This window comes from Comamonas sediminis, assembly GCF_041107495.1.
Classification (GTDB): domain Bacteria; phylum Pseudomonadota; class Gammaproteobacteria; order Burkholderiales; family Burkholderiaceae_C; genus Comamonas; species Comamonas sediminis.
In genome coordinates, this window is record NZ_JBGBDC010000001.1 from 401,888 (window position 1) to 459,558 (window position 57,671).

At 62.7% G+C, this 57,671-nt stretch carries 47 protein-coding genes, 1 tRNA gene and 1 pseudogene (2 of these 49 running past the window's edge); 20 read left to right on the plus strand and 29 right to left on the minus strand.

The genetic code is table 11. The features are described 5' to 3' along the window. The 5 genes from AB7A72_RS01715 to galU all read left to right on the plus strand — a co-directional run. A protein-coding gene (locus AB7A72_RS01715) for a cytochrome b (RefSeq protein WP_239811354.1) crosses the window boundary here: on the plus strand, positions 1-267 show its 3' end. 297 nt of this gene lie to the left of the window's left edge; 267 of the gene's 564 nt are visible here — the last part of the coding sequence; its start codon lies beyond the left edge, outside the window; its stop codon occupies positions 265-267. A gap of 32 nt (positions 268-299) precedes the next feature. Beyond that, entirely contained in the window at positions 300-875 is a 576-nt protein-coding gene (locus tag AB7A72_RS01720) for a YceI family protein (protein WP_239811353.1), read from the plus strand. A 46-nt stretch (positions 876-921) separates the two neighbouring features. Continuing rightward, positions 922-1,497, plus strand: a complete 576-nt coding sequence (locus tag AB7A72_RS01725; protein WP_239811352.1) for a YceI family protein — start codon at positions 922-924, stop codon at positions 1,495-1,497. 225 nt (positions 1,498-1,722) lie between these two features. Next, complete coding sequence (locus AB7A72_RS01730) at positions 1,723-4,626, plus strand: valine--tRNA ligase (RefSeq protein ID WP_369458838.1); 2,904 nt, start codon at positions 1,723-1,725, stop codon at positions 4,624-4,626. Positions 4,627-4,734: 108 nt separating this feature from the next. Next, positions 4,735-5,622, plus strand: a complete 888-nt coding sequence (gene galU, locus AB7A72_RS01735; protein ID WP_230771474.1) for a UTP--glucose-1-phosphate uridylyltransferase GalU — start codon at positions 4,735-4,737, stop codon at positions 5,620-5,622. 74 nt (positions 5,623-5,696) lie between these two features. Here the strand turns inward: galU and AB7A72_RS01740 are convergent, their stop codons facing one another. From AB7A72_RS01740 to cysM, 3 genes are read right to left on the minus strand one after another with little or no spacing between them, the layout of a single operon-like run. Next, positions 5,697-5,924, minus strand: coding sequence for a sulfurtransferase TusA family protein (locus AB7A72_RS01740; RefSeq protein ID WP_027010629.1), 228 nt, complete (start codon positions 5,922-5,924; stop codon positions 5,697-5,699). 28 nt (positions 5,925-5,952) lie between these two features. Continuing rightward, positions 5,953-6,579, minus strand: a complete 627-nt coding sequence (locus tag AB7A72_RS01745; RefSeq protein ID WP_239811350.1) for an NUDIX hydrolase — start codon at positions 6,577-6,579, stop codon at positions 5,953-5,955. 38 nt (positions 6,580-6,617) lie between these two features. Next, positions 6,618-7,529: a cysteine synthase CysM gene (cysM, locus tag AB7A72_RS01750; protein WP_369458839.1), complete on the minus strand. Its 912-nt coding sequence runs from the start codon at positions 7,527-7,529 to the stop codon at positions 6,618-6,620. A gap of 37 nt (positions 7,530-7,566) precedes the next feature. On the opposite strand from cysM, the gene AB7A72_RS01755 reads away from it, so the two are divergent. After that, positions 7,567-7,651: transfer RNA gene (locus tag AB7A72_RS01755), tRNA-Leu, on the plus strand. 313 nt (positions 7,652-7,964) lie between these two features. On the opposite strand, the gene AB7A72_RS01760 is transcribed toward AB7A72_RS01755, so the two are convergent. From AB7A72_RS01760 to AB7A72_RS01820, 13 genes are all read right to left on the minus strand, one after another. Then, the gene (locus AB7A72_RS01760) at positions 7,965-8,498 is read right to left on the minus strand and encodes a hypothetical protein (protein WP_369458840.1); all 534 of its coding nucleotides are present in this window, start codon (positions 8,496-8,498) and stop codon (positions 7,965-7,967) included. A 2-nt stretch (positions 8,499-8,500) separates the two neighbouring features. Continuing rightward, on the minus strand, positions 8,501-9,133 hold the full coding sequence (locus AB7A72_RS01765; RefSeq protein ID WP_312834317.1) for a lysozyme: 633 nt from the start codon (positions 9,131-9,133) through the stop codon (positions 8,501-8,503). Further along, the gene (locus tag AB7A72_RS01770) at positions 9,130-9,468 is read right to left on the minus strand and encodes a hypothetical protein (RefSeq protein WP_239811346.1); all 339 of its coding nucleotides are present in this window, start codon (positions 9,466-9,468) and stop codon (positions 9,130-9,132) included. Before AB7A72_RS01770 ends, AB7A72_RS01765 begins: the two co-directional genes overlap by 4 nt. 57 nt (positions 9,469-9,525) lie before the next feature. Beyond that, positions 9,526-10,182: a GDSL-type esterase/lipase family protein gene (locus AB7A72_RS01775; RefSeq protein ID WP_369458841.1), complete on the minus strand. Its 657-nt coding sequence runs from the start codon at positions 10,180-10,182 to the stop codon at positions 9,526-9,528. A gap of 138 nt (positions 10,183-10,320) precedes the next feature. After that, complete coding sequence (locus AB7A72_RS01780) at positions 10,321-11,112, minus strand: glycine-rich domain-containing protein (protein ID WP_369458842.1); 792 nt, start codon at positions 11,110-11,112, stop codon at positions 10,321-10,323. Between the two features lie 11 nt (positions 11,113-11,123). After that, on the minus strand, positions 11,124-11,780 hold the full coding sequence (locus AB7A72_RS01785; RefSeq protein WP_369458843.1) for a hypothetical protein: 657 nt from the start codon (positions 11,778-11,780) through the stop codon (positions 11,124-11,126). Next, a complete protein-coding gene (locus tag AB7A72_RS01790) occupies positions 11,780-12,676 on the minus strand; it encodes a hypothetical protein (RefSeq protein WP_369458844.1) in 897 nt (298 codons plus the stop codon). The genes AB7A72_RS01785 and AB7A72_RS01790 overlap by 1 nt, the downstream gene beginning before the upstream one ends. Continuing rightward, positions 12,673-17,691 carry a phage tail length tape measure family protein gene (locus tag AB7A72_RS01795; protein WP_369458845.1) on the minus strand — a complete coding sequence of 1,673 codons (5,019 nt, stop codon included), beginning with the start codon at positions 17,689-17,691 and terminating at the stop codon, positions 12,673-12,675. The genes AB7A72_RS01790 and AB7A72_RS01795 overlap by 4 nt, the downstream gene beginning before the upstream one ends. A gap of 64 nt (positions 17,692-17,755) precedes the next feature. Beyond that, complete coding sequence (locus tag AB7A72_RS01800) at positions 17,756-18,097, minus strand: DUF1799 domain-containing protein (protein WP_369458846.1); 342 nt, start codon at positions 18,095-18,097, stop codon at positions 17,756-17,758. After that, a complete protein-coding gene (locus AB7A72_RS01805; protein ID WP_239811340.1) occupies positions 18,097-18,480 on the minus strand; it encodes a phage tail assembly chaperone in 384 nt (127 codons plus the stop codon). Before AB7A72_RS01805 ends, AB7A72_RS01800 begins: the two co-directional genes overlap by 1 nt. A 99-nt stretch (positions 18,481-18,579) precedes the next feature. Continuing rightward, positions 18,580-19,227, minus strand: a complete 648-nt coding sequence (locus AB7A72_RS01810) for a phage tail protein (protein WP_239811339.1) — start codon at positions 19,225-19,227, stop codon at positions 18,580-18,582. Between the two features lie 742 nt (positions 19,228-19,969). After that, entirely contained in the window at positions 19,970-20,425 is a 456-nt protein-coding gene (locus AB7A72_RS01815) for a hypothetical protein (RefSeq protein ID WP_369458847.1), read from the minus strand. 210 nt (positions 20,426-20,635) lie between these two features. Continuing rightward, positions 20,636-20,908 carry a hypothetical protein gene (locus AB7A72_RS01820; protein WP_312461941.1) on the minus strand — a complete coding sequence of 91 codons (273 nt, stop codon included), beginning with the start codon at positions 20,906-20,908 and terminating at the stop codon, positions 20,636-20,638. Positions 20,909-21,331: 423 nt separating this feature from the next. Between AB7A72_RS01820 and AB7A72_RS01825 the strand changes: the two genes are divergently transcribed. Then, positions 21,332-22,027 (plus strand): LexA family transcriptional regulator, encoded by a 696-nt coding sequence (locus AB7A72_RS01825; RefSeq protein WP_239811336.1) that lies wholly within the window; start codon positions 21,332-21,334, stop codon positions 22,025-22,027. Positions 22,028-22,968: 941 nt separating this feature from the next. On the opposite strand, the gene AB7A72_RS01830 is transcribed toward AB7A72_RS01825, so the two are convergent. Beyond that, on the minus strand, positions 22,969-23,244 hold the full coding sequence (locus AB7A72_RS01830; protein ID WP_239811335.1) for a hypothetical protein: 276 nt from the start codon (positions 23,242-23,244) through the stop codon (positions 22,969-22,971). A 622-nt stretch (positions 23,245-23,866) separates the two neighbouring features. Here AB7A72_RS01830 and AB7A72_RS01835 point away from each other — a divergent pair. Next, positions 23,867-24,871: a DNA/RNA non-specific endonuclease gene (locus tag AB7A72_RS01835; protein ID WP_312525510.1), complete on the plus strand. Its 1,005-nt coding sequence runs from the start codon at positions 23,867-23,869 to the stop codon at positions 24,869-24,871. Between the two features lie 60 nt (positions 24,872-24,931). On the opposite strand, the gene AB7A72_RS01840 is transcribed toward AB7A72_RS01835, so the two are convergent. From AB7A72_RS01840 to tenA, 6 genes are all read right to left on the minus strand, one after another. Further along, complete coding sequence (locus AB7A72_RS01840; protein ID WP_369458848.1) at positions 24,932-26,386, minus strand: efflux transporter outer membrane subunit; 1,455 nt, start codon at positions 26,384-26,386, stop codon at positions 24,932-24,934. 6 nt (positions 26,387-26,392) lie between these two features. Continuing rightward, a complete protein-coding gene (locus AB7A72_RS01845) occupies positions 26,393-29,584 on the minus strand; it encodes an efflux RND transporter permease subunit (protein WP_369458849.1) in 3,192 nt (1,063 codons plus the stop codon). After that, positions 29,581-32,754 (minus strand): efflux RND transporter permease subunit, encoded by a 3,174-nt coding sequence (locus AB7A72_RS01850; protein WP_313335592.1) that lies wholly within the window; start codon positions 32,752-32,754, stop codon positions 29,581-29,583. The genes AB7A72_RS01845 and AB7A72_RS01850 overlap by 4 nt, the downstream gene beginning before the upstream one ends. Before the next feature lie 13 nt (positions 32,755-32,767). Beyond that, complete coding sequence (locus AB7A72_RS01855) at positions 32,768-34,471, minus strand: MdtA/MuxA family multidrug efflux RND transporter periplasmic adaptor subunit (RefSeq protein ID WP_369458850.1); 1,704 nt, start codon at positions 34,469-34,471, stop codon at positions 32,768-32,770. A 753-nt stretch (positions 34,472-35,224) separates the two neighbouring features. Then, a complete protein-coding gene (locus tag AB7A72_RS01860; protein ID WP_312409773.1) occupies positions 35,225-35,458 on the minus strand; it encodes a hypothetical protein in 234 nt (77 codons plus the stop codon). Positions 35,459-35,665: 207 nt separating this feature from the next. Then, the gene (tenA, locus tag AB7A72_RS01865; protein ID WP_239811329.1) at positions 35,666-36,331 is read right to left on the minus strand and encodes a thiaminase II; all 666 of its coding nucleotides are present in this window, start codon (positions 36,329-36,331) and stop codon (positions 35,666-35,668) included. Positions 36,332-36,509: 178 nt separating this feature from the next. On the opposite strand from tenA, the gene AB7A72_RS01870 reads away from it, so the two are divergent. The 4 genes from AB7A72_RS01870 to AB7A72_RS01885 all read left to right on the plus strand — a co-directional run bounded on the left by AB7A72_RS01870 (position 36,510) and on the right by AB7A72_RS01885 (position 39,735). Then, positions 36,510-37,388: a DUF3626 domain-containing protein gene (locus AB7A72_RS01870; protein ID WP_369458851.1), complete on the plus strand. Its 879-nt coding sequence runs from the start codon at positions 36,510-36,512 to the stop codon at positions 37,386-37,388. Between the two features lie 58 nt (positions 37,389-37,446). Beyond that, a complete protein-coding gene (locus AB7A72_RS01875; RefSeq protein WP_369458852.1) occupies positions 37,447-38,694 on the plus strand; it encodes a BaiN/RdsA family NAD(P)/FAD-dependent oxidoreductase in 1,248 nt (415 codons plus the stop codon). Between the two features lie 229 nt (positions 38,695-38,923). Next, positions 38,924-39,136 carry a 30S ribosomal protein S21 gene (rpsU, locus tag AB7A72_RS01880; protein ID WP_007833691.1) on the plus strand — a complete coding sequence of 71 codons (213 nt, stop codon included), beginning with the start codon at positions 38,924-38,926 and terminating at the stop codon, positions 39,134-39,136. 152 nt (positions 39,137-39,288) lie between these two features. After that, a complete protein-coding gene (locus AB7A72_RS01885; RefSeq protein ID WP_239811326.1) occupies positions 39,289-39,735 on the plus strand; it encodes a GatB/YqeY domain-containing protein in 447 nt (148 codons plus the stop codon). 107 nt (positions 39,736-39,842) lie between these two features. On the opposite strand, the gene AB7A72_RS01890 is transcribed toward AB7A72_RS01885, so the two are convergent. Then, entirely contained in the window at positions 39,843-43,148 is a 3,306-nt protein-coding gene (locus tag AB7A72_RS01890) for a hypothetical protein (RefSeq protein ID WP_369458853.1), read from the minus strand. Here AB7A72_RS01890 and AB7A72_RS01895 point away from each other — a divergent pair. The 4 genes and pseudogenes from AB7A72_RS01895 to AB7A72_RS01910 all read left to right on the plus strand — a co-directional run bounded on the left by AB7A72_RS01895 (position 43,147) and on the right by AB7A72_RS01910 (position 47,745). Beyond that, on the plus strand, positions 43,147-43,422 hold the full coding sequence (locus AB7A72_RS01895; RefSeq protein WP_369458854.1) for a hypothetical protein: 276 nt from the start codon (positions 43,147-43,149) through the stop codon (positions 43,420-43,422). The genes AB7A72_RS01890 and AB7A72_RS01895 overlap by 2 nt on opposite strands. Before the next feature lie 287 nt (positions 43,423-43,709). After that, the gene (locus AB7A72_RS01900) at positions 43,710-46,028 is read left to right on the plus strand and encodes a PKD domain-containing protein (protein WP_369458855.1); all 2,319 of its coding nucleotides are present in this window, start codon (positions 43,710-43,712) and stop codon (positions 46,026-46,028) included. A 138-nt stretch (positions 46,029-46,166) separates the two neighbouring features. Then, a pseudogene (locus tag AB7A72_RS01905) lies at positions 46,167-46,670 on the plus strand (CoA transferase); the annotation flags it as partial. 340 nt (positions 46,671-47,010) lie between these two features. After that, positions 47,011-47,745, plus strand: coding sequence for an SIMPL domain-containing protein (locus AB7A72_RS01910; protein ID WP_369458856.1), 735 nt, complete (start codon positions 47,011-47,013; stop codon positions 47,743-47,745). A gap of 113 nt (positions 47,746-47,858) precedes the next feature. On the opposite strand, the gene AB7A72_RS01915 is transcribed toward AB7A72_RS01910, so the two are convergent. Next, positions 47,859-48,770 carry a DMT family transporter gene (locus AB7A72_RS01915; protein WP_369458857.1) on the minus strand — a complete coding sequence of 304 codons (912 nt, stop codon included), beginning with the start codon at positions 48,768-48,770 and terminating at the stop codon, positions 47,859-47,861. Between the two features lie 211 nt (positions 48,771-48,981). Here AB7A72_RS01915 and AB7A72_RS01920 point away from each other — a divergent pair, with 211 nt between their 5' ends. The 3 genes from AB7A72_RS01920 to AB7A72_RS01930 all read left to right on the plus strand — a co-directional run bounded on the left by AB7A72_RS01920 (position 48,982) and on the right by AB7A72_RS01930 (position 52,752). After that, positions 48,982-50,064, plus strand: coding sequence for a tartrate dehydrogenase (locus AB7A72_RS01920; protein ID WP_116925931.1), 1,083 nt, complete (start codon positions 48,982-48,984; stop codon positions 50,062-50,064). Further along, positions 50,045-51,328 (plus strand): PQQ-dependent sugar dehydrogenase, encoded by a 1,284-nt coding sequence (locus tag AB7A72_RS01925; RefSeq protein ID WP_369458858.1) that lies wholly within the window; start codon positions 50,045-50,047, stop codon positions 51,326-51,328. Before AB7A72_RS01920 ends, AB7A72_RS01925 begins: the two co-directional genes overlap by 20 nt. 140 nt (positions 51,329-51,468) lie before the next feature. Then, positions 51,469-52,752 (plus strand): MFS transporter, encoded by a 1,284-nt coding sequence (locus tag AB7A72_RS01930; RefSeq protein WP_369458859.1) that lies wholly within the window; start codon positions 51,469-51,471, stop codon positions 52,750-52,752. 26 nt (positions 52,753-52,778) lie between these two features. On the opposite strand, the gene AB7A72_RS01935 is transcribed toward AB7A72_RS01930, so the two are convergent. From AB7A72_RS01935 to AB7A72_RS01950, 4 genes are all read right to left on the minus strand, one after another. After that, a complete protein-coding gene (locus AB7A72_RS01935) occupies positions 52,779-53,762 on the minus strand; it encodes a tripartite tricarboxylate transporter substrate binding protein (protein ID WP_312463450.1) in 984 nt (327 codons plus the stop codon). 35 nt (positions 53,763-53,797) lie between these two features. After that, complete coding sequence (locus AB7A72_RS01940; protein WP_369458860.1) at positions 53,798-54,985, minus strand: alpha-hydroxy acid oxidase; 1,188 nt, start codon at positions 54,983-54,985, stop codon at positions 53,798-53,800. A 99-nt stretch (positions 54,986-55,084) separates the two neighbouring features. After that, on the minus strand, positions 55,085-55,990 hold the full coding sequence (locus AB7A72_RS01945; RefSeq protein WP_369458861.1) for a LysR substrate-binding domain-containing protein: 906 nt from the start codon (positions 55,988-55,990) through the stop codon (positions 55,085-55,087). A gap of 1 nt (position 55,991) precedes the next feature. Further along, positions 55,992-56,921 carry a LysR family transcriptional regulator gene (locus AB7A72_RS01950; RefSeq protein ID WP_369458862.1) on the minus strand — a complete coding sequence of 310 codons (930 nt, stop codon included), beginning with the start codon at positions 56,919-56,921 and terminating at the stop codon, positions 55,992-55,994. Between the two features lie 98 nt (positions 56,922-57,019). Here AB7A72_RS01950 and tam point away from each other — a divergent pair, with 98 nt between their 5' ends. After that, on the plus strand, positions 57,020-57,671 hold the 5' portion of the coding sequence (tam, locus tag AB7A72_RS01955) for a trans-aconitate 2-methyltransferase (RefSeq protein ID WP_369458863.1). Its footprint extends 110 nt past the window's final position; the window shows 652 of its 762 coding nt (coding positions 1-652); it begins with the start codon at positions 57,020-57,022; the stop codon falls past the right edge of the window.

Genomic DNA, 57,671 nt, shown 5'->3' on the forward strand with positions numbered 1-57,671 from the left:
ATGTATGCGCTGTTCTTTGCCGTACCGCTGGTCGGCTGGATCTACAGTTCTGCAGCCGGCTTTCCGATCGTGCTGTTTGGGGTGATGCCGCTGCCAGACCTGGTGAGCAAGAGCCCGGAACTCGCCGAGACACTCAAGCCCTGGCATGCTTACCTGGCCTACACATTGGCGGCGCTGGTGGTCATGCATGTGGCTGCGCTGCTCAAGCACCAGCTGATCGACCGAGACGGCCTGCTCTCCCGCATGCTGCCCGGCCGCGCCTCTTGATTCGTACCGTTTTTTTACTGGAGTCTGATCCGATGTCCAAGCTCTCCCCAACCGCCCTGTTCGCTGCCGCGCTGACTGCGGCTGCCTTTGCCGCCCCGGTGATGGCCCAGCAAGCGCTGGTGCCTGCGCAAAGCGCCGTGAATTTCGAAGCCAAGCAAATGGGTGTGCCGATCAAAGGCCACTTCCAGAAGTTTGATGCCAAGATCGCGTTCGACACCGCCAAGCCCGAAGCCAGCAAGATCCATTTCTCGGTCGATACCGGCAGCGCCACGATGGGCGTCAAGGAAACCGATGCCGAGCTGCCCAAGGCAGAATGGTTCAATGTCGCCAAGTTCCCGCAAGCGACCTTTGACTCCACTGCCGTCAAGGCACTGGGCGGCGGCAAGTACCAGGTCGATGGCAACCTGACGATCAAGGGCAACGTCCAGAAGGTCAGCCTGCCCGTGACGCTGACCCAGTCGGGCACGACCACGACGGCCGCCGGCACCTTGCCGCTGAAGCGCCTGACCTATGCCATCGGTGATGGCGACTGGAAGGACACCTCGATGGTGGCCGATGAAGTGCAGGTGCAGTTCAAGCTCGCGCTGACCGGTGTTGGCAAGCTCTAAGCTTTTTTGTGTTTCCCTGTTCCTTTACCCCTTTAGGAGAAATCTGATGCGCACATCCCTGTTGGCCCTGGCCGCTGCTTCCCTGTTTGCCGGTGCTGTGCACGCGGCTCCAGCCACCTACGCGATCGACCCTACGCACACTTTTGCGACCTTCGAAATCGACCACAACGGCGCCACCACCAACCGTGCACGCTTCGACAAAAAAGAAGGCACCCTTACCCTGGACCGCGAAGGCAAGACCGGCTCCGTCGATATCAGCATCGACATCGCCTCGGTCAACTCCGGCACGCCCGGCTTTGACAAGCACCTGCAAAGCAAGGACATCTTCAACGTGGCCGAGCATCCCAAGGCGCGTTTCCAGTCCACCAAGTTCGTGTTTGACGGCGACAAGCTGGCATCGGTGGAAGGCAACCTGACCCTGCTGGGCAAGACCCAGCCCATCACCTTCAAGGCGAGCAAGTTCAACTGCTACCCCAACAAGATGCTGCAAGACCGCGAAGTCTGCGGTGGCGATTTCGACACCACGTTTGACCGCACCGCCTTCGGCCTGGACTACGGTGTGAACTGGGGCGCTGCGAAGAATGTGCGCCTGGTGGTACAGATCGAAGCGGTGAAGCAGTAAGCACGACGCGCGCGCACCCCTGTGCGCCACCGCATAGACTGCCAGCAGCCGATGGACGGCGGCTGGCAGTTTTTTTATGGGCGCGCCAGAGGCGCGGGCGGCGGAGATCGGTGCGACAAGCCCTCGCAGGCCAGTCATCGCTGCAGCCGGGCTAAAATCAGCTTATTCATTCCAAGCTATTCAACGGCATCCCGATCTGTGGTGCCGTTTTCCATTGATCACACCATGAGCGACACCAACAGCCAACCGATTTCCCAACCAGGTCTCGATAGCCTGTCCAAGTCTTTTGAGCCTTCGGCCATCGAGGCCCAGTGGGGCCCGGAATGGGAAAAGCGCGGCTACGGCAACGCCGGCTATCGCGGCACCGGTGCGCCCAATGCAGAATCGGTGGCGGCACACCGGAACTTCTCGATCCAGCTGCCGCCCCCCAATGTGACCGGCACCTTGCACATGGGCCATGCGTTCAACCAGACGATCATGGATTCGCTGACCCGCTACCACCGCATGAAGGGCTACAACACGGCCTGGATTCCGGGCACCGACCACGCCGGTATCGCCACGCAGATCGTGGTGGAGCGCCAGCTGCAGGCCGCCGGCCAAAGCCGCTATGACCTGGGCCGCGAGAACTTTGTCGCCAAGGTCTGGGAGTGGAAGGAACAGTCGGGCAACACCATCACCACGCAGATGCGCCGCATGGGCGATACCGTGGACTGGAGCCGCGAGTACTTCACGATGGACGACAAGCTCTCCAAGGTGGTGACCGATACCTTCGTCAAGCTCTACCAGCAAGGCCTGATCTACCGAGGCAAACGCCTGGTGAACTGGGACCCGGTGCTGCAATCTGCAGTGTCCGACCTCGAAGTGGAAAACCAGGAAAAAGACGGTTCGCTGTGGCACATCGCCTACCCGCTGACCAGCGGTGAAGGCCAGCTGGTGGTGGCCACCACCCGCCCCGAGACCATGCTGGGCGACGTGGCCGTGATGGTGCATCCCGAAGACACGCGCTACCAGCACCTGATCGGCCAGACGGTGACCCTGCCGCTGGTGGGCCGCCAGATCCCGATCATTGCCGACGACTATGTGGACCGCGAGTTCGGCACCGGCGTGGTCAAGGTCACACCTGCGCATGACCAGAATGACTACCAGGTGGGCCAGCGCCACAAGCTGCCGATGATCGTGGTGCTGACCCTGGAGGCGAAGATCAACGACGAGGCGCCAGAAAAATACCGTGGCATGGACCGCTTTGTTGCGCGCAAGGCCATCGTAGCCGACCTGGAAGCCCAGGGCCTGCTGGTCGAGACCAAGAAGCACAAGCTGATGGTGCCCATCTGCGACCGTACCGGCCAGGTGATCGAGCCCATGCTGACCGACCAGTGGTTCATTGCGATGAGCAAGGTCAGCGACCAGGATCCCACAGGCAAGAGCATTGCACAAAAGGCCATCGATGCCGTGGCGTCAGGCCAGGTGCAGTTTGTGCCCGAGAACTGGGTCAACACCTACAACCAGTGGATGAACAACATCCAGGACTGGTGCATCTCGCGCCAGCTGTGGTGGGGCCACCAGATTCCCGCCTGGTACGACGAGGAAGGCAACATCTATGTCGCCAAGAGCGAAGCCGAAGCCCAGGCCCAGGCGCCGGGCAAGACGCTGCGCCGCGATGCGGACGTGCTCGACACTTGGTACTCCTCGGCCATGGTGCCGTTCAGCACGATGGGCTGGCCCGACCAGACGGACGCCGCCGATGACAACTACAACCTGTACCTGCCCTCGTCGGTGCTCGTGACCGGCTACGACATCATCTTCTTCTGGGTCGCCCGGATGATCATGATGACCACGCACTTCACCGGCCGCGTGCCGTTCACACATGTCTACATGCATGGCCTGGTGCGCGATGCGCAGGGCAAGAAGATGTCCAAGTCCGAAGGCAATGTGCTGGACCCTGTCGATCTGATTGACGGTATTGCACTGGAGCCACTGCTGGACAAGCGCACCGTGGGCCTGCGCAAGCCGGAGACCGCGCCGCAGGTGCGCAAGAACACGCAAAAGGAATTCCCCGAAGGCATTCCTGCCTATGGCGCCGATGCGCTGCGCTTTACCTTTGCCGCGCTGGCATCGCTGGGCCGCTCGATCAACTTTGACAGCAAGCGCTGCGAAGGCTACCGCAATTTCTGCAACAAGCTGTGGAACGCCTCGCGCTTTGTGCTGATGAACTGCGAAGGCCATGACTGCGGCCTGCTCGAGCACAGCAAGGACCAGTGCGCCGCTGGCGACTACCTGCAGTTCAGCCAGCCGGACCGCTGGATCGTCTCGCAGCTGCAAAAGGCCGAGGCCGACGTGGCCAAGGGCTTTGCCGAGTTCCGCCTGGACAACGTGGCCAACACGATCTATGACTTCGTCTGGAACGAGTTCTGCGACTGGTACCTGGAAATCGCCAAGGTAAAGATCCAGACTGGCAACGAAGCCCAGCAACGCGGCACGCGCCGTACCCTGATCCGCACCCTGGAAACCATTCTGCGCCTGGCCCACCCGATCATCCCGTTCGTGACCGAGGCACTGTGGCAAAAGGTCGCCCCGGTGGCCGGCCGCGAAGGCGCATCGATTGCGATTGCCGCCTATCCGCAAGCCCAGCCTGAAAAGATCGACAACGAGGCCATTGCCTATGTGGAGCGCATCAAGCAGATGGTGGATGCCTGCCGTGCGCTGCGCGGTGAAATGGCTGTCTCGCCTGCCCAGCGTCTGCCTTTGCTGACGGTGGCCGGCACTGCCGATGGCGCTGCCTTCCTGCGCGCCAACGCCGATGTGCTCAAGAACCTGGCCAAGCTGAGCGAAGTCAAGGTGTTTGACGACGAGGCCACCTGGGCGGCAGAAGCCCAGCATGCACCGGTATCGGTGGTGGGCGATGCACGCCTGGCACTGTTTGTCGAAGTGGATGTAGAAGCCGAGAAGCTGCGCCTGGGCAAGGAGATCAAGCGCCTGGAAGGCGAGATCACCAAGGCCAACGCCAAGCTGTCCAACGAGGCTTTCTGCGCCAAGGCACCGGCTGCCGTGCTGGACCAGGAGAAAAAGCGGGTGGCAGACTTTGGCGCTTCGCTGGGCAAGCTGCAAGAGCAGCTCCAGCGCCTGGGCTGAAACGGCCGGGGCCGTGCAAAAATCAGCACATAATGCCCCTTGGCCCTGCACACAAAGGCGCAGCTTGCTGCGCCTTTGTCACATCCAAGTCCTGGAACCCAAGTATTTATGACTACACCGACCCGTGTCCGCAAAGCAGTTTTCCCAGTCGCTGGCCTGGGCACCCGTTTTTTGCCAGCCACCAAGGCATCTCCCAAGGAGATGCTGCCCGTGGTGGACAAGCCACTGATCCAGTACGCGGTGGAAGAGGCCTACGAGGCCGGTATACGGGACATGATCTTTGTCACCGGGCGTAGCAAGCGCGCGATCGAAGACCATTTCGACACCGCCTACGAGCTGGAAAACGAGTTGGAAAACGCCGGCAAGCAGGCCATGCTGGACCTGGTGCGCAGCGTCAGCCCCGATGACATGAACTGCCTGTTTGTGCGCCAGCCGCGTTCCCTGGGCCTGGGCCATGCGGTGCTGTGCGCCGAGCCGCTGGTGGGCAACGAGCCTTTTGCCGTGCTGCTGGCCGATGACCTGATGACTGGCGCGCCAGGCGGCCCGGGCGTGATGGCCCAGATGACGGCGGCGTTCTCCAAACAAGGCCGCTCGCTGCTGGCCGTGCAAGAGGTGCCGCTGGAACATACCAAGCGATACGGCATCGTCAAGGGCGAGCCTGCCGGCGGCCCGCTGATGCGCATTGACGAGATCGTCGAAAAGCCCGCTCCGGAAAAAGCCCCGTCGCGCATGGGCGTGGCCGGGCGCTATGTGCTGACCCCCGGCATCTTCGACGAGATCCGCAACCAGCCCAAGGGAGTGGGTGGCGAGATCCAGTTGACCGACGCCATCGAGCGCCTGATGCACAGCGAGACGGTGTATGCCTATCGCTACAGCGGCAAACGCTATGACTGCGGCAGCAAGGAAGGCTTCCTGCAGGCGACCGTGGAGCTGGCGCTGCAGCACCCTGATGTGGGCGATGATTTCCGGGCCTTTCTGAAAGAGCTGCAGATTTGAGTCTGCGCGGAACCTCACGCACTAAAAAAGGCCTGCTGATGCAGGCCTTTGTTTGGCAATAGGCGAGCGCCAGGCTAGCGGCGGCGCAGAATATGGATGAACTCCTCACCCACGGTCTGCTGCTCCACCAGCTCATTGCCGGTCTGCTTGGCAAAGGCCTGGAAATCCCGGATCGAGCCGGTATCGGTCGCCACCACCTTGAGCAGTTGTCCGCTCTGCATCGTGGCCAAGGCTTTCTTGGCCTTCAAAATCGGCAGCGGGCAGTTCAGCCCGCGCGTGTCCACTTCCTGGTCAATATCCATCGTGCTCATTCGTTGTTGATCGCCAGACTCAGTCCAGGCGGGGTGCCACCACAAAGCGGGCATCCTCTTCCCAGTAGTTCACCGGCCATTTGGCGGGATCGGGATCCGGGTTGGGGTTGTTGGGGCGGAAGGCGCCAAAGCGCACCGGCTCGCCCTTGCTCTTGACCCACTCAGCCATCGCATAGCCGGTGCCAGACGGCCAGCACAGCACGTCCTGCGCGGTCTTCCACTGGTACTCCACGAGTTCGGGCGACAGGCGCACGTCCTCCGGCCGACCTGCCACGCGCACATGGTAGGCAATCAGCACCTGGTTCATGCGCAAAAACTCCCAGCAGCCAATCAGGCGCAGGGCCTTGGTCTGCAAACCGGTTTCCTCGAGCACCTCCCGCGCAATGCCGGCCTCGGGCGATTCACCCGCCTCCATAAAGCCGGTGATCAGGCCAAACATGCCCGGCTGCCACATGGCGTTGCGCGCCAGCAGCACCTGGCCCTGGTCATTCTCGACGACGGCAGCCAGTACCGGCGTGGGGTTGCCCCAGTGGGTCCAGCCGCAAGCGGGGCAGCGCAGCCGGCTGACCTCTCCGCTGTCCTCGGTCATCACTTTCCATTGCAGCGCCGTGGCGCAGTTCACGCAAAATTTCGTTTCGTATTGCATAAGGCTTTCGTGCCGGCACTCGCCGATCGGCGTGCGCGTTAGGCGGGAAATACGCCAGTGGACAGATAACGGTCCCCCCGGTCGCAGACGACGAACACAATGGTAGCGTTGCGTTCACGGCGCGCAATTTCCTGAGCGACATGGCAGGCGCCTGCGGCGGAAATGCCGGCAAAGATGCCTTCTTCGCAGGCGAGGCTGCGGGCCATGTCCTCGGCATCGTTCTGGGTCACGTACACCATCTCATCGAGCGCGCTGGGGTCATAGATCTTGGGGAGGTACTCTTCAGGCCACTTGCGGATACCCGGGATGCGCGAGCCCTCGGTCGGCTGGGCACCGATGATGCGCACCGCCGGGTTCTTTTCCTTCAGGTAGCGGGACACACCGGTGATCGTGCCAGTCGTGCCCATCGCACTGACGAAATGGGTGATCTGGCCACCGGTCTGCTCCCAGATCTCGGGGCCGGTGGTCTCATAATGGGCGCGCGGGTTGTCCGGATTGGCGAACTGGTCCAGCACAATGCCCTTGCCTTCGGCCACCATCTTGTCGGCCAGATCGCGCGCATATTCCATACCGCCACTTTTGGGCGTCAGGATCAACTGCGCGCCATAGGCCTTCATCGTCTGTGCACGCTCGATGGACAGGTCCTCGGGCATGATCAGCACCATGCGGTAGCCCTTGATGGCGGCAGCCATCGCCAATGCAATACCGGTGTTGCCCGAGGTGGCCTCGATCAAGGTATCACCAGGCTTGATCTCGCCACGCTCCTGGGCGCGCTGGATCATCGACACCGCCGGCCGGTCCTTGACCGAACCGGCCGGGTTGTTGCCCTCGAGCTTGCCCAGCACCACATTGCCATTGGCCTCGTTGTAGTCAGCACCAATGCGCTGCAGGGCCACCAGGGGGGTCTTGCCGATCGCATCTTCAATCGTTGGGTATTTCTTGGAGCTCATTATTTGTGCCATAATTGCGAGCTGCGATACAGACACAGCCCGGGTGGTGAAATTGGTAGACGCAGGGGACTCAAAATCCCCCGCCGCAAGGCGTGCCGGTTCGATTCCGGCCCCGGGCACCACACTCAAAGCCGTTAAGTTTAAACAACTTAGCGGCTTTTTCTTTGTCTGGTGTGGAGTGCTGCATGGCTAGGCGTTCGCGGTTGAAACAGGTTGCGCTTGTATAAAAACTATAGCAGCCGACATTCTAACCAGAGGGCAAGCCCCTTGTTACGTTGGTGTTGGGGTGCGGACAGCCACAGCCTTGACACGGCACCAACGGAACCCGCTCTTCCCCCTCCGAATCAGTCGGGTCATCGATCTTTGCGCCCCTTCAACGCAAAAAAGAGCCTCCCCGGCAGCCGATGGCGCCAGAGAGGCTCTTTGCATGGGGGATCAAGGGGCAGCGCAGGCTTTGTCGGTATCGTCGCCTCCCAGCCGGCGCTCTGTATTGACCTGGCTGCACAGTGCAGCTACTTCTGCATCACGTCGCCTAAGATGGCCTCCGAGTTCTGCGACCACGCCGAGGCCTTGTGCAAGCTGTCGGTCGAGGGCTGCCGCTTTATCTGCAAGATCGCTGCGGGCAGCGGCGTCGGCCTGGGCTTGCGCACGATAAGTGGCGGCTCGGCTGTCGGTGTCGCGGTGCAGGCGCTCAGCGCGGGCAAGCTCAGCGCGCACATCCACATCAATGCCAGTCTTGAAGGCTGCCAGCTGGTCGGCGTTGTAAATCGTATCTTGGGCATGTTTGCGCTCCAGTTGGACGGTATGGGCCTCGTCTTTGCGTGCAGCCTCGGCCCGCGCCGCCAGCGCTCGCATATGGTCTGCACGCAGCTCGGCAACGCGGGCGCTTGTCTGCCAGCCTTTGGCGATCCAGCCCGTCGAAAAGGCCAGCGCGGCCATGATGGCCGCCAGCACCAGCTTGATCTGCAAGGTCATAAGCCCTCCTCGCAGATCTCGCCGTTGGCATTGCCGCGGCTTTGCAGGCCAGGCAGCACTACCGACACCCCATGGACCGTGCCGCGGTTCCAGCGCAGGTTTTCTCGGCAGGCACCGGCCACATCACCGGCATTGGCCTTGCGCAGCAAGGTTGATCCCGCCAACGCGGCCTCGCCCTTGTTGTGGATGAAGTCGATAAACACCGCTTGCTGCAGCACCGTGTACCGGTCCCAAAAACGAAAAAGCCGCTTTGCAGCGGCTTCTGATGCCAGGTAGCGGTTTTTTTCCAGTCCATAGCAGTCCACCGGTGAGTAATAGCGCCCGGCCACCACATCGGGCCCGGTGAGGCCATTGCAGACCGTCAGCGGCGCCCCCTTGCCCAGCCGGTCCACATAGGGCTTGCCGATATGGCGGTAACTGCTTTCGTAAAAACTGCCCATGACCAGAGCAATCTTGATGGCATCCGAGGTGCCCGTGTCGGCCGCAACGGCCTGGATATAGGGGTTTTGCGCAGCCATCGTGTGGGCGGCTACTGGGTCGCGCTCAGCCACCACATAGCCGCCACCACCGGCCAGCAGCACACCCAAGGCCATCAAGCCGGTGCGCAGCGCATGGGGCACCCGGCTCATGGCTCCATCCTTGGTGTGTCACTCAGGTGCTGGAAGTCGTCGAGGGTCATGGTCACCAAGGGCTTGCGCGGCGCCAGCCACCCCCAGCGCTCGAAAGCCGGGCGCCAGAGCTTTTTCCAAAACCACTCGCAGATCAACAGCGAGGTATAGAGCGCCGCCACGATTGAGGCGATCGCGCCCCAGGGTATTGCATTGACCCAGTGCCAGGTCTGGGCACTGGTGTTGACAGTGGCGGCCTGAACCAGCTTGTCCGCCATGTCCGTTTGTGCTGCGGTGGCCAACGTGACCGCACTGGTCGCCTTGGCCATCGGCATGCTGATGTCTGTGCTTTGCATCAGGCCTCCTAGAAATAAAAAGACCCGCCGAAGCGGGTCATGGGTTGTGCAGCCAGGTCAGACGCGCTTTGCCGCGCGGTCAATGGCTGCGATCAAGCGGGCCGTCAGTCGGTCCGTCGCGTTCTGGCTTCGATGGATATGGTCGTCCTGCAGGTCCCCTTCGCCTTGGTACTCCTCGTCCCAATCAGCATGGATGACACCCTGCGATTCCGCGACATCGCGCATCACTTGCTGAAAGGCCAGAAGATTGGCATCTTGCCCAGGGTCGTAGTAGCCACTGGGGATGGGCACAAGGCCGGTGAACACCGGGACGGCGCCCGCACTGCGAATGACCGCCAGCGCATCCAGCAGTTGCTGCCGGTAGGCCTCCGGCGATAAATAACCGTAAGAGTCATTCAGGCCCAGACCAAGCACTATCACCTGTGCCTGGTGCAGGGCATCTTTGAATGCGGGCTGCGGACCTGCGGGATACATGTCGGGCGGTGCACCAGGAAACGGCTCCTGGTAGCCCTGCATGAAGTCCGCCATCCGCAGACCACAGGCATTGCGATCCGTCAGTGTCCATCGAGGACGCTGCGCATGCATCTGCATAGCTGGCGTGCTGTCACAACCCCAGCCAAACAGAATGCTGTCCCCGTTCAGCTCAACTGACAAGGGACAGCAACGTACGCAAAATTTGCGCAGGAGTTTGCAGAGTAGTTCTTTGAAATTCATGAATATCGCCTACAAGGATGGTGTGTTGTACAAGCATGGGACGCAGAGCTGCTAAGGCGTGGCACTACAGACATTTAATCTCCACCTCTACAACGCCGATATCACAGTTACAGCGCTCCTCAGATCCGTACTAAATTCCTATTCCGTCCACACGACCATGCAATAGCCGGATCCGCCTGCCCCCCCTGGCAGAGATACCCCAATAATGCTGCCGCCTCCACCACCTCCGCCACCCGAGTTCGCACGGCCACTGGTGGCTGCGGTCGCGGGACTTGGGTATCCACCATTACCGCCACCAGCAGTACCAAACCCCGCCCAACCTGCACTCGTACCACCACCGCCTCCTCCACCAGCACGGCCATTGATCCCGCCTCCGCCGTGATTCCGACCGGCCGCGTTTTGATGCCCCATGCCTCCTGGACACCCGAAAAGACCAGCGCCAACAGAATTACCATTCCCGTCTAAAGCCCCTCCTCCAGCACTGGAGGCACCACCGCCACCACCACCAGAACCAATGCCAGATTGCGCTCCGTACCCGCTACCCCCACCACTACCACCAGCAAGGCCAGGCCTATTGCCGTAACTACCGCCGCTGCCGCCGCCTCCACCAATAGCATTAAGTAATGACCCAAATGAGGAATTTCCTCCATTTGAACCATTTGCCCCCTCTGCCGCCCCTCCAGCGCCACCACCACCAATAGTCACCGCGACATTCCCTGCCACGGTCACCAACTCCTCACTGTGCTGCCCGGCACCGCCACCGCCGCCGGCATTGCCAGCACCACCACCACCACCGCCACCAATCAGCAAAACAAGACATTGCCCACCACTGGCAAGTAGCTTTGTACTCGGCACAAACGTGCCGTTCGCTGTAAATCGCTGATACCGCAGCTTGCCGCCGCCACTCATCATGCTCGAAAGATTCTGCATAGGTAATCCTCTTATGAAATCGACAACACCCAAGCACCTGGTGCGGTGCAAGAAGCAATAATTCGGTGCGCAGAATCGGAGTCGAACAACACGTTATCTGCCACGCCGTTGATGGTGTGCGCCGCGTTCGCACGGCTCAAAGTAAATAGGCTCGCGGCCCAGCCACCGGTGCTGTTGAGCACAATCTGATTTCCCGCGACACCTACGGGTAACGAGCGGCTATATGCGGAACCTGCGGAGAGGGCATACTCCGATCCCACTAGCAGTGGCTGCCCATTGTCTGCAGCTGTGGAGACACGTTGGATCAAGGCCTCCTGAAGACCCACCACAACACCATTGCGCCCGTTAACCGATGCAACGGGACCTGCCTTGATGGCATCCAATGCCTCTCTCACATCATTGACGGCTTCATCTACAGCAACACGGCTGGCATGGGCGTTGCTGGCTGACTGGCTCGCCGCCATGGCGGAGTCCTGCGCCTCCAGCGCTTTGGATTGCGCCCATTGGGAATTGGCATGCACTTGGTCCAGGGCGATGTTAAACGCCACCCGCTGCGGCTCATAAGAAGCCGCCAGCGCAAAGGCCTTGGTGCTGAAGCTGACACGGTCATCCGTGGGCTGTGGCGCAGGGGGATAGGCGGGAATGGGGGTTGGAACGACTAAAGGCATCACACCTCCTCAAGTTGAATTGCAAACATCGAGTAGTCGTGGTACTCGATCGCGACGGACCAATCCTTGGCGATCCCAAACACGTTCAAGGCCTCAATGTCTTGAGAGCCGAGAAACAGGATGGGCTTGGCCCGGTTTTTGGTCATATAGTTCTTGATGGCCATGATTTCCGTGCGCCGGATGGGCACGGACATATCTGCCCATCCGATGTAGGTGCGCTCAACCAGCACGCGGTTGCCGAACTCATCGAGCTCCTTGCGGGAAAAGTCCTGGATGCCCACCGAGGCACCGATCTCGACACCCAGGCCCCACTCCTTGGCATTGCCCAGAATGAGGTTGCCGACCTCCATGCCGGTCGTACCGACGAAGTCCACCAGCACATCCGCTTGCGGGAATGCCGGCAGCCCGGTAAAAAGCCCCAGCACACCTGTTGGCGTCCACTCGCCAAAGTGCCATTCCCACCAATCGGCGGTCTCTGGCGCAAGGCCGACCGTGAGCGCCTTGTCATAGACAGTGCCGTAAGACGGGTCCAACACACGCACCCGCACGGAATGCACATCGGCCATGCCTATGGCACACACCGCATCCACCGCGCGTCCAAATCGGAACCGGTAGGATGCCGTCGCATTGAACTTGGAGCTCTGCGACGTGCGCCCATTAAAAAGGGCCCACGTATTGGTGGGCCCGACCTTGATCCAGAGCGTTGGGTTGTCCGGCGGCGGAATGCTGTCGTTGACATCGGCACCGGCCTGGTAGACGAGGTGCTGGTAGCGCACCCTGGCCCCTCTGGGCCAGGCCCCCGCCACCCAGACAGCCGCCGTGTCCTCCACAGGCGGCTGCGCAACGATCACGCCATCGCTGATCTCCAGCGGGCTGACGGTTCTCAATCCTGTCATGCGTTTTCCTCCTGTTTTCGCGTTGCCGGCATTCCATCGGCGTCCCACATGCGCAGCGTCTTGTTGAGTTGCTGCACCGCAGGCACGACCACTGTCGCCTCGGCCTTGCGGTTGGCGTCATGGTTGTCCAGCGACAAGCGCAGGGCCCGCACTTCCGCCACCAGCACCGGGTTGTCACTCGATGCCTGCAGCGCGCTCAGCAAAGCGGTGTTGCCACTCGCCTGAACCACTCGCCCGGCAGTGGCAGCGCCCACCTCTGCGGTTTTCACATCGCCGATATCGACGCCGTATTTATGGGCGAGGAAGTTTCTCGTGTCCGCCAGCGATGCCAGCCAGGCTGACTGCTTGAGCAAGACATCGGCCTGGGACGTTGCACTGGCTTTTGCAAGCGCTTCCAGTGCCTGGATGATCGAGGGCAGCTCGTCAGCCGCGTCCTGATTGCCAGATCGGGCCTGGGCCGTCTTGATGGCAAAAAGAGACTCGTAGTAAGCCGCTCCCTGGTCCGGGCCAGAGCCCAGCAACTGCCCGCGCAGCCGCTTCATTTCATTGGCCATGGCGTCAATGGTTTTAGACCACTGGTCAGCCAGCTTCTTGGCAGCATCAGCCGCGGAGTTAGCAGCCTTGGCGGATGAGTCGTATGAGCTGCCCAGATTGGACACGCCGCCCTGGTAGCTGCGCATCTTGGGAACGCTCACGCCAATCGAGTTGCCCAACGATTTGACCGTGACCTTGAGCTTCTCCATGCCCTCCACGAACTCGGTGCTGGTCAGCAACGTGTTCAACGCCTGGATCGCCGCATTGGCATTGGAAATCATGTTGTCTATGGCTGCACCACTTACCGCATCCGCCACATTGGCTCCAGTAAGTGCCGCAGTCAGCATCGGCGTGATCATCCCATCGATCATGGACGACAGAATGGTGTTGATCGCCTGTTCGTACACGGCCTGTTCAAAGCCTGCCGAGATTTGGTTGGCCAACCAGCTGCCGGCTTCTGCACCCCGTCCCTCGTTGATCTCATTGATGAATCCATCAACCAGGCCGTCCATGGACAGCCCCAACGTCGACAGCGTCTCCTCACGGATCTGCTGAATCTCTTGCAGCTTCGCGGCAAGCGCGTTAGTTCCGTCTTCCAAGCTGGCAGTGACGGCATCAACCCCATTGGCAAAGTCATCCGCAAACTGCAACAGCCAGGCGAGCAGCTCCTCGTCCCTGTCAGCGATGGCTTTGTCTACCAGGGCGCGGTATTTCTTCTTCGCATCGACATCGCCGACACGCAGATCCAGCCCGCGCTCTTCCATACCTTCATTGGCCACCTTGCTCGCACGGCTACGCTTCTCGTCATCGCTGTAATACAGATCGTAATAAGTGCTTGCGGCCTGTGTCAGCGCATCCATGCTGCCGACTGCATCCACCAGCTTGCTGGCCCAGTCACCTGCCGAAAGCGAGCCTTCGAGCAATGTGGAGCCAAACAGCTCAAAGATCTGATTGACACCCACCAGGCTGGAGGACATGCGGGTCAAGGCATCCACGGCCTTCTCACCTGTGCGCACATACTCGCTCATCACGAAGATCTGCTCAGTGACCGTCTCCGTCACCTGGCGGCCGACACGAGCCCATTGCTCGGTGTCACTGTCGCCAGCAACTTGCACGTTGTCCCATACCATGCGGGTCACTTCGCGCGTCTGCTCCTGCCAGCTGCCGAGCACACTGCGTGCCAGCTCCTCATTGGCTTGCGCGAGCGCCTGCTGGATCTTGGCCGATGCTTCCTCCTGCGACAAGCCCGTCAACTGCAAGCCCTTGCCACCCGTATCCGGATGGATCTCATCGAGCCCCAGCGCCACCTTCATGGCACGGATGGCGTCTCCATTCAGGCCCAGGGTATCGGCCTTTTTGGCCGTATCCTCCCGCATGTCCTTGAAGGCATCCTGCAGTACCTTGATGGGGCCTTTGGAGCCTTCAATCGCCGTGCCATAGTTCTCCTGGAGCATCTCGACGCGCGAATACAGCTGCTGCAGCTGGCGCTCACGGTAGCCATTTTCCTTGGCCTCCGGGTTCGCCGCGATCTGGCCTTGAAGCGTTTCGATCTGCGCATTGGCCTTCTCAATCTCCTTCTCCGCCGCCAGATACCGGTACTTCGGCCCCCCAAACAAGCTGCCGCTCTCGCGCATCAGTTGGTAGCCATACATGTCTCCGCCGAGCTCGCCCATCAGGCCGCTGCCGACCTGCTTTTCTTCTTTAAACATGCCGCCTAGGTAAGCCGCGATGATTGGGATGCTCATCACCCAACCGCCGCCGGAAAACCAACTGCCCACCCCAGATCCGCCAGCTCCCGCGGCCTCCGAGCTTGTAGCCAGAAATCCAAGAGGGTCACCGCCGGCCATACCTATTGCGTTTGCTGAGTTGATGGTATGTGCCGAAAAAGTCGAAGTACTACCCCAGCCAAGCATGCTGCCTACATAGCGAGAAGTCTGCCCCAGCAATCCTTCCCCGGTATAGAGGCTATAAGCATTTGACCCGCCGCTCAGCAAGCTCATGGCGCCATCGCCTGAACCACCAAGGCCCGAGCTTCCACCAAACAAGCCAGAAAGCCACCCCACTCCGCTAGTAATCATCCCGGTGATATTCGCGCCAATGTTCATCACAAACTTCTGCGCGAATGCCTTGTACAAAGCATCCGAAATCGAAGTCAGTACCGTCGTCTTCAAAGACTTGCCCAAGTTCTTCAAACCCTGAGCACCGTTATTGAGAAAGTCGGCGAATCCCTGGCGGACGACATCTCCATACTTGCTCGCTTGCTGCGTAACGTATTGGTCCTGAATGCGCGCCAGCTCAGTCTGTAGCTTCGTCTCTGCAGTGAGTCGCGCCTGGGCGATCAAATCAGCTTCTTTGGTCGCGTTCTTTTCGCTGTTGGAATCGTAAGAACTCTTTTTGATCTGTTCAATCTCTCGCGCCAGCTGCAGCTCTGCCTTGCGCACAGCCAGCAACTTCTGGCGCTGGGTTTCTTCCACGCCCAGCAGCGACATGCTGTACTGCTGCAGTTCATATTCCTCTTTGGCGGCTTTCAACTGCTCTGCATACTTGCTGCTGGCCTCAATGTACGCACCTTCTTTCAGCGATTGCACATAGCGCTCATGCTGCTCGGCAATCTTGGCCAAACCTTCGCTGACCTCAGGTCTCCAGGGCACCCCGCTGGCATTGTTGGCTTCGGACCGGGCTTTCTCCATCGCCATTTCGGCAATGGCTATCTTGGACTTTCCAAAGTTGGCGTTGGCAGCTTCCTGTTTGTCTGCCATATCGCCAATCGCACTTGCTGACTTTTTCAGGTCGTCGATATATTTGAGATAGCTCTTTCTAGCTTCTTCCTGAGCCTGGATTTGCTTTTCCAGCTCAATCCGACCTTGTTGGGTTGTTTGGTAGCGCTGGGCTTCAACCAGTTGTCCCTGTAGATTGGCTTTGGTGCGCTGATCGGTTGCTTCACTGATTTCCGTTTCCAGCTTCTTGACGAGCCGGTCCGATTCCGTCCTGCGGTCTGTCGCAGTGCCTCGCTCCTTGAGGCGATCAATCAAATCTTCTTCGGCCGCGATCCTCAACCTGATGCCGGAAATGGCGCTGTCCTGATCGCTCCCACCTGATTCGCGCCTGACATTGTTTGCCGAAGGGTTACCTGCAGAAGGCACTTGCCTGGGCATGAGCTTTGGTGTCTGCACGTTGACCGAGGGAAGCTCAACCGTGGGAGGCTGCATGGACGCTGTGATGCGTTGCATATTCGCAAGGTCAGCACGCATCGCGTCATAGTATTTCTGAGCTTCCTCTCTCCAGCGCTTGTTGCCAGGCTCAGCTTCTGCCAAGTCCTTGGCCTCCTCATACTTCTTCTTGTTCCATTCCAGGTTGGTACTGGCAGTCTTGTGTGAGGTCTCCTTGCGGCTGAGCGAGGCGGCATTGGCCAGCTGCCCAAGCGCGCTGATACCTTTGACGGCAAGCTCCACGACTTCAGCAATCGCGCCAATTACCGACTGAAAGCCTGCGCGCGTCGCTTCGGAAGACAAGGTTTCGTTCAATGACTCAATGCTCTCGCGCATCCCTTGCAGGCTGCCGCTGTCACCCGTCATTGCAGTCGCAAAGCTGTTCTGCAGCGCCTCCAAGGCACCACCCAGCGTATCCCTTGCAGCAACCGCCGCACCACCATACGAGGTTTGCAGCGCATCCAGGATAACGGCCTGCGCCGCACCGACCTGGCCGGTTGCTTCCAACTGCGCAACCATCTCCTTTTGCTGGTCGGTGAATTGCACCCCTTTGTCCGCCAGCGCTTTGAGCCCTTCGGAAGGGGAATTCAACGCCTGCCCGATGGTCTCCGCAGAGCTGGTCACCGATGTGCCCATGCGCGACGACATATCCACCACGGCCTGCATGGCCTGCGGGAACTGTTGCCCCACGACATTGGAGTAAGTCAGCAGCTGCGTTTGTGCCTGGGTGATCTCCCCCGACGAGAACACGCTCGACTTCGACAGCGATGCGGCCATGCCGTTGAGCCGCTCCTGCGACCAACCCGCAGCCTCGCCGGTGGACTTCAACATGGCGGAGAGCTGGGCCTGCTGCTTCTCGGCGTTGATGGTTTCCGTAATGAACTTGCCAAAGAACGCGGGCGCCCCTTGTGCCAGGAGTCCGAACACCACCTTGGTGGACTCCGCCCAGCGCTTGGCAGCGCCGTTCGCGTTTTCTTGCTCTTTCTGCACCGTCGCCAGATCCCGGGTGTAGGAGGTGAGGGCAACCTGGCTCGTCTGCTGCACCTGAACAAAGGTTTCGGAGAAGCGCTGGGTATCCCGGATCCCCACCTGGATCACCGATGACTGGCTCTGAAACGCCGAGGTCATCATCTCGAACGATTGTGCGGAATTTCTGGAGCCGGCCTCGACCGAACTCCAGAAGCCCTGAATGCTGTTGATGGCCTCATGGACACCCAACTGGAGGTCCGAGAGGTCAACACCAATCTTGATATTTTTTTCTAGATCAGCCATAGCAGCACCAATAGAAATGGCCCGCCGAGGCGAGCTTAGAAAAAGGAAAGCCCACCGAAGTGGGCTATTTCTGGCGGGATCGATCCAGTGCTTCCCTGCGCGCCTGCAATGCTTCGAGCGCGCCGCGCTCCAGCAGGCCCACTTCGCGCAGCACCTGGTTGCGTTTGCGCTTGTTGATGCCCTCGGCATCCAGCCAGCGGTAGATCACGTTGTAGTCCAGGGCATAGATACCGCCCATGCCTGCTCGCCACTGGCTGGCGTTGTCGATGAAGCAGCGGTAGGCCAGCTCGTGGTCGGGGTAGCACACCAGGGGCTCGCGTTCCTTGATCATCTCGGCAGGAAAGCCCATGGCCACCAGTTGTTGGGGACTGGACCGTTCGCCAAACAGCGCCCGGCCCAGCTCCATCAGTTTTTTGTCTTAGCGCCCGAATGAGCCTGGAAGAAGCCAGTCACGATCGCACCGAAGGCGAACGCATGGGTCACAAAGAACTGCGTGATGTTCTCGACGCTGAACTCATCGGTGAATTCCCAGGCAGACACGATTTTCATCACCAGCTTGGCCTGGTCGGTGCGCATGTCCTTCTCTTGCTCATCGCTGAGAGGGGCCTCGGCCGTCGCCTTGTACTTGTCCTGCAAGGCGGTGAACTCGGCGGACAGCGCCTTCATCGCTTCGGTGTCATGGAAGCGGAAGGTCAGGCCCAGAGGCTGCGGGCCCTTGCCGGCGACGGGCACATCGGCAGTGCCTTTGAAAGTGGGAGTGGGTGCAAACGATGCGAGAGACTTCGCCATGATGGATATCCTTCTTCTGAAACAAAAAAGCCCGTGCAGGTGCTACCTGCCGGGCATGGAAAACCCGCCTTGGGTCAACCAAGGCGGGCGTGGCGACCTTTACTTGTAGGTCTTGATGGGGCGCAGCATGGACAGGGTCAGCTTGCCGGTGGTCACGGCGTTGGAGGCCACCACAGGGGTCTCCTGCACGCTGATGTAGCCGTAGGCGTAGCTGATCGAGCCACCGTTGGGCAGGGCCATGCGAATCGCCACCAGCCGGTTGGCACGCGATGCCTGGACAGCGGCCTTGTAGCCTGGCAGGGTGGGATCCCAGCCAAAGGTCAGCTCCCAGCTCATCGCCGAGCGGGTCGTCGGGATCTTGATGCCGTACTTTTGCGACAAGGGCGCGAATTCCGCGTACTGCTGCTCACCGCCGGTAGGGCTGATTTCGCTGACCTGCTGCAGTTCGGTCCAGCCAGTGATGGGGCGGACCGTGCCGGCGCTCGAACCGCTGGGGAACTGGATCAGGTCGGTGGTGTCCTCGTCTTCCAACGTGATGGCACCCGTGGTAGCCGAGCCAACCCGCAGGATGGAGTCGTTCATGTCTTCCCAGCCTGTATTGAGCAGGAAGGGGTCTTTGGCGCTCAGGCCATGGGCTGCCGCTGCGATCACGGGAGGTGCCGCATTGGAGATCGTGGTCACGGAGACGGGAGCGCCAAAACCGGTCGAGATTGCAAAACGGGTGCCGGTCGATACTTCATAAGCCATGGTTGGGCCTTTCAAAAAAAGAAAATCCGCCTGGGTTGAGCCAAGGCGGATCGGTTTCGCCCTCGTCGGGCACAAAAAAACCGCCTCTCGGCGGAATGCAACGGTTGAAAAATTCACAGCTGCTGGCGGCGTAGTGCACGCCGGCAGTCTGTGCTCTCTCCTCAAGGGCTGCAGGGCCGGAGCTCCAGCGGCATGGGTATGCGTGCGCGCCGAGTCTGCCCTGCAGTCACTGACCAGGACAGCGCAAACACTGGCCTTCAGATCCATGCCCCATCAGACAACCCAAGCGGGCTGGGGCGGCTGTTCGCTTCTGCGAGCACTGGGAAGCTCTCAGCAGGAGATACCGCACCGTCAAACCACTCGGGTGCGGACTGCGCTTGCTGCAGCTGATATGCCAAAGCCCGCATGCAGCGGGCATCGACGTTGGAAAAAAGCCTGCATTGGCATGCGCCAGCAGGCAAGCGCAACTGCAGTTATGGCTGACGTGACGCCCCCACCTGATGACAGCGCGCACAGCACGGATGCCAACCTGCCCGGACATACCCCCGGCATGTTGACCCGCGCCAGAAACGCAAAAGCCCCGCAAGGGGCGAGGCTTGAAAAGGCTGGTGGCATAGCTCTGCCATCAAAGGCCTTGCGCTGCCACAACAGCAGCGCAAGTGATTCATGGTTAAGGACATGGGCGGGCTTGCTTTCGCACCCTTCTCATCAATGTCTCAACGATTACGAGAATACCACACTTTTAGTCGGTTCGCAACAACTTATTCAAGTTATTGCTGTGCGTTCTTTTGCAGTCCATCACATAGTCGATCAGGAGCTGCACGTCCTTTCGGCGGGGCTCCTGGGCCAGCATCGCACCCTTGCATTTGAGGCATTTGTAGGTCTTGCCCTCCTTGGCCGTCAGGCCTGTTCCTTGGCATGGCTTGCATTTCTGGTCCAGCAACCAGGCCATGGCCTCCAACGCAGCATCCTGGGGGTCTGCCAGGTGTCCGGCCACTCCGTACTGGACCAAGGCGTTGTACATCCGCTCCATATCCACCCTGCTGGGCTTGGTGATGATCCGCAGGTAGTGCAAGGCCACATTGGCTTTGCTCATCCCGCTGGCCTTGATCAGGTCCACCTGTCCCACGCGGTGCGACTCATCGGACAGATCGCGGGCGCTCAACGCGACCGTGTATCGCTCTGCTGTCATGCTCATGCTTGCTCCTTCAATGCCTTTGTGCTGGCAGGATTCCGTTGTCTGTGTCTGTCCGCGTACCACCGCATGCCGTCACGCCTAACCGGTCCGTCCTGGGTGGCATGCAACCGGCCTTGGCTTTTGCCCCCATGTTGACGGCGAGCTGGTGCATCCCCAAAGGACCGGCATCAAGCAGAACGCCTCGCCCCTTGCGTCTTGGCAGCAGCATGCTCATACCGCCTCCCATACCCGGTAGCCGTCGCGCAGCAGATCCGCCCCCTCAAACTGCACCACCTGCGCGAGGCCGGTGCGCGCCAACTCGGGCAGGCGGCGGCAGATTTGCTCGACCGTCATGCCCGTGCATTCGGCCATCTCGCCCGCCGTCAGCGATTTCTCATCGTGCAGGGCCGCGAGAATGCGGGATGCATGTCCGCCTGCAAGCCGGGCCGAATGCTCCGGGGCACCGTAGCTGCTCAGAGGGTCACAGGTGCGGGCAAAGTTCATCGCAGTGTTCCTTTCAAAATACGTTGGGTTTTGTCGTGGGAAGCCTGGGCCTGGGTCCCGCTTTCGATGACGTAGCCGAGATACCGGGGATGGCGCTCCGTGCTCCGGGATATCCGCTGCGGGCCGAACTGAGACGCAATGGATTGCACCGGACGGCTAAATGCATTGGGTGGCTGCCCGTTGCGCTGAGGCGCAGCGAACGCGAGCCGTTGGCTGGGGGCCCCGCCAACGCGCTCCGCCCTGCCTTCGTGGCTGCCCATGTTCGAACCCGCCGCCGGGCTTGCCGCATCTGGCAGTGGCGCAGCGTCGAGGGCGCTCCGAACAAGACTGGGTTGTGACTTTCGTATGAACATGCAATAATTAAACCATAGTTCAGACCACAAAGCAACTATAGTTATCAAAATTTCCGCGAGAATTTAAACCATGGTTGAATACAAAGACCGCCTGGTTCAGGCGATGACGGCAGCAGAGATGAAAACCGCGGACCTGGCCGACCGGCTGGGGCTGTCCTACCAAGCCATCAAGAAGGTGGTGGACGGAAATACCAAGGCATTGACGGCAGAGAACAGCGCGCGCGCGGCGCAGTTGCTCAATGTGTCTTCGGACTGGCTGGCCCTGGGGGAAGGAACCATGGCGCGCTCCAGTACCGTGATGCCCTACAGCGACCTGTCCCCTGCGCCCATTCCCGGGCGCCCCTCGATCGCAGTGCCCGTGTTGTCCAACAGCGCATCGATGGGATCAGGGGCCGAGCTGCTGGAGCACGACGTGCTGACCGGCGATCTGAAGCTGTCGCAGGAATGGGTCACACAGCGGGTCAAACCCTCCAACGTCCAGGCGCTGCGCTTCATCCATGCCTATGGCGATTCGATGAAGGGCACTTTCAATGATGGCGATATCTTGCTGGTCGACACCGGCATCCGCCTGGTCGACATCGACGGCGTCTATGTGCTGTGCGCACATGACCGGCTCTTTGTAAAACGCGTGCGCCAGCGCTGGGATGGGCAGTTCGAGATCAGCAGCGACAACCCCAGCATCAAGACCTCTGACCTGCTCGATGGACGAGAGCAACTGGATGTGCGAGGCCGGGTCCTCTGGGCCTGGAACGGCCAGAAGCTCTGACGCCCTTCCGGGGCATCTGCAGTGAGGGCACGCGGGCCGGCGCAGGCATCTATCACTACGGTAACGACAGCATCATCCTGGAAGCAACAGGACGCGACGCCCTGCGCGAACCGGGATGCTTCAAGGTTGCGGATATGAAGATAAGTTCAGCCTTCAACCTAAACCATAGTTATATACCCATCTTAACTATGATTTAAGTGGATGCAGCGGACAGGTTACAAGGCGGAACAGCGCAGCCACTTCACCGCCGGCCGGGCAACAGGGGACGGCAATCACAGACGCATTTCGCAGTCTGCAGCTCCACACGAAGCCTGCTGCGCTTCTGCCCATAGCTCATCGATCGGATTAGACGAAGCAAAAAGATATCTTAAATGATCTTCTAATGGTTTTTGATACCTATAGTACTCAAATACTAGCAAACATTGCTAGGCTTTCCGCCGGCTAACCCGACTTTTTTGCGGGCGAGCCGCCACCATGCACCTCTTGCAGCAAGGGGCTATGCTGAGCGGGACCTTCCATCCATCCGAAGCGGTAAAGGCGTAGCGATGCAGACCCCGGCGCCACCCGAGAAACATGCCGTCACATCAACAAACGCAATATGTTAGGAAAGATTTCCTCTTGCGCGTGCACTGCTGTGCATCGCTCCACGGATACCCGCCCATTTCCAACTGGGCTTTCGTGGAGCCTGACAAGCAACAACACATGCGGTGCCTATGCTGCTCCGCTTGACCCTTGAGAGCGCATGCGTGTGCGCCCGCCCCCCGATAGCAATACCCCCACACCACCCTCGGAGTTGCCTGCCCGCGCGTACCGATCTGCGCGTGCTCCGCATGCGCATCTCAATTCAGTACCGGTGTTTGCCAGGTAAGCAAGCCAAGCCGCATCAGAACAGGCGCTGCATTATCTCTGTGCAGGCTGCGAGCCATCAGATCCGGCCCGAATTACTCATTATCGGCAGGTTTGGAGCGTCCACCCATTTGCTCCTCATAGAACTGCCCCAAACCCAGGCTACCTACATCACGTCGCAATTGAATATCGTAGATGAATATCTTGTTGAATACCCGGTCCAGACGCACATACTGGTAGGTCGCCACCGTCGCTTCATTCACAACCAGCTTGATGGGATCGGTTCGGTACACACCAAAATGGCTGGTTGGCCTCAGTTTGATCTTGGAAAAAGGCTCCGACGACAAATACACATAGAAGGGGGTGTACATGGGAATAACTAATGTCCTTGCAAAGTATCGGCGGCCAACCCATTCACCCGAGCATTATCCGCATCGGCCATCAAACCCACTGTGATACAGCGGCCTATTCGATGCACTCCCGTTATTCAATCGCACTCGTACAATGCATGCCGCGCCAAAACTTAGCCATAATTGATAGCTATATCATATTCGATTAAATCTATTTGACCTTGTCAATAATTATTGGTTTGCAGTTGTTTGCTATCTGCGTCGCCGCTGGCTGTTTTTCTTGACGGGGCACGTTGCCCCGCAATGCAAATGCGGATCAGCCACTCGCGAAGCATCGCGACCTGGACGCAGGCATCCGCTGCGCAACTTGTGCCATATTTTTATACAGTACCTGCGATCCTGGCCGCTTGGCAGGATACGTACGGAATTCATCTACCCTGCTTGGTGAATAGCTAAAAAATTCATAGCATCCAGCAAACCAAAGGTAGCAATTTACGCCACAATAGGACGGTTATTATGCGTGCTGGCTGACGCCGGCACACCCCGGTTGTCAAAGTTCATGGCCTGCCCTCCTTCCCGTCCTGCCAAGCGCTCAGCCCAAAAGAAAAAAGCATCCAAATCAGCCCCCGGCCTGCTGCGTGGCTTGTTGCGCAAGTTGGTAGGCCGGGGCGCACTCGCAGGCTACAGCGCAGTGGCGGCGCTGGGCTCGGCCGCCTATGTGCCCCAGCTGGACCACGTTCGCCAATGGGCCATCCACAGCACCACGCAGTGGCTGCAGCAACAAGGCCCCGTCCAGACCGCGCAGCAGTGGTGGGGCGAGCTGCAATCCACTGCCGCAGACTGGCAAGCCCGCTTTGAAGACATTGCCCGGCAAAGCCGAGGCGGTAGCGCAGCGTCAGGCACTGGTCACGCGCCCTCTTCTGCACCGCCCTCGCCTCCAGTTGCAGGCCCGTCCAGCCCAGCCGCTTCGGACAAAGCCAGCCAGGGGTTTGCCGACTGCGCCGAGCAATTGCCGCCGGACGCCCCGCTCAGTGCGGCCAGCGTGGGCCGCAGCTGGATGCCCGTGACCTTGTGTTCCACAGGGTTCGCGGTGCTGTATTCGGGGCTGTCCAAAACGCCCATTGTCACGGTGGAACGCCTCAGCCGCCAGCGGCTGCAAAGTGCTGCCGGACTGCCCCGCACCGACCATTTTTATGCCGATGCGCGCCTGCGCGCTGCCTACAAGGCGGAGCTGTCCGATTACCAGGCCAGCGGCTATGACCGCGGGCACATGGCGCCGGCAGCGGACCAGAGCACCGCCACGGGCATGGCCCAGTCGTTTGCGCTGTCGAACATGGTGCCGCAGGACCCCACCCACAACCGCCAGGTCTGGTCCAAGCTCGAAGCCGATGTGCGCAAATACGCCAAACGCGCGCGCGGCAATGTGTTTGTCTACACCGGCCCGCTGTTCGAAGGCCAGACGCCGACGATTGGCCGCAACCAGGTCTGGGTACCCAGCCATTTGTACAAACTGGTGTTTGACGAACAGCAGCAGCGGGCCTGGGCCTGGGTGCTGCCCAACCAGGCCGACGTGCAACTGGGCGCGCCGATGAGCTATGCGCAGTTTGTGCAGCGAACGGGGCGCAATTTTCTGCCGCATCTGCACTGACGACGCCGGGAGACGTCCTCAGCCCGAAGCCAGGGCCCTGGCCAGGGCCAGGGCCAGCCTTCAGGCGCCGGGGTTCATCCAATCGGCATGCCAGCCGCCACCCAACTCCTGGATGAGCTGGGCCGCCGCCAGTTGCTGGTTCAGCTGCAACTGGATCAGCGAGCGGCGCGCCGACAGCGCCGTAGCCTGGGCGGTTACCACATCGGTATAGGGCACCTGTCCTTCCTTGTAGCGGTTGAGCATTTGCTGCTCCACCTTTTCGGCCGAATCCAGGCTTTGCTGCAGCAGCGGCTTTTGGGCATGGAGCGCGGCCACATTGCTCAACACATCTTCGACCGCCTGAAAAGCCGCCAGCACCGACTGGCGGTAACTCGCGGTTCGGGCCGCATGGGCGGCGCGCGCAGAATCGACCTGAGCCGTGGTGGCACCGGCGTTGAAAATGCTCTGGCTCAGCGATGCGCCCAGCGACCACAGCAAACCGGAGGCACTGAACAGGTTGCCCAGGTTCGAGCCGGATCGGCTGAGCGAGCCGCTCAGGCTCAGGCTGGGGTAATAAGCGGCCTGGGCCACACCGATCTGGGCATTGGCCGCAGCCACCGCCCGCTCGGCCGCTGCAATATCGGGCCTGCGCTCGAGCAAGGTCGACGGCACCACCGCCGGGACCTCGGGCACCGTCACATTCCAGGCTGCAGGCGGCAGGTCGAACTGGGCCGGTGCCTGCCCGGTCAGCACCGCAATCGCATGCTCATAGGTCTGGCGCGACTGGCGCAGGGATTCGACACTGGCTTGCGTATTCGTCAACGTCGTCTGCGCCTGCAGCACTGCCGTGCGCGCCTCCACGCCGACGTCGTAGCGGTTCTGGGCAATCTGCAGGCTGCGCTGGTAGCCCTCGATCGACTGCTGCAGGATCTGCATCTCGGCATCGGCCTCGCGCAGCCTGAAGTAGTTCTGCACCAGGCTGCCTACGGCCGACAGGCGCGCGGCGGCCAGATCGGCCTCGCTGGCCTGGGCGCTGCTTTGCGCAGCACTGACCGATTCTCGCAGGCGCCCCCACAGGTCTGCATCCCAGGCGGCACTGATGCCCAGCGAGGCACTGCCATTGCCACTGGATTGGCCGCCACCCTGGCGCGTCTGGCCCAGCGTGCCATTGACGGTCGGCAGCAGGCCGGCCTGCTCCACGCGCAGCGCCGCCTGGGCTTGCTGCACGGCCGCTGCGGCCGCTGCGATGTTCTGGTTGTCCACCTGCACCCGGGCAGCGAGCTGGTTGAGCTGCTCGTCAGCAAACAGTGTCCACCAGTCGCCCCGGTCCACGGCATCGTTGGGTTGGGCGCTTTGCCACAGCGCGCCGGCTTCCTTGAAGCTGGCCGGCGCGGGGGTGCTAGGTACCTGGTAGACGGGGGCCACCGAGCAGGCACTCAACAGCCCGGCGCAGCACAGCGCCAGTGCCAGGCTGCGCAGCACAGGCGCCGTCCGGGTCAGACGAAGGGAATGGGAAAAGGCGAGGGTTGGCATCATGGCGTATCAGTGTTCCAGAGTGGGCATGCCGTCGTTGGAGGCACGGCCCAGATCGCGTTCGTTGGGCGCGCGGCGGCGCAGCTTGTCCAGCAGCACATAGACCACCGGCGTGGTGACCAGGGTCAGCACTTGGCTGGCCAGCAGGCCACCAATGATGGCAATGCCCAGCGGCTGGCGCAGCTCCGAGCCCTGGCCAAAGCCAATGGCCAGCGGCAAGGCGCCCAGCGCGGCGGCCAATGTCGTCATCAGGATGGGGCGGAAGCGCAACAGGCAGGCCTCGCGCACCGCGTCGATCGCCGACAGGCCGCGCGACCGCTCGGCCTCCAGCGCAAAATCGATGATCAGGATGGCATTCTTCTTCACGATGCCAATCAGCAAGAACACCCCGATGAGCGCAATCACCGTGAACTGCATGTTGAACAGCATCAGCGCGATCACCGCGCCGACGCCGGCCGATGGCAGGGTGGACAGCACCGTGATCGGGTGCACCAGGCTTTCATAGAGCATGCCCAGCACGATGTAGATCACCACGATTGCGGCGAGGATCAGGTAGAGCTGCTGGTTCTGCGATTTCTGAAAGCTCAGCGCCGTACCCTGGAAGCTGCCGCGCACATTGATGGGCATGGCGATATCGGCCTCTGCCTGGGCAATCACCTGCTGGGCTTCGCTCAGCGCCACGCCATCGTCCAGGTTGAACGAGATCGTCGTTGACAGCTCCCCGTCCTGGTGGTTCACGCTGGTGGGCGCGGGGCGCTCCACCACCTTGGCAAAGCTCGACAGCGGCACCATGGTAGCGACGCTGGTACTGATCACATTGCCGGTCGATGCGCTGCGCTGCGCCGGGTTGGCGGCCGTGCCCTCGGTGCCCGTCAGGTTGGAGGGCACATAGATATCCTGCAACGCCGGTGGGCCGCGCGTGTACTCCGGCGCCAATTCCATGATGACCGAGTACTGGTTCAGGTCGCTGTAGATGGTGGCCACCGAGCGCTGGCCAAAGGCGTTGTAGAGCGCGTTGTTGATGGACTTGGAGTTCACCCCCAGCCGCGCTGCGGCCTGCTTGTCCACCTCGACATACACCTCCACGCCGCTCTCCGACTGGTCGGTGTCCACGTCCTGCAGCAAAGGCTCCTCTTTGAGGCGCTCGGCCAGGCGCGTGGCCCATTTCTTCATGTCGGCGGTGTTGTCGCTCTTGAGGGTGTACTGGTAGGTCGAATTGGACGAGCGCCCGCCCATGCGCAAGTCCTGCACCGGGTTCAGAAACACGCGCAGACCGGTGATCTGCGACAGCTGCGGGCGCAGGCGCGCGACCACCTGCAGGCTGGTCACATCGCGCTCGCTGACCGGCTTGAGGTTGATGAACACAAAGCCCCCGCCCGAGCGGCTGCCGCCGGCAAAGCCCACCACCGTGTCGATGGCCGGGTCCTGCTGGATGATCGACAAGGCCTCCTTGAGCTTGCCCGCCATCGCGGTCGACGAGATGCTCTGGTCCGCGCGCAGGCCGCCCGCCAGCTGGCCGTTGTCCTGCTGCGGGAAGAAGCCCTTTTGCACGTGCATGAACAGATAGCCATTCATGCCGATGACGATCACCAGGATCAGCATCACGACAAGCTTGGCATGCAGCGCCCAATCGAGGCAGCGCTCGTAGACCCTCAGCATCGCGTTGTAGCCGTTCTCCAGCGCGCGGGCAAAGCGGCCGCGCGGTGCCGTCTCGATGGCATCCTCGTTGCGCAAAAACCAGGCGCACATCATCGGCGTGGTCGTCAACGAGATGACCAGCGAGATCATCACCGCCACCGACAAGGTCACGGCGAATTCCTTGAACAGGCGGCCAATCTGGCCTTCCATGAAGAGCAGCGGTATGAACACCGCCACCAGGGACAGGCTGATCGACAGCACGGTAAAGCCCACTTCGCGCGCGCCCTGCAGCGCGGCGGCCATCTTGTCCATGCCCTGCTCGATATGGCGGCTGGTGTTTTCCAGCACCACAATCGCGTCATCGACCACAAAGCCGGTGGCCACCGTCAGCGCCATCAGGCTCAGGTTGTTCAGGCTGAAGCCCAGCAGGTACATCACGCCAAAGGTGCCCAGCAAGGACACCACGGTGGCCACGGCCGGAATCACCGTGGCGCGCGCCTTGCGGATAAAGGCGCCCACCACCAGCACCACCAGCACCACCGAGACCATCAACGTGGTCTCGATCTCGTGCAGCGACGAGCGGATGGAGTTGGTGCTGTCGCTGGCGACCTGGATCTTCACATCCTTGGGCAGCTGGGCCTGCAGCTCCGGCAGGAGCTTGCGGACGTTGTCCACGGTGTTGATGATGTTGGCGCCCGGCTGGCGCGTGATCAGCACCAGGATGGCGGGTTGGCCATTGAACAGGCCCATCGTGTAGACATTGGCCGGCCCGTCGATGACGCGTGCCACATCGCCCAGCTTGACAGCGGCGCCATCGCGCCAGCCCACCACCAGGCCCTGGTACCAGCTGGCCTTGCGCTCGGGCGCCGGGGTGTAGATCTGCAGACGGTTGCCACCACTCTCGATAGCGCCTTTGGGCCGGTTGGCATTGGCGGCCTGGATGGCGGCGCGCACATCCTCGGTCGCAATGCCGTAGTGACTCAGTGCCTGGGGCAACAGCTCGACCCGCACCGCCGGCAGCGAGCCGCCGCCGATTTCCACATCGCCCACGCCATCAACCTGGGAGATGCGCTGGCTCACCACGTTGGAGACCTCGTCATACAGCTCGCCGGGCGTGCGCGTGGGCGAGGTCATCGCCAAGATGATGATCGGCGAATCCGATGGGTTCATCTTGCGGTAGGTGGGGTTGCTGCGCAGGTCTGACGGCAGGTCACTGCGCGCAGCATTGATGGCCGCCTGCACCTCGCGCGCAGCGCCATTGATGTCGCGGTTCAGGTCGAACTGCAAGGTCACATTGGCCGAGCCGGTCGAGCTGCGCGAGGTCATCTCATTGACCCCGGCGATCACGCCCAGGTGGCGCTCCAGCGGCGTGGCTACGCTGGAGGCCATGTTCTCCGGGCTCGCACCCGAAAGGCTGGCCGTGACCGATATGACCGGGTAATCCACCTGCGGCAGTGGTGCGACCGGCAATGCAAAGAACGCAGCAATGCCGGCCAGCGCCATACCGATCGTCAGCAAGACGGTGGCGACCGGGCGTTTGACGAAGGGCTCGGAGAGGTTCATGCCTGCACCTCGGCAGGGCCGCCATTGCCACCCTTATCGCCATTGCCACCCTTATCGCCATTACTGCCGGTACCGCCATTGCCACCACCAGCATGCCCGGCTTGGCGGCGGCCCAGGCGGGCACCCAGGCGGTCAAACACCAGGTAGATCACCGGGGTGGTGAACAGGGTCAGCAACTGGCTGAGCATCAGCCCGCCAAAAATGGCCAGGCCCAGCGGGCGGCGCAGCTCGGCGCCCTCGCCCCAGCCAAACATCAGCGGCAGAGCAGCGAACAACGCGGCTAGGGTCGTCATCAGGATGGGTCTGAAGCGCAGCAAGGCCGCCTGGTGGATGGCCTCCTGCGGCCCCATGCCCTGATTGCGCTCGGCATCGATCGCAAAGTCGATCATCATGATCGCGTTCTTCTTGACGATGCCGATCAGCAAGATGATGCCGATGATGCCGATCACACCCAGGTCGTTGCCGCTGATCATCAGCGCCAGCAAGGCACCCACCCCCGCCGACGGCAAGGTGGAGAGAATGGTGAGCGGATGCACATAGCTCTCGTACAGCACCCCCAGCACGATGTAGACGCAGACCAGCGCCGCCAGGATCAGGACCAACTGGCTGGTGAGCGAGTTCTGGTAGGCGGCTGCCGCGCCCAGAAACTCCATGGTCAGCGACGCGGGCATGCCGATATCCTTGGCCGCCTGCTTGATGGCATCGACTGCGTGGCCCAGCGATACGCCGGGAGCGGTGTCAAAGCCCAGGGTCGCGGCGGGGTACTGCGACACGCGGGTCACCTGCAGCGGTGCCAACTGCTCCTCGATATTCGCTATGGCTGACAGCGGCGTCGCCCCCGTGCTGCTGGCACTGATGGCCAGGTTGCCCAGGGTCTGCACGCTGTTGAGCTGGTCTTGCTGCGCCTCCAGAATCACGCGGTACTGGTTGGTCTCGGTGAAGATCGTCGAGACAATGCGCTGGCCAAAGGCGCTGTAGAGGCTGTCATCAATGCTGCTGGCGCTGATCCCCAGGCGCGATGCGGTATCGCGGTCCACATTGACATAGGCCGACAGGCCCTTGCGCCCGGCATCGCTGGTGGCATTGCGCACCTCGGCCACGTTCTGCAGCTGGCTGACGAGCTTCTGCGTCCAGTCATTGACCTGGTCGGTGTTCACGCCGCCGATCGACAGGCGGTATTCGGTGGGGCCGGTTTGCGAGTCGATGGTCAGATCCTGCGAGGGTTGCAGAAAAATACGCACCCCCGCCACCTGGCTCACCCGCTCGCGCAGGCGCTGCATCACCGCATCCTGCGCATCATGCGGCCGGGTCAGGTTGATCGACAGGCTGCCGGTGTTGAGCATGGTGTTGTTGGCGGCATCCACCCCGACCACCGAGCTGACCGAGGCCACATCCTTGTCCTGCAGAATCGCGCTGACGGCCTGCTGCTGCAGATCGCTCATGCGGGCAAAGGAGACCTCTTGCGCGGCCTCGATCTGCGCCTGCAGCTGGCCGGTGTCCTGCGTCGGGAACAAGCCCTTGGGAATGGCGAGATAGAGCAGACCCGTCAACACCACGGTAGCCACCGCCACGACCAGGGTCAGCGCCTGGTGGCGAAACACCCAGTGCAGGCCACGGTCGTAATGGTGGATCACCTTGTCAAAACCGCGCTGCACCGATGCCGCCCAGCCGCGCGTGTGCGCACTGGTGTCCTCTTGCTTGAGCCAGCGCGCCGACATCATCGGCACCAGGGTGAGCGACACCACGGCCGAGATCAGAATGGTGATGGCCAGGGTCACCGCAAATTCGCGGAACAAACGGCCCACGATATCGCCCATGAACAGCAGCGGAATCAGCACCGCAATCAGCGACACGGTCAGCGAAATGATGGTGAAGCCGATCTGCGCTGCACCCTTCAAAGCGGCAGCCATCGGCGTCTCGCCCTCTTCGATGTAGCGCGCAATGTTCTCGATCATCACGATCGCATCGTCGACGACAAAGCCGGTCGCAATCGTCAGCGCCATCAGGCTCAGGTTGTTGAGGCTGTAGCCCAACAGGTACATGGCCCCGCAGCTGCCGATCAGCGAGATGGGTACGGCCAGGCTGGCGATCACCGTGGCACGCAGGCTGTGCAGGAAGAAGAAGATCACCAGCACCACCATCACCACAGCCAGCGCCAGCTCCATCTGCACATGCTCGACCGACGCGCGGATGCCGGTGGTGCGGTCGGTCAGCACCTTGACCTCGACCGACGCAGGCAAGGACGCAGTCAGCTCAGGCAGGCGCTGCTTGATCGCATCGACAGTCGCAATCACATTGGCACCGGGCTGGCGCTGCACATTCAGGATGATCGCGGGCGTCTCATCGACCCAGGCGGCGAGCCGGTCGTTCTCGGCGCTGGCCACCACGCGTGCCACGTCCTTCATCAGCACCGGGGCATTGCCCTTCCAGGCCACGACCAGGTTCATGTAGTCATCGGTGGTCAGCAGCTGGTCATTGCTGTTGATCGAGTAGGAGCGCTTGGGTCCATCGAAACTGCCCTTGGCGCTGTTGGAATTGGCATTGCTGATGGCGGTGCGCAGGCTGCTCAAGGTAATGCCATTGGCCGCCAGCGCCTGGGTGTTGGCCTGGATGCGCATTGCAGGCTTTTGCCCGCCTTCCAGGCTGACCAGACCGACGCCCGAAACCTGGCTGATCTTCTGCGCCAGGCGGGTGTTGACGATGTTCTGCACCTCGGTGAGCGGCAGCTCTTTGGAGGTGATGGCCAGGCTCATCACCGGCGTGTCGGCCGGGTTCACCTTGGCATAGATCGGGGGGGCGGGCAGGTCGGCCGGCAGCAGCGCACTGCTGGCATTGATTGCGGCCTGCACCTCCTGCTCGGCCACATCCAGCGACAGCCCCAGCTGGAACTGCAGGGTCACGATGGACACACCGGCAGCGCTGGTCGAAGACATGCGGTCCAGTCCGGACATCTGGCCGAGCTGGCGCTCCAACGGCGCGCTCACCGTGCGGCTCATCACCTCGGGGCTGGCACCGGGGTACAGGGTCTGCACCTGGATCGTCGGGTAATCCACCTCGGGCAGCGCCGACAGCGGCAGCAGCCGAAAGCCCACCAGACCGGTCAGCACGATGGCCAGCATCAGCAAGGCCGTCGCCACCGGCCGCTGGATAAAGGGGCGGGAAGGACTCATCGCTCAGCCCGCCTTACTGGTTGGCGCGCTGGGCGGGTTGCACCGTCGTGGCCGCTGGTGCCATGCCCTTGGGTACTTCCTCCGGCTTGATGGCGGGGGCGGTCTGGCCTGATCCGGAGGAAGGGGTGGACCCGCTCGAGCCAACCGAGCCGCCAGAACCACTGTTGCCAGCGGCAGGCGGCTCCGGGTTCACCGCAGGGGCTGCGGCGCTGGGCTGGCCGGCATTGGGCTCGACCGCTGCCCCGCCGCCGCCGCCACCGGCGGGCGCGCCATTGCCGGCCGCAGTTCCGGGTGCCGCCGCACCGGGTGCCGCCGCACCGGGTGCCGTTGCACCATTGGCCCCCCGGCCTTCGCCGTTGCCACGGCGTCCACCACCCTCGCGCGGGCTGCCCTCACGCGGGCCGCCCTCACGCGCACCGCGCCGGCCACTGCTGGCGCCATGCGCCTGGGTGGGGGTATCGCCTTGCAGCGCCACCACGGCGCCATCCTTCAAGCGGTCAGCGCCTTCGGTCACCACCAGCTCGCCCTCTTTCAGGCCGGAATTGATGGCCACCCATTCGACCGTGCTCATGCCCCGGATGACGGTGCGCTGGGTCACCGTGCGGTCCGCATTGATCACATAGACAAAGTCGCCATTGCCGCCAGTGCGGATGGCGGTGACGGGCACCACCAGCGCGCTTTCGTCCTTCAAGGTCAGGCGGGTGTTCACAAACTGGTTGGGGAAGAGCGCGCCATCGGTATTCTCGAAGCGCGCCTTGGCCTTGACGGTGCCGGTGGCCGTGTCCACCAGATTGTCCAAGGTCAGGAACACGCCTTGGGCCAGTGTCTTGCTGCCTGCGCGGTCCAGCGCTGCGACCGGCAGGCGGGGGTCGGCCTTCTGCGCACCCAGCACCGAGGGGATGTGGTCCTGCGGCACGGTGAAGCTCACATCGATCGGTGCGACCTTGGTGATGACGGCGATGCCGGTAGTGCCCCCCGCACTGATGTAGTTGCCCGGGTCCATCGTGCGCAAGCCAATGCGGCCATCGATGGGCGAGGTGATGCTGGCATAACCCAGGTTGAGTTGCGCGGTCTGCACCTGGGCCTGGTCGGCAACCACCGTGCCTTCGAGCTGCTTGGCCAAGGCGGCCTGCGTGTCCAGGTCCTGGCGCGCAATCGAATCCTGGTCCCACAAGGTCTGGTAGCGCTTGAGCGTCACGCGCGCTGCATCAAGCTGCGCCTGGTCGCGCGCCAGCTGCCCCTTGGCCTGTTGCAGCGCCTGCTCAAATGGGCGCGGATCGATCTGGGCCAGCTTCTGGCCCTTCTTGACCATCTGCCCCTCGGTGAACAGCACATCGCGCAATATGCCAGAGACCTGGGTGGTCAAGGTCACGGTGGTGGTGGGCACAACGGTGCCCATCGCCGTCAAGGTGACCGGCAAGGTCTGGCGCTTGGCAGCGGCACTGCCGACAGTGACGGCCATCGCGCGCATCGCCCCGGGACCCATGCCGGGAGGACCTCCCATGCCGGGCGCACCGCCCGCCATGCCTGCGGGGGTCTTCTTGCTTTGCACCAGGTACCAGGCGCCGCCCGCCAGGGCCGCCACCAACGCAATCGCGATGGTGGAACCCAGCCAACGGCTCCGCCGTTTGGGCGTTGTCGCGGCACGCGCATCAGGCAGCGGTGCGCTGGCAGGCTGGGGGGTGGGACGGGTTGAATTATTGGAGTTATGGTCCATGGCAGCAATCGGTCTGAGGTGTGTTACAGCGGCGGGCTTCAGCGATCGATCACCATCGGCACCGGCCTGTAAAGAATGACCGCATCCTAGTGCAGCCATGTTGCACCAGGCCTGTACCGACTGCGAAGATAAGTAAAAGCGGCCGCCGCCTGCCCCAGAGTCTACTGAGATTCCGCTGCGTCAGAGGGTTTGCGGGGCAGTTGAGCGCGTAGGCTGTGACGCCAGCTTTTGTTGGCGTCGAAAGCCATCGGCCGCAGCATATTGCGTTGTTTTCTTCAGCGAGGTAGCGCCTGCATCTGGACCCGCACCGGGACAGGTAACTGGGCCGCTGCCTCCATTCGCCGGGCTGCGACTTCCGCTCGCCAACACGCCAAGAGCTTTGTCCCCATTGCACGGGCACAATACTGTGGAAAGCTGTGAAGAATCTTGTAGATAAGCAATTCAAATTACTGATTTATAAGAAAAATTATGAAATTGCTGAAAATTGAGGCATCGCGGGTCCTGACAGGGCATTTGGGCAGCTACAGGCCTGCTCGGCAGCGGTCGCGCTGCTGCCCAAGCGCAGACAAGCGCCCTCTCTCAGCCCCTCGCACGGTTGTCCCCAGTCCATGGGCACAATCTTGTGGAAAGTTCTGTGCACAGCTGTAGATAAGCCCTCCAAGCTATTGAAACCATGGCACAAAGTGATCCATGATGAAAAAAAAGGCAGCCTGCTGGGGCTACCTGGTGCGGTGGTCAAACGCGGGCCGGGTTTCAGGCGTCGTCGCGCTTGATCTGCTGCAGGCCTTGCGCGGTAATGGTCATGTAGCCGTCGCGCTCCACCACCATGCCACGCTCCAGCAGGCGCTTGGAGACATGCGCATGGGCAGCATCCTCCAGCGAAATCCTTTCTCCCAGTTCGAGCTTTTTCAGAACAGCCAACTCATCGACCGTAGGTTCAAACACGGGAGCGTGGTAAGCGGTGTGGGTGGTATTGGTAGACAACATGGCAACTCCTTGCATGGTTGCGATACGTGCGTGTAGGCCTCGGGCTTGCTCGGGGTCTGCGCTTGGCGCATCTGGTAAATGAATGCCACGAAGCGTAAGACCGTTTTTCGAAAGCGCCTGTAGGCGAATACCGCCAGCCTATCGCGCTGCACAGGCACATTGCATAACTTTACGACCGCAATGCCCGGTGTTTACAAGCGTTGCAGTTCAGCGCGTCGGCCAGCTGCCCAGTTGGTAGGCACTGTCCCAGAACATCCATTCCAACTCGGCGCTGTAGCGGTAGGCCTCGGCCATCCGCGTGCGGGTAGCAGTGTCAGCGCCTTCAGCCAGCCGGTCGATGGTGGCAATGACAGCGCGCACCGCAGCATGAAACTCCTCGCTGGCATAGGTATCCACCCAGGCCTGGTAGGGATTGCCGGGCTGCGAGCGGGCATGGATATCGCGCCCCACTTCGGCATAGATCCAAAAACAGGGCAACAGGCCAGCCAGCGCCACCGGGTAGCTTTCCGCCCAGCTGTTGGCCAGCAGAAAGCTGGTGTAGTGGTGGCAAGCGGGCGTCAGTGGCGTGGCGGCAAAGTCCTGCGCGCTGATGCCAAAGTCGCGCATGAAGCCATCGTGCAGCTTGCGTTCCTCGACCACGGCCTCATTCGCCGCATTGGCAAACTGCACCACGCCATCGGCATGGTCGGCCTTGGCTGCAGCCACCGCCAGCGCACGGCCATAGGCCACCAGGTAGTGCGCGTCCTGAATCATGTAATGGCGAAAACGCTCGACCGACAAACTGCCAGCCGCCAGTTCGCGGTTGAAGGGATGGTCCAAGGTGCGCTGGTACAGCGCCTGGTTGGCTTGCCACAAGCCCTGGCAAAACGACATGCAAACTCCTCAAGAGTGGGGAACAAGCACTGATTGTCGGCCAGCAACACAAGGCCCGGCGCCATCCGACCCCATGACAGCCAGGGCATGCATGCAGCGCAGAACCGGCTACGATCCATCCACTGCATTCTGCGCAATCCCTAGCGAACCTGCCATGTCCATGCCAAGCCCCGCGCCCATGTTGACCAATGCCCAGCAGCAAGCGCTGCAGGCCGTACAGAGCCGAGGCGGGCCGGTGCGCGAGCTCGCGCCTGCACCCGCATCGATCCATGTGCACTTTCATCCCGACTGGACAGCGCAAGGCCAGCCGCTGCTGGCGCTGCTGTGCCAGCAGGGCCGCTACCAGTCGCAGTTTGAAAGCGGCAGCAGCAATGGCAGCTACAGCCCGCAGCCCCAGGGCGAACGCTGGCAGTGGGAGAACCAGTGGTTTGCGGGCGCTTACAACCAGGCCGCCCCTGCTGAGCGGCCCGTGTACGGCGCGGTGGATCTGGAGCCTTTGGGGTATCCGAGCCACCAAGGTTATGGCGCCGCACCCCGCTTTGGATCGGCGTATCTGCAGTTGCACAACTCTGCCACGGCACGCAGCAGCTTTTGCGACCCCGACAGCTACTGGCAGCCCCGCCATGTGGGCCTGTGGCAGCAGATGGATTGGCAGCAGCTGCAATGCCTGCAACTGGCCGACCCGCTGGACCACTATGTGGAAGCGCAAGTGCATGGCGGCCTGCTGCTGGCGCGCGACGTGGCTGCCCTCTGGCTGGACCCCTGCTACTGCGATACACCGCTGGCGCTGGCCGTGCAGCAGTCCGGTCTGGCCTTGCGCTTTCACCCCGGCTACCGCTTGCAGGCGGACCAGTTGGCGCAGGCCAGCCAGTACCGGGGCGCCGAGGTGGCCGAGGTGCTGGCCCATATGCTGCAGCTGGCGCCCGGCGGGCTCACGCCAGCTGATCTGGGCCAGGCCCAGGCCTGCCACCGCTACCCGGCACCGCTGCTGAAAAAGGCCTGGCATTGCATCGCCCACCTGGGCCGGCACTGCGTCGGCGAGCCGCATCACCGATAATCGCTGCTTTTGCCGGCGCAGGCACGCCACGCGCTGCCCGCCCATCACCCGGATCCGCATGTCTTCTCCCGCTCCCATCCACCGGTTTGATACCGTCATCCTTGGCGCAGGCGCAGCCGGCCTGTTTTGCGCGGCGCAGGCCGGGCAGCGCGGGCTCAAGGTGCTGCTGATCGACCATGCAGCCAAGGTGGCAGAAAAGATCCGCATCTCAGGCGGCGGGCGCAGCAACTTCACCAACCGCGATCTCGATGTGCGCCAGCCGCACAAGCATTTTGTCGGGCAGAACCCGCAGTTCTGCCGCTCGGCGCTGTCGCGCTTTGGGCCGGCCGATTTTGTGGCGCTGGTCGACAGGCACGGCATCGCCTACCACGAGAAGCACAAGGGCCAGCTGTTTGCCGACCACTCCGCTGAAGACATCATCGCGATGCTGATGGCCGAGTGCCGCGCCGGCCAGGTCACCCACTGGCAACCCTGCACCGTCAGCGCTGTCTCAGCGCTCGATACCGATGCCCATGGCCAGCGTTTCCAGGTCAGCACCGCCCAGGGCACGGTGCACTGCCGCCACCTGGTGATTGCTACCGGCGGCCTGTCCATCCCCAAGATTGGTGCCACCGACCTGGGTTACCGCCTGGCCCAGCAGTTTGGGCTGGCGCTGGTGCCGCGTGTGCCAGGCCTGGTGCCGATGACTTTTGATGGCAGCGCCTGGGCACCCTATGCACAGCTGGCGGGCCTGGCCTTGCCGGTGGTGATCGGCACTGGCAGCAAGAAAACCCGCATGACTTTCAACGAAGACCTGCTGTTCACGCACCGGGGTCTGTCCGGGCCGGCGATCCTGCAGATCTCCAGCTACTGGACACCAGGCACGTCCATCGACATCAACTTGGTGCCCGAGGTGGATGTGGCCGCGCACCTGCTGGCGGCCAAGCAGCGCTCGCGCAAGCTGATCGCCAATGAGCTGGCCAGCCTCGTGCCCTCTCGCCTGGCCGATGCCTGGGTGGCGCAGGATGCCGATTGGCAGCGCCCGATTGCCGAGGCCAGCGACAAGGCCTTGCTGCGCCTGGCCGAGCGCCTGACGCGCTGGGAGCTGACCCCCACCGGCACCGAAGGCTATAAAAAGGCCGAGGTCACCGTCGGCGGTGTGGACACCAAGGAGCTGTCTCAGCAGACGATGGAAGCCAAGAAGGTGCCGGGTCTCTACTGCATTGGCGAGGTGGTGGACATCACCGGCTGGCTGGGTGGCTACAACTTTCAGTGGGCCTGGGCCAGTGCGGCGGCCTGCGCAGCGGGCATGGCAGACGGTCAGTAACGGACCGCGCATAAAAGCGCATTGAAACAACAGTTCAGGCGCTGGCACCCCGCTCCCGGCCGGCAGCCCTATTGCCGTTTGATAAAAACCTGGTTATAATTCCACCTCTTTGCTGGCAAAGCCCTGTCTGCCAATACTAGTCAATATGACAGGGCAAAACCGCCATTCAAGGCTTTGGGGCCCGATCTTCCCCAAAACCCGCTGTTGGCACCAATGGAAACATTAGCTAATGACGACTATCCGTGTAAAAGAAAACGAACCCTTTGACGTTGCGCTGCGCCGCTTCAAGCGCACCATCGAAAAGCTGGGCCTGCTGACCGACCTGCGCGCTCGCGAATTCTACGAAAAGCCTACCGCTGAGCGTAAGCGCAAGAAGGCCGCTGCCGTGAAGCGCCACTACAAGCGCGTTCGCAGCATGCAACTGCCCAAGAAGCTGTACTGATCGCAGCTCTCACAGGCCTGACGCACATTGCCCAGGCTGTGACACCACCCGCGCTCGGGACGCCAGGCGCGGGTTTTTTGTTTTCTGGCCATCGCCAGATTTTTTCAGGCAGACCGCTGCTTGCTTGGACGGCCTGCCAACAGGAGCATGTTATGAGCTTGAAAGCACAAATCACCGAAGACATGAAGAACGCGATGCGCGCCAAGGACACGGAACGCCTGGGCACCATCCGCTTGCTGCAAGCTGCGATGAAGCAGAAGGAAGTCGATGAGCGCGTCGAGCTCGACGACGCGATGGTGATCGCCATCGTCGACAAGATGATCAAGCAGCGCAAGGACAGCATCGCCGCCTTTGAAGGCGCAGGCCGCCAGGACCTGGCCGACAAGGAAAAGTCGGAAATCGAGGTCATCAAGGGCTACCTGCCAGAGCGCTTGTCCGCCGAAGAGGTGACGGCCGCCGTCAAGGCCATCGTGGCCGAACTCGGTGCCTCGGGCCCCGGCGATATGGGCAAGGTCATGGGGGCGGTCAAGACCCAGTTGGCAGGCAAGGCGGACATGGGCCTGGTGTCTGCCGCCGTGAAGGCCGCCTTGGCCCCCTGATCGGATCGATCGCACGGGTCCCCATTCCGGGCGCCCGCTGCGGGGGTCCGCGATAAAAAACCACTGAGGCATCGCGCTGCAGTGGTTTTTTTGTGGCTGCGCAGCGCTCAGCGGCGGCTGCGTTCGCGCCTTCTACGCAGTCCCAGTACCGCGGCGCCACCCAGCAGCAGCGACATCAGCCACTGCCCCGCCATCGTGAGCGTGGGCACCGCCACCGGCGCAGGCAACGGGCTGGGGTCAGGATCGGGCGTCGGCTCAGGCGTTGGATCCGGCGTCGGAGGATCCACATCGATGCCATGGCGGTAGACCAGGTCCTCATCCTCACTGCTGCAAGGCGCCGCGCGGCTGCACTGCGCCGCCTCGGTCACGCGGGCCAGGTTGCGAACGCGTGCAGGCGCGGCGGCTGTCACTTGGGCCAACACTGCATAGTGGATGGACTCGCCGCCCGCCAGCGTAACCCCGGTACAGCCCGCAACGCTGCAGACGCCGGCCACGCTGCCCGCGCCCACGTCGATTGCACGGATGTCCGTCACCTCCACGCCGCTGGGCACATCGTCCCACTGCAGCTGCACCGGCATGCCACCCTGGTTGCTGAGCGTCACGACATAGCGCGTGGTGCCGCCTTCAGGCAGCTGGTCCACGCCATTGCTTTTGAGCACGGTGATGTGCGCGGGAGCCAGCACCTCGGTACGCGCCTGGGCACAACCATCCGTAGGCAGACAGGCCACACCCGGCACCGGCGGATCGCGCCTGCCCTGCGGATCCATCGCCGCATGGTTGGTGATCACACCTGCCACGGCTGGCGCCATCGTATGCAGGGTAAAGGCGGCGCCAGCACCCTGCTCCAGCGCTGCATCGAGCACCACCTCGCACAGCAAGGGCTCCCCATTGCAGACCACCGATGCCACGCCAGCACCCGGTGTGGCGCCCGTCAAGCGCATCCCCTCGGGCAGAGCCTCGGCCACCGTCAGCGTTTGCCCGGCTGCAACCGCCGTCTGGCCACTGTTGGCAATGCGGAACTGGTAGTCCAGCGCGTGGCCCACTTCCACCGTTGCGTCAGCTGTCTTGCTCAAGGTCAGATGCACGGGCGTGCGCAGAGCGTCGGTATCGGTGGCTGTGCAAGGGGCTGCCGGGCTGCAGTTCGCGCCCGTCACCGTTGCCGTATTGCGGACCACCGCATCGGCACGCCCCTCTACCAACGCAGTGACACGCGCCAGCACCTGGTAGCTGATGCGGGCATTGGCAGCAACCGTGATGCCGCTGCAGCCGACGGGCACTTGCAGGCTGCAGTTGCCGGTATCACTGGGAGCGGTAGCCGCCATCGGCGTGATCGCCTCGATCTCCATCCCCTCGGGGCTGTCCAGCCATGCCAGGCCGTTGGCAGGCATGCCGCCGCTGTTGCTGATGGTGACGGTGTAGGTGCTGCGCGCGCCTTCGCTCAGCGCATCCACGCCATTGCTCTTGGAGATGCTGACAGCAGCGGGCAGCACGATGGCATCACGGTCCTCGGCGCTGCAGCTGTTGCCGCCGCTGCAGGCAGCACCCGTGAGAGTCACCGTATTGCGCGCATTGTCGGCGCCGACCTCGCCCGTGACGGTCGCCTGCACCGCATACACAATGGATTCGCCAGCAGCGACTGCGATGTCCGAGCAACCACTGACGGTGCACAGGCCCGCCTCGCTGTTGGCCCCCACTGCCGTTGCGCTGATGCGGTCAATCCGCAAGCCCACCGGGCTCTCGGCCCAGCGCAGACCTGCAGCCGCACTGCCACCGGTATTGCGCAACACCACCTGGTAGACCGTGTTCGCACCCTGCGCCAACACATCCACCCCATTGCTTTTGCTGATGTGCAGGTTGGCCGCTGTCACCACCAGGTCGGTGTCAGTGCTGGCACAGCCCGTCACCAGTTCGCTGCTGCAGGTGCCGCCCTGCACGACAGCCTTGTTGCTGACCGATGCACCCGCGGCCACGCCAGCGTTGACCTTTGCGCTGACGAGGTAGACGATGGATTGACCAGCACCCAGCGTGATGCCCACGCAGCCCGACGTAGAGCAAGTGCCCGCGACACTGTTGGCACCCACACTGCCGACACGTATGCCAGTGATGCTCAGACCGCTGGGGGTATCGGTCCAGCGCAGACCCGAGAATGCACTGGCCGCGCTGTTGCTCAGCGTCACGCTGTAGGTGGTTTCTGCAGCCACGGTCAGGCGATCCACACCATTGGTCTTGACAATACTCACCGAGTCGGAGGCCACGATCAGATCCGCATCGGTGCTGGTGCAACTGCTGGGGCTGCCGCCGCTGCAGTTGGCGCCTTCCACCACGGCAGTGTTCGACGCCATGGTGCCTACGCCACCGGTGACCTCCGCCTCAACCTGGTAGCTGATCGACGCACCTGGCGCCAGACGCAGACCTGTGCAGCCCGTGCTGCTGCAGACGCCGGCATCGCTGCCGGCAGTCACTGCAGCCACCGCAATACCCAGCACGCGCAGACCTTGTGGCCGGTCCAGCCAGGAGACATCGCTGGCCAGCGTACCGCCCGCGTTGCTGACCGTCACCGTGTAGAGCGTGCGTGTGCCTGCAGTCACGGTGGCCTGCGCATTGGTCTTTTGCACACTCAACGCAGCCGGGGTACTCACGGCCTCCTGGTTGTACGCCACGAAGGCAATGTCCGAGTCGCCGCTGAGCGATTGCACAAAACCCGCCACCCGCGCCATGTTCTCGGGCGTGATGCCAAAGTCCGAGAAGTGGTAGGCACGTATGCGCAGATCGCGGCTGCCATCGGCCACACTGGCTTTGGTGTGGTTGGGGTTCCAGAACTGCCAGTTCTGCCGCGCGACGACCGACACACTGTTGAGCGCGATGGTGACGGAGTTGCCCACCAGCGCGCCGGTGTCGTCGATGAAATAAAACTGGTCCGTCCTGGTTGAAGGCTGCCCCACCTGGGTCACCAGCACATCGGGCACATCATCCGTGGTGGATTCGGGGTTGCCCACGCTGGCGCTGAAACGCAGCGACGTCGCAGGGATATTGAACAGCGCAGTACTCAGGTCCAGACCACGCACGCCATCCGAAAGATAGGACGCACGCGACTTGGAAATGTCATAGCTGCCGCTTTGGGCAATCGCATTGAGCCCGCCAGTGGCCGGCAGCGAGCTGGGGTTGGGCGTGAAGGCCTGGAACACCGCCGGCTGAAACCCCCCGACCAGCGCCGCATCGTTGACGCCTGTCGAGTAGCGAATACCGTTGGCCGTAAAAGCCAGCAAGTCGTTGTGCCCATTGGCCGCTGGCGCGCTGGCTGCATTGCCGGTGTTGGCCGTCCAGCTGTTGTTGTTGAAACTGCCCCAAACGGCGGTCACATCATCGGCGGCATGGGCCGATGCCCACCCGGCCAGACCACCCAGAACCACCATGCCGCGCGCCCATCGAGCAGCGGACGCCCATCTGTTCACTGAACCCATCACACCTTTCCCGTTGTTGTTGGAACACCCAGGCCCACATGCCAACGCCCTGCCTGCTTGCGCAGCCACAGGGCGTGTGTTCCATCGTTTGAATTACAAAAAATATATTAACTTAATCAATTACCAAAATGATGCATTCGAATCCCTGTATTCACGTTGTTTAACAAAGAGTGAAGCCGGGATGCAGAAAAATCTTGACGCACATCAAAAAATGTCAAGGCGTTAGATTTGTATCATTTTATTTCATTATCGAATACACCGTCTTAGCTGAGGTGTATCCCTTTCGCCCTGCCACCCGCACGCATCGGCCGCACCTTGCCCCACTTACCTCAAGTCGCGCCCCCTTGGATCCATCCCTCCCCGGCAGAAGTGCAGGAATAAGTAACGAATTCCTGCAAAAACCCGCATCTGGCTGGCATGCTTTTACAATGTCCGGTTGACTGTCGGTCTTCGGTGCATCATCCCTGCGCAACCGCTACCGACCGCCTTGTTTCACTTCCTATGAATAATCCCATGCGACTGATCTCCAAAAGCATTACAGCTGCGCTGATATCTTGCGCCTTCTCCGCAGGTTGGGCTGCCAACACGATCGCGCCCCAGAACGGCAACTGGATCATTTCCGAAGAGTTGGGCGGCAAGCCAGGTCGCGGTATGGGCATTGACGTCCAGGATGGCGTCTTCCTGATGCAGCTGTACAACTACAACAAAGACGGCAGCGCCACATTCCACATGGCAACCGGGGCAGTCGTGGACAACAAGGTCGACCTCCCTCTTAAAAAGTACAAGGGTGGCCCTTATTTCGGCAGTGGCCGCCGCGATGGTGTTGAAGCTGAAGATGCGGGCAATGTGAAGATCGAATTCACCAGCCGCACTACGGCCATCATCCAGCTCCCCGGCGAAGAGCCCAAACAGATGCAGCGCTTCAACTACGAAGGCACGCCGGAAGACCAATGGTCTGATCCAGCCTTTGTGGAGCGCTGGGCCATGGTAGCGATGGACGCCGATGGCAACCCCAGCACCACCTTCTTAGCCGACACGGCCATCGGCTCCCAAATGGCCTTGGTCCCTAATATGGCTGCGGGCTGGCCCTACAAATCCAGCAGCAAATTCACCGTGCATACGCTGGACCTGGCCACGCCCAACAAGCATGGCTTCATGGAATGTGACTACCTCGGTTCGAACATGGAGTTCAGCTGTGTTGGCGAGCAGGTCGACACCAGCTCGGGAAGCGCCGTGCGCAAGCCCATCAAGCTGGTCATGCAACGCAGCCTCGATGACCTCCAGGGCACCTTGACCCTGGACGGCAGCGACACCAAGGTCATGGGTGCACGGGTGGAACAAACGGCCTATGCCGTCGAAGAAAATCGTGTGGTCACGCGAGCCCATTTCCGCCGCAATTCGCTGCCCGAAGCTGGTACCTGGATCATCAATAACGAAATCACCGGCAAGGCAGGCCGCGGAATTTCGCTGGATCTGCAAAAGCCAGTGGGCAGCAAGCACCTGCTGTTCATGCCGATCTACAACTACGATGAGAAGGGCAATGCCACCTTCCATATCGGCATGGCGACCCACAGCCCCAGCTCGGTCAATCCATCGCTGCCTGCCATTCCGGTGACGAAGTACAAGGGCGGCCGATACTTGGGCGGCCCTGCGCAGGATGGTGTCGAGGATGTGTATGTGGGCCCCGAACAGATCACGTTCAACACCACCGCCACCGGTCTGCTTCAGTTCCCGAAGGAAGACCCGGTCAATTTCAAGCGCTTCTACTTCGGAATCGACCAGGATCGCATCGAAAGCCTTGTCGGCACCTGGGCGCTGGTGCCGCACGCCGGTGCCGTCAAGCACCGCATTCTGCATTTGAAGAAAACTTCCAGCGGAGTGGTGCAAGACAAGGACGCAGGCTACACCTGCACCGTGAATTACTGGCTGGATCTGCGTTTTGTTTGCGAGCCCCAGACCGTCACTGCGGACCAGCAGCGCATTCGCCTGGGCGCCGGCTTCTACGGTGCCGCTCGTGCCATTTTGGGCGACGGCGGTTCGTTGCCAGACAGCTCGCCTGAGTTGACCGCCATTCGCATCACGGACGCCAAGGGCAACTTCGTGCAAGGCGGCCCGCTCTATCCCGTGGATGATGAAGGCAGCAACCCCGGCAACGGCGAGGCTGCAGCGCCTACCGCGCAAATCGCCACGGTCTCTGGTGCTGTGGAAGGCGGAACCGTGACCTTGGAAGGCAGCGGCAAGGCTGCAGCCGGCAAGCGCCTGACCTACAAGTGGACCCTGAGCTCTGTACCCGCCGGCAGCAAGGCTGAACTGGCATCTGCCGATACCATCAACCCAAGCTTTGTGGCCGACAAACCCGGCAGCTACCAAATCACGCTGGTGGTGAACGATGGCAGCAAGGAAAGCGCCCCAGCCAAGTTGACGATCACGGTGATGCCCAAGGATGGTATCCGCCTGCTGCGCGATGATGACTCCGCAGCATCCGGCCAAGCCCTGAGCTGGCCTTATACCGCCTCGTCGGAGATCAGTGCGAGCGTCGCCTGCGTGGGTGGTTGCACCAACACCTACAAAATTGCCCAGTACAAGCTGCAGGTCAACGGTGCCGATTACACGGTTGCCAACCTCACGGCCACCAATCTGACCTCCGGCTCCAGTGTGGCAGCATCCTTTGAAGGTCTGAGCGAAGGCCAGGTGGTAACTGCAGACAAGCCGGTATCTTTTGCGCTGCGCAGTGCTTTCACCAATGGCAAGACGGTGAACCTGAAGTTCAGTTTCACCATCAAGGAAACTGGCGAGACCTTCAGCTACACCACCGTCTTCAAGACGAACTGACGGGCCAGCATAGCCCCCATCACCGGACGCCCCTGTAGCGGCCTGCGCTGATGCACCAATGCCTTCTGCCTTCCGGCAGAAGGCATTTTTTTACCCATTGCTCGGCGGAGACAGCCGGTCGCTCCAGCCGCAAACGCGATGTGGCACACACGAGCTACCGCGCGAGCAGCAACGCTGTCGGTGCTCACACGCCGTTCACTGCACTGCAGATGCACCCCTGCTTGCCTGCGCTCACTGCATCCTTTCTCCTCAGAATCCGCGCCAGGCTATGTCTACTGTCCCCTCCAGCCTCACCTCATCTCCTGCCGCATCCACCTAAGCATTCCTGCCGCTGACCCGGGCTACGCCAGCAACAACGACCGGGTGCGTCTGCGCCCCCAACTCCTGCCCGAGCTGCGCCAGCACTTTGGCGCAATGAGCGCTGCGCACATGGGCCAGATCTTCGAGGCCAATGGCCTTCCGTATGCACCGATCAGCAAGCCCGAGGAGCTGCTGGAGGACCCACACCTGCTGGCCAGCGGTGGTCTTGCACCCGTGCGTCTGAGCGATGGCGAGCGCGCAGGGCAAACGGCGCCCACCACCTTGCTGCCGCGGCGCATGGCAGGCAAACGCCTGGGTGTGCACATGGACCCGCCCCAACCGGAACAGCACACGCAGGAGCTGCTGCGCAGCCTGGGTTACGGCGATGACAGCATTGCCGCCCTGCGGGAGAGCCAGGCCATTGCAGGCTGGGCAAATGCAGCGCCAAATGTGAATATCGATGAACCAGGGCGAATGCGGCAGCCTGTCCTACAAGTCCATGCCCTTCCGCCACCTACGCTGTGGCTCTTTGCCGCAGCAGTTGGGGATAAGCTTGGCCATCCGATGGAGCGTCTTGGCGCTGCTGAAACTTGTACCCCGCCAGGCACTCCAAGCCCGGTGACCTGGGCTCCCGCCATTTATTGGCAAGCCCTCCGCGACTGTTTTGAAGAAGGAGAATTTGATGAAAAAAATGCGCATGCTGGCGACCGCTGCCCTGATCGCCGCCACCCCTTTTGTAGCTTCCACCGCCATGGCCCAGAACCCCGCCCCCGCTGCTGCCAACATCGACAAGCGCCCCAGCCTGAACCTGGATGCCGAAGCGACCACCCGTGTGCCGGAAGACACGGCCTGGGCCCAGTTCAGCGTCGAGAAGGAATCCAAGGACCAGGCCCAGGCCCAGCAACTGGGCAAGACCGCGCTGGCCGATGTGCTGGCCACCGCGAAGAAGTCATCGACCTTGCAGGTCACGACCGAGAACCTGTTCACCAGCCCCGTCTACAACAAGGATGGCAAGGTGACCAGCTGGCGCACCCAGTTCAATGTGCAGCTGGAGTCGACCGACACTACCGCGCTCGGCCAGACGATGGCTGCGCTGATGGACAAGGCCCGGCTGACCGGTTCGGGCTTCCGCTTGTCGGATGCGGCACGCAACAAGGCGCAGGACCAGTTGATCGCTGAAGCCGTCAAGAACTTCAACGCCAAGACCAAGGTCACCGCCAATGCAATGGGATACGCACAGTACGAGTACGACACCATCCACCTGAACCAGAGCGGCACGAGCCAGCCCATGCCCCGCATGAACCGCGGCGTGGCCATGATGAGCAAGATGGAGGACAGCAGCGCCCCCGTGGGCCTGGAGCCGGGCTACACCACGGTGTCGGTCAGCATGTCCGGCGCGGTGCGTTTAATCAAGTAAGCCGCGCCTGTTGAAACGCAGGGGCCCAGCGGATCAGCGCTGAGCCACACCAGAGCCAGGGAATGCCTTGCATCCCCTGGCTTTTTCACGCCCATGCTCTGGGCTGTCGCGGCTCAGCTCAGCCGCGCCAGAATCAGCACCACGCCGGCAACCGTGAGCAAGGCACCGCCCATCGCGCCCAAGGTGGGCGGTACCTTGGTCTTCCACCACAGCAGCGGCAGCAGCAGAATGGGCGAGACAGAGGACAGCATGCCCACCAGCCCGGCACTGCCGTACTTGAGGGCGGCCAGGATCAGGGTCATGCCCATGGCCATCGACAAAAAAGCACTGCCCGCCAACAGCTGCCAGTCGCGCGGCTCCATCACGGCGGTCAGGCGTGCTGGCTTCCAGCCCACCAGCAGCAGCACCGCATGAAAGCCAAAGCCCGCCGCCATGCGCACGGCCGATGCGGCCACCGGGTCCACATCGGGGCCCATCACCGGCTTGACCACCAAGGTGCCCAACGCCTGGCCCAAGGCGGCTATCAGGCCCAGGCTCACACCCACCGCCAGCCGGCCGCGCGTGGCTTCCAGGCTCGATTCGCTGCCGGTGCGCTTGCCAAAGGCAATGGCGCACATCACGCCGCTCAGCACCAGTGCACAGCCCAGCATCGCCACCGCGCCCATGCGCTCGCCCAAAAAGAGCGCCGCCAACACGGCTGACATCATCGAATGCGTGGCGAACAAAATGCCCGATCGGCGCGGGCCCAGCCGGTTCATGCAGGCAAACAGCACCGTGTCGCCAATGAAGATGCCGATAAAGCCCGACAACACCAGCACGCTCACCAGCGACAGGTTCAGGCTGCCCCAGGTGCCCACCAAGGTGGCCCACCCGCCCAGCATCACGGTGGCAAACACCATGCGCCAGCGGGTAAAGGCAAAGGCGCCCATCTTGCGCGCCACCGGGGCGGAAAACAGCGCGGCCAGCGCCCAGCAGGCGGCGGCCAATACGGCCAGGGATTCAGGGGGGAAAGGAAATGGCGACACGGCAGGCGGCAAAATGAGGCGCCAGCGGTGCAAGCTGTCTCGCACCATGCTGCGCAGCTGCCCCAACAGCGCTAGGATGCCCATCCAGACACCCCAGCCCCGGCACCAGGTGCGAGGACGAGCGATTGTAGAGCCCAGCGATGGCCTTTGCGAGCGCTGCCAGTCACCCGGGCGGCCACCCTCCCCTTTTGACCAGACATTCAGGACCAGCATGAGCAAGAAACTACGTATCGCGGTATTGGCCGGCGACGGCATCGGCAAGGAAGTGATGCCCGAAGGCATCCGCGTGCTGGAGGCCGCTGCCAAGCGCTTTGACCTGCCGCTGGAGATGCAGCACTTTGACTGGGCACATTGCGACTACTTTGCCGCGCACGGCCAGATGATGCCCGACGACTGGAAGGCACAGTTGCAAGGCTTTGACGCCATCCTGTTCGGCGCCGTCGGCTGGCCCGCCACCGTGCCCGACCATGTCTCGCTCTGGGGCTCGCTGCTCAAGTTCCGCCGCGAGTTCGACCAGTACATCAACCTGCGCCCGGTGCGCCTGTTTGACGGCGTGCCCTGCCCGCTGGCCGGCCGCAAGCCCGGCGATATCGACTACTACGTGGTGCGCGAGAACACCGAGGGCGAATACACCGCGCTGGGCGGCATCATGTTCGAAGGCACGGACCGCGAAATGGTGCTGCAAGAGGCCGTGTTCACCCGCAAGGGCGCCGACCGCCTGCTCAAGTTCGCCTTTGACCTGGCCCAAAGCCGCAGCAAAAAGCATGTGACCCTGGCCACCAAGTCCAACGGCATTGCGATCAGCATGCCCTGGTGGGACAAATGTGCCGAAGCCATGGCCCAGAACTACCCCGACGTGGTGCTGGACAAGCAGCACATTGACATCCTGACCGCCCGCTTTGTGCTGCAGCCCGGCCGCTTCGATGTGGTCGCCGCCACCAACCTTTTTGGTGACATCCTGAGCGACCTGGGCCCGGCCACCACCGGCACCATCGGCCTGGCGCCGTCGGCCAACCTGAACCCCGAGCGCAACTTTCCCTCGCTGTTCGAGCCCGTGCACGGTTCGGCGCCCGACATCTATGGCCAGAACATTGCCAACCCGATCGCGATGATCTGGTCGGTGGCGCTGATGCTGGACTTCCTGGGCAACGGCCAGGGTGCCTGGCGCAGCGCCCACGATGCCATCGTCGATGCCATCAGCCAGACCATTCTGAGCGGCCCGCGCACGCCCGACCTGGGCGGCCAGGCCAAGACCCCGGACGTGGGCAAGGCAATTGCACAAGTGCTGGCCTGAACGCCTGCCGCCTCAGGCAGCGCTTGCAGCGCTGGCCAGCGCCTTGCTGGCCTGGGCGCCGCTGGCGCATGCCCGGGGCTATACGCCCCAGGGCCGCTGCGGCGGCTATGAAAAAGTCAGCATCGGCAGCCCGGCCGGCACCTGCGTAGCCCTGGTGGCTGATGAGCGCGAAGGCCTGCGCGCGCCCCGCCGGGTGCTGGAAATCAGCCCCGGGCGCCTGTGGATCATCGACATGGGCAGCTGGATGCCGCGCCAGGGCCGGCTGCTGGAGCTGAGCCTGCCGGCGCAGCCGTCTGCCAACTCCGCACAGCGCCCCCAGGTCCAGGTGCTAGCCGACAAACTCGACCGCCCGCTAGCCCTGGTGCGCGGGCCCGATGCCCTGATCTACATTGGCGAGGCCAGCCGTATCTGGCGCACGCACGTGCCCGCTGCAGGCCAGCCGATCCAGGCGCAAGCGGTGCTGGACCAGCTGCCCGACGACGGCGCCCACCCGCTCAAGGAAATCACGTTCGGGCCCGATGGCGGCCTTTACGTCAATATCGGCTCGCTCACAGACCGCTGCCAGGACGCGCAAGGCGCGCTGCCCCATCCCTGTCCAGAGCGCGGGGCGATGCAGTTCCGGGGTGCAGTGTGGCGTGCGGTATTGCGCAGCCCAGCCGCCACCGGCCAACCCCCGCAAGCGCCTGTGCAGCAGTTCGCGCCGTTTGCGCTGGGTCTGCGCAACTCCGTGGCGCTGGCCACCTTGCCCGACGGCCCCGCCAAAGGCAGCCTTTGGCAGGCCGAGAACAACATCGACTACCGCGACAGGAACGAGCCCCCCGAAGAGCTCAACGAGCTGGTGGAAGGCGCCGACTACGGCTGGCCCTATTGCGTGGGCGCACAGCGCCCGGCACGCGGCTACGAGCAACGCGCGCGCTGCGCCGCCACCAAGGCGCCGCATATGCTCTGGCCCGCGCACACGGCGCCGCTGCACCTGCTGGCCACCTCACAGGCCAGCCCCTTCCAGGGCCAGTTGCTGGCCGCCTGGCATGGGCCGCAAGGCCACCGCGTGGTGGGCTTTGCGCGCCAGAAGGATGGCAAACCCGGCGGCAAGCCAATCGAGTGGCTGGGTAACTGGACGGCAGATGGCAAGACCCGGCCCCTGGGCCGCCCCACCGGGCTGGCACTGAACCATGCCGGCCAGCTGATGGTGGTGGAGGACTACAACCGCAGCTTGCTGATGCTGCTGCCCGATACCGCCAGCGCCCGCTCGCCGCAGCGCTGACCTGTGCGCTGGCAGGCCTGCCGCCAGCGCGACATCCAGCCGCTCGCCCCGCTTGCCGTTCCTGCGCGCCGGCCTATCATCGGCCCTACTACATCCTTGTTGCGCAGGCCTTTTGACGAGCGCCTCGCGGCCACCGCGTCATGACAGCGCTCCCCACCTCTCTGCCTCCGGGCCCCACCCCACCGTCCGGCCTGTATTTCGGCTGGGTGATCGTCGCCGCTTCCACCATCCTCACCTTGCTGACGGTGGGCATGCGCATGGGGATCGGTCCCTTCATCGTGCCGCTGTCGCAGGACCTGGGTTTCAGCCGCAGCCTGCTGTCTTCCATCGTCGCGTTTGGCATGCTGTGCTACGGCCTGGGCATGCCACTGGCCGGCTGGCTCGTGGCGCGCCAGGGCACGCAGCGGGTGCTGCTGCTGGGCACCGTCATCGTGGTGCTGTCCTGCATCTGGGCTGTCAACGCCAGCACGCCATGGCTGTTTTTCTGGTCCTATGGCGTGGCGCTGTCGCTGGGCCTGGCCTTCACCAGCCCGGTGGCGGTCACGCCGATGATCAGCAGCTGGTTCACGCGCCAGCGCGGCATGGCGCTGTTCTTTCTGTCCACCGGCTCCATGGCAGGCATTGCGGTGATGACGCCGGTCTTCACCTTCACGATTGCGCGCTGGGGCTGGCAATACACGCTGCTGGGTTTTGCACTGGTATTTGCGCTGATCGTCACCGCGATGGCGCTGTGGATTGTGCGTGATGACGCGCCCGAGCACACCGACCTGACGCCCGCCGAGCAAGCCGCCCGCCAGGAGCGCCTGCGCGCCATGGCCGGCCAGCCCGCTGCGCCCTCGCTGCGCTTTGCCCAGGCAGTGGCCACCGCGCCCTTCTGGCAGATCTTTCTGGGCCTGTTTGCCTGTGGCTTCAGCATGAACCTGCTGGGCACCCATGGCGTGCCCATGCTGATGGACCATGGCTTTGATGCCGGCAGCAGCGCCGGCGGCATTGGCCTGATCGGCCTGGTCGCCATCTTCAGCACCTTGGGCCTGGGCAAGCTGTCGGACATGGTGCCGCGCCGCTACATCCTGGCCGTCATCTACCTGGTGCGGGGCCTGGGCTTTATCGGGCTGGTGGCCGTCATCCACCATTGGCAGCTCTATGCCGTGGCCGCGCTGGGCGGCATTGTCTGGGCCGGCTCAATCGCCGCATCGTCGGCCATCCTGGGTGATCTCTACGGCATCAAGCTGGTCGGCATGCTCTACGGCTGCGCCTACCTGGGCCACCAGATTGGCGCGATGATCAGCAGCTGGCTGGGCGGCTGGGCCTACGAGCAGTTCGGCACCCACTGGATCGCCTTTGGCGCCGCCGCAGCGCTGCTGGTGCTGGCCGCCGGCGTATCGCTGCTGCTGCCCGCGCGTCTGGCATCCAACGCGCGCTAAGAACCTGTTCCAAGGCAGCCGGGGCCTCAGTCGATCTTCAGGTGGGTGGCCTGCGCCACCTCGCCCCAGCGCTTGATCTCGCTGTTGAAGAAGCGCTGAAAACTGGCGGGTGAATTGGGCGCTGGCGGCAGCATAAAGCCATTGCTCTGGTACTTGGCCCGTACATCGGGGTTGGCATTCAGCGCGCGGTTGATGGCCTTGTTGACGGTCTCCACCACCTGGGCAGGCGTGCCAGCTGGCGCAAACACGCCAAACCAGGCGGCGACCTCAAAGCCGGGCACCCCGGACTCGGCGACGGTCGGAATGTCCGACGCAAAATCGACGCGTTCTGCGGTCGTCACCGCCAGGCCCTTGAGCTTGCCGGCACGGATCTGCGCCAGCAGCGGCGGCAGGTTGTCCATCATCGAGTCCACCTGCCCGCCCAGCAAATCCGACACCGCCGGCCCGCTGCCCCGGTAAGGCACATGCAGAATGCTGGTGCCTGTCTTGAGCTTGAACAGCTCGCAACCCAGATGGGCCGAAGAACCACTGCCCGGCGATGCGCAGGTCAGCTTGTCCGGATGTTGCTTGCCATAGGCGATGTACTCGGCCACCGAGTTGACCGGCAGCTTGGCGCTCACCGCCAGGATATTGGGCACCACGTTGAGCTGGGCGACCGGCACCAGGTCCTTGCCGGCGTCAAAGGCCAGCTTGGTGTAGAGGCCCTGGTTGATCGCCGTCGAGATGGATCCGACGAACAGCGTGTAGCCATCGGCGGGCGCGCGCACCACATACTCGGCACCGATATTGCTGTTGGCGCCCGGGCGGTTTTCGACGATGAAGGACTGGCCCAGGTCCTTGCCCAGCGCATCGGCGATCAGCCGCGCGCCAATGTCGGTGGCGCCGCCGGGGGCATAGCCCACGACCAGTTTCACGGGCTTGCCGGGGTAGCCCGTGCCTTGGGCCTGTGCGGCGGGCAACAGCGCCCATGCGGCGGCCAGGGCCAGCGCGGCCTTGCTCAGTGTCATCATTTTTTGTCTCCTTGATTGCAAATAGGTGCAGCGCTTTAGCGCTGACTGGGGGGCAGCGAAAAATCGCCCTGGATGCGCAGGCAGTCCGCCGTCAGCTCCTGCGGGCGGTTGACACCCAGCAGCGCCAGATTGGTCATCAGCTCCTGGCGGAACAGCTGCACGGCGTGGGCAATGCCCGCCTCGCCCGCTACCGCCGCGCCAAACAGCTGCGGCCGGCCGGTAAAGACCAAGTCGGCGCCCAGCGCCATCGCCTTGAGCACATCGCTGCCCCGGCGAAAGCCGCCATCGATGAACACCGGATAGCCGGCAGGCACCGCCTGCCGAATCTCGGGCAGCGCCTGCAGGGGCGAGATGCAGGCATCGAGCTGGCGCCCGCCATGGGTGGAGACGATGACCGCATCGGCGCCATGGGCCACGGCAAGTCGGGCGTCTTCCGGGTGCATGACGCCCTTGAGCACCAGCTTGCCCTTCCAGGCCGCGCGTATCTGGTCTATGCAGTCCCAGTCGAGCTGGTCGCGCTCGCCCCGAAAGCCATGGGGCGGGTCGGCGGTGATGGCCGGCCCTGCCTCATGGGCCAGGTTGGCAAATCGGGGCACGCCCTGGCTCAACACGGTGCGCAAAAACACATCGCAGCTCCAGCGCGGGTGGCGCAGGCCGTCGAGCAACAAGGTCCAGCTGGGGCGAAACGGCACGGTAAAGCGCAGGCGCTGCAGGTTCTCGCGGTTGGCGCCCACGCAGGTGTCGATGGTGACCACCAGCACGGGGATCTGGGCACGTTCCAGGCGCTGCAGTAGCGGCAGGATGCGCGCCATATTGCCCGGCAGGTAGGCCTGGTACCAGCAGCGCTGGTCATGGGCGTTTTGCAGTTGCTCCAACGGCACGGTCGATGCGCCGCTGATGATGAAGGGCAGCGCCTGCGCCTGCGCCACCTTGGCCAGCGCCGCGTCGCAGTCCTTCATCACGATGGCGGCAAAGCCGGTGGGCGCAAAGCCCATCGGCATCGCATAAGTCTGGCCCCACAAGGTGGTGGCCGTGCTGCGCTGGGCCACATGGCGCAGGCCGCGCGGCACAAAGCCCAGGCGCGAGAAGGCCTGCAGGCTTTGCTGCAGCGAGACGCCGTCTTCCGTGCCGCCGCAGACATAGCCGCGCACACAGGCGGGCAAGCGTTTGCGGGCAGCGCGCTCCAGGTCGGCAATCGAGAGGTAGTGGTGCAGCGCGGCCATGTGCGCGGTCTCCGTGGTTATTGTTTTTCCAACCACGCATTGTTGACAGCCGCCCCGCCCGGGGCAAACGAAATTAAATGATCGGGCTATTCCAAAATTTCATGCGGATGGCGGGCTGGCATGCGCCTGTGCCAGCACCCAATCGACAAAATGGCGGATCTTGGGCAAGGCCGCGCAGGGGCTGGCATGGGCCACGTAGTAGGCGCCGTCGCTGGGCTGCACAAAGGGCCAGGGCTGCACCAGGCGGCCCTGGGCGAGCGCCTGCTCGGCAAACATGCGCGGCATGATGGCCAAGCCAATGCCCTCTTGTGCGGCCTGCAGGCACATCGAGAAGGTGTCAAAACGCGGGCCCCGGTAGGCATCGGCCGGCACAAAGCCCTGGCAGGCAAACCAGTCGCGCCAGATCTCGGGCCGAAACGAGCACTGGATCATGGGCAACTGCTCCAGCTCAGCCAGCGATGCCAAGCCATCGGCAGGCAAGATGTCCGGCGCACAAACCACCGCCACATCGGCCTCGAACAGGCGGTGGCAGTCAGCGCCCGGCAGGCTGCCTTCGCCATAGAACAGCGAGATATCGATGCGCGACTGCATCAGGTCAAAAGGCCGGGCATCGCCCTTGGTGACGACCTGGATATGCGGGTAGGCCTGCAGAAACAGCCGCAGGCGCGGCACCAGCCAGGTGATGCCAAAGGTGGGCTGCACGGCAATCGTCAGGGTTTCGTCCGCCTCGCCGTAGCCCATCACATAGCGGGCCGAGGCATCGACCTGGTTCAGGATGCTGCGCACTTCGCCCAGGTACATGCGCCCGGCCGGGGTGAGCGACAGCCCGCGCGCCGAGCGGTGGAACAGCGTCTGGCAGACGGTGGCTTCCAGCTGCGCAATCTGCTTGCTGATGGCGCTCTGGGTCAAGAACAAATCCTGGGCCGCCAGGGTAAAGCTCATGTGGCGCGCCACGGCCTCAAAGCACTGCAGCGCCATCATCGACGGCATGATGCGTTTTTGCATGTCAGGCGCCCCCCTTGCGCTCCCGCTGCTGGGCCAGCTGCTGGTCCAGAATGCCGCCCAGGTGCTGCAGCAGCACGCGGGCCTGCGCCTCGGGACGGCGCTGGCTGACCAGGATCAGCGGCGCCACCAGGCCGGGCGCACCGCTCAGCCGCCGGTAGGCCAGCCCATCGCTGCGCAGGTGCTGCAGGGAGGCTGGCACGATGCTCAGGCCCAGCCCGGCGGCTACCAGGCTCAACGTGGCAGTCAGGCGCGGGGCCTCTTGCACCACCTGCGGATGAAAGCCCGCGCCCACGCAGGCCGCCACAATGCTGTCGTGCAGGCCGGGGCCCGCTGGCCGCCGGTACAGCACCAGCGGCTGGCCCCGCAGCTGCGCCAGCGGCAAGGGGCGGCGCGACTGCATCAGTGCATGGCCCAGCGGCCCGGCCACGACCATCGGCTCGCTCAGCAGATGCCGGCTGCTGAGGCTGGGCTGCGCCTCCCAGGCCGAGCGCACCAGTGCCGCATGCAGGCGTTGCGCCAGCAGGCCGTCCAGCAGCTCGCCCGATCCCGCCTCTTCCAACGTGACCTTCACGCGCGGCCACTGCGCCCTGAAAGCCTGAAGCACCTGTGCCACCAAGGGGTGCAACGCCGCCGAGCTGGTAAAGCCAATGGCCACATGGCCACGCCCGCCCTGGGCGGCATCCTGAACCAGGCCGGCCATGGCCTCCACCCTGGCCAGCACCATGCGCGCCTCCTGCACCAGCGCCAGACCGGCAGCGGTGGGCCGCATGCCTCGGGGCAGCCGCTCCATCAAGGGCGTGCCCATCTCGGCCTCCAGCTGCTGCAACAGGCGCGTCAGCGGTGGCTGCTGCATACCCAGTTGCTGGGCAGCGCGGGTCAGGTTGCCACACTCGGCAATGCAGACCAGGGCCCGCAGCTGTCTCAACTCCATCAAGCAATACCTCAAAAGTATGGTTGTGGTTTTTATAGCGTATTTGTCAGCATGGGTAAAGCGCACTACAGTGCCGGGCAAGACAGAAGGAGAACCTCATGACCTGGTCCGCCCAGCAGTACAGCCAGTTTGAAGCCGAACGCACCCGCCCCGTGCGTGATCTGGTAGCCGCCATTCCGAACACCGAGGTGCAGACTGCCATCGACCTGGGCTGCGGCCCTGGCAACTCCACCGAAGTGCTGCAGGCGCGCTACCCCGATGCGGCAGTGACGGGGCTGGACAATGACGAAGACATGCTGCGCGCTGCACGCGAGCGCCTGCCGCAGACGCCGTTTGCGCTGGCCGATATTGGTAACTGGCAGGCCGCACCAGCCGTGGATGTGATTCTGGCCAATGCCAGCCTGCAGTGGCTGCCCGACCATGACCGCCTCTACCCGCAATTGCTGCAGCAACTGCGCGCTGGCGGCAGCCTGGCGGTGCAGACACCCGACAATCTGCAAGAGCCCGCCCATGTGCTGGCGCGGGAGGTAGCCGCGCAAGGCCCCTGGGCTTCGCGCATCGGCGCGGTGCGTCACCCTGATCGGCATAACCTTGACTGGTACTACGCGCTGCTGCAGCCGCTGTGCAGCCGGGTCGATGCCTGGCGCACCACCTATATGCACCCACTGGCCAACCACGAGGCGGTGGTCGAATGGTTCAAAGGCTCGGCGCTGCGGCCGTTCTTGGCGCAGCTCGATGCACAGGAGAAGA

Coding starts and splice junctions, on each gene's coding strand:
- AB7A72_RS01720 (WP_239811353.1), top strand. CDS start 300: ATGTCCAAGCTCTCCCCAACCGCCCTGTTCGCTGCCGCGCTGACTGCG.
- AB7A72_RS01725 (WP_239811352.1), top strand. CDS start 922: ATGCGCACATCCCTGTTGGCCCTGGCCGCTGCTTCCCTGTTTGCCGGT.
- AB7A72_RS01730 (WP_369458838.1), top strand. CDS start 1,723: ATGAGCGACACCAACAGCCAACCGATTTCCCAACCAGGTCTCGATAGC.
- galU (WP_230771474.1), top strand. CDS start 4,735: ATGACTACACCGACCCGTGTCCGCAAAGCAGTTTTCCCAGTCGCTGGC.
- AB7A72_RS01740 (WP_027010629.1), bottom strand. CDS start 5,924: ATGGATATTGACCAGGAAGTGGACACGCGCGGGCTGAACTGCCCGCTG.
- AB7A72_RS01745 (WP_239811350.1), bottom strand. CDS start 6,579: ATGCAATACGAAACGAAATTTTGCGTGAACTGCGCCACGGCGCTGCAA.
- cysM (WP_369458839.1), bottom strand. CDS start 7,529: ATGAGCTCCAAGAAATACCCAACGATTGAAGATGCGATCGGCAAGACC.
- AB7A72_RS01765 (WP_312834317.1), bottom strand. CDS start 9,133: ATGAGCCGGGTGCCCCATGCGCTGCGCACCGGCTTGATGGCCTTGGGT.
- AB7A72_RS01770 (WP_239811346.1), bottom strand. CDS start 9,468: ATGCAAAGCACAGACATCAGCATGCCGATGGCCAAGGCGACCAGTGCG.
- AB7A72_RS01775 (WP_369458841.1), bottom strand. CDS start 10,182: ATGAATTTCAAAGAACTACTCTGCAAACTCCTGCGCAAATTTTGCGTA.
- AB7A72_RS01780 (WP_369458842.1), bottom strand. CDS start 11,112: ATGCAGAATCTTTCGAGCATGATGAGTGGCGGCGGCAAGCTGCGGTAT.
- AB7A72_RS01785 (WP_369458843.1), bottom strand. CDS start 11,780: ATGCCTTTAGTCGTTCCAACCCCCATTCCCGCCTATCCCCCTGCGCCA.
- AB7A72_RS01790 (WP_369458844.1), bottom strand. CDS start 12,676: ATGACAGGATTGAGAACCGTCAGCCCGCTGGAGATCAGCGATGGCGTG.
- AB7A72_RS01795 (WP_369458845.1), bottom strand. CDS start 17,691: ATGGCTGATCTAGAAAAAAATATCAAGATTGGTGTTGACCTCTCGGAC.
- AB7A72_RS01800 (WP_369458846.1), bottom strand. CDS start 18,097: ATGGAGCTGGGCCGGGCGCTGTTTGGCGAACGGTCCAGTCCCCAACAA.
- AB7A72_RS01805 (WP_239811340.1), bottom strand. CDS start 18,480: ATGGCGAAGTCTCTCGCATCGTTTGCACCCACTCCCACTTTCAAAGGC.
- AB7A72_RS01810 (WP_239811339.1), bottom strand. CDS start 19,227: ATGGCTTATGAAGTATCGACCGGCACCCGTTTTGCAATCTCGACCGGT.
- AB7A72_RS01815 (WP_369458847.1), bottom strand. CDS start 20,425: ATGAGCATGACAGCAGAGCGATACACGGTCGCGTTGAGCGCCCGCGAT.
- AB7A72_RS01820 (WP_312461941.1), bottom strand. CDS start 20,908: ATGAACTTTGCCCGCACCTGTGACCCTCTGAGCAGCTACGGTGCCCCG.
- AB7A72_RS01825 (WP_239811336.1), top strand. CDS start 21,332: ATGGTTGAATACAAAGACCGCCTGGTTCAGGCGATGACGGCAGCAGAG.
- AB7A72_RS01830 (WP_239811335.1), bottom strand. CDS start 23,244: ATGTACACCCCCTTCTATGTGTATTTGTCGTCGGAGCCTTTTTCCAAG.
- AB7A72_RS01840 (WP_369458848.1), bottom strand. CDS start 26,386: ATGATGCCAACCCTCGCCTTTTCCCATTCCCTTCGTCTGACCCGGACG.
- AB7A72_RS01845 (WP_369458849.1), bottom strand. CDS start 29,584: ATGAACCTCTCCGAGCCCTTCGTCAAACGCCCGGTCGCCACCGTCTTG.
- AB7A72_RS01850 (WP_313335592.1), bottom strand. CDS start 32,754: ATGAGTCCTTCCCGCCCCTTTATCCAGCGGCCGGTGGCGACGGCCTTG.
- AB7A72_RS01855 (WP_369458850.1), bottom strand. CDS start 34,471: ATGGACCATAACTCCAATAATTCAACCCGTCCCACCCCCCAGCCTGCC.
- AB7A72_RS01860 (WP_312409773.1), bottom strand. CDS start 35,458: ATGTTGTCTACCAATACCACCCACACCGCTTACCACGCTCCCGTGTTT.
- tenA (WP_239811329.1), bottom strand. CDS start 36,331: ATGTCGTTTTGCCAGGGCTTGTGGCAAGCCAACCAGGCGCTGTACCAG.
- AB7A72_RS01870 (WP_369458851.1), top strand. CDS start 36,510: ATGTTGACCAATGCCCAGCAGCAAGCGCTGCAGGCCGTACAGAGCCGA.
- AB7A72_RS01875 (WP_369458852.1), top strand. CDS start 37,447: ATGTCTTCTCCCGCTCCCATCCACCGGTTTGATACCGTCATCCTTGGC.
- rpsU (WP_007833691.1), top strand. CDS start 38,924: ATGACGACTATCCGTGTAAAAGAAAACGAACCCTTTGACGTTGCGCTG.
- AB7A72_RS01885 (WP_239811326.1), top strand. CDS start 39,289: ATGAGCTTGAAAGCACAAATCACCGAAGACATGAAGAACGCGATGCGC.
- AB7A72_RS01895 (WP_369458854.1), top strand. CDS start 43,147: ATGCCGCGCGCCCATCGAGCAGCGGACGCCCATCTGTTCACTGAACCC.
- AB7A72_RS01890 (WP_369458853.1), bottom strand. CDS start 43,148: ATGGTGGTTCTGGGTGGTCTGGCCGGGTGGGCATCGGCCCATGCCGCC.
- AB7A72_RS01900 (WP_369458855.1), top strand. CDS start 43,710: ATGCGACTGATCTCCAAAAGCATTACAGCTGCGCTGATATCTTGCGCC.
- AB7A72_RS01910 (WP_369458856.1), top strand. CDS start 47,011: ATGAAAAAAATGCGCATGCTGGCGACCGCTGCCCTGATCGCCGCCACC.
- AB7A72_RS01920 (WP_116925931.1), top strand. CDS start 48,982: ATGAGCAAGAAACTACGTATCGCGGTATTGGCCGGCGACGGCATCGGC.
- AB7A72_RS01930 (WP_369458859.1), top strand. CDS start 51,469: ATGACAGCGCTCCCCACCTCTCTGCCTCCGGGCCCCACCCCACCGTCC.
- AB7A72_RS01935 (WP_312463450.1), bottom strand. CDS start 53,762: ATGATGACACTGAGCAAGGCCGCGCTGGCCCTGGCCGCCGCATGGGCG.
- AB7A72_RS01940 (WP_369458860.1), bottom strand. CDS start 54,985: ATGGCCGCGCTGCACCACTACCTCTCGATTGCCGACCTGGAGCGCGCT.
- AB7A72_RS01945 (WP_369458861.1), bottom strand. CDS start 55,990: ATGCAAAAACGCATCATGCCGTCGATGATGGCGCTGCAGTGCTTTGAG.
- AB7A72_RS01950 (WP_369458862.1), bottom strand. CDS start 56,921: ATGGAGTTGAGACAGCTGCGGGCCCTGGTCTGCATTGCCGAGTGTGGC.